General features: G+C 56.8%; 54 protein-coding genes (1 of these 54 running past the window's edge). 23 read left to right on the top strand and 31 right to left on the bottom strand.

The features are described from left to right. The 6 genes from moaA to DOU50_RS17135 all read left to right on the top strand — a co-directional run. On the top strand, positions 1-84 hold the final stretch of the coding sequence (moaA, locus tag DOU50_RS17160) for a GTP 3',8-cyclase MoaA (protein ID WP_148769800.1). It extends 906 nt beyond the left edge of the window; the window shows 84 of its 990 coding nt (coding positions 907-990); its start codon lies beyond the left edge, outside the window; it ends in the stop codon at positions 82-84. Positions 85-108: 24 nt separating this feature from the next. Beyond that, on the top strand, positions 109-621 hold the full coding sequence (moaB, locus tag DOU50_RS17155) for a molybdenum cofactor biosynthesis protein B (protein ID WP_024908761.1): 513 nt from the start codon (positions 109-111) through the stop codon (positions 619-621). 3 nt (positions 622-624) lie between these two features. Then, a complete protein-coding gene (gene moaC / locus DOU50_RS17150) occupies positions 625-1,110 on the top strand; it encodes a cyclic pyranopterin monophosphate synthase MoaC (protein WP_023292962.1) in 486 nt (161 codons plus the stop codon). Beyond that, positions 1,103-1,348: a molybdopterin synthase sulfur carrier subunit gene (gene moaD / locus DOU50_RS17145; RefSeq protein ID WP_032649449.1), complete on the top strand. Its 246-nt coding sequence runs from the start codon at positions 1,103-1,105 to the stop codon at positions 1,346-1,348. Before moaC ends, moaD begins: the two co-directional genes overlap by 8 nt. A gap of 1 nt (position 1,349) precedes the next feature. Beyond that, on the top strand, positions 1,350-1,802 hold the full coding sequence (gene moaE / locus DOU50_RS17140; RefSeq protein ID WP_148769799.1) for a molybdopterin synthase catalytic subunit MoaE: 453 nt from the start codon (positions 1,350-1,352) through the stop codon (positions 1,800-1,802). 64 nt (positions 1,803-1,866) lie between these two features. Beyond that, positions 1,867-2,574: a Bax inhibitor-1 family protein gene (locus DOU50_RS17135; protein WP_024908758.1), complete on the top strand. Its 708-nt coding sequence runs from the start codon at positions 1,867-1,869 to the stop codon at positions 2,572-2,574. Between the two features lie 89 nt (positions 2,575-2,663). On the opposite strand, the gene DOU50_RS17130 is transcribed toward DOU50_RS17135, so the two are convergent. Genes DOU50_RS17130 through DOU50_RS17120 form a run of 3 tightly spaced genes read right to left on the bottom strand, consistent with a single transcriptional unit; the run spans position 2,664 to position 5,622 of the window. Beyond that, positions 2,664-3,626 carry a lysylphosphatidylglycerol synthase transmembrane domain-containing protein gene (locus tag DOU50_RS17130; protein WP_048991527.1) on the bottom strand — a complete coding sequence of 321 codons (963 nt, stop codon included), beginning with the start codon at positions 3,624-3,626 and terminating at the stop codon, positions 2,664-2,666. Beyond that, complete coding sequence (clsB, locus tag DOU50_RS17125) at positions 3,626-4,864, bottom strand: cardiolipin synthase ClsB (protein WP_048991526.1); 1,239 nt, start codon at positions 4,862-4,864, stop codon at positions 3,626-3,628. Before clsB ends, DOU50_RS17130 begins: the two co-directional genes overlap by 1 nt. Then, complete coding sequence (locus tag DOU50_RS17120; protein ID WP_148769798.1) at positions 4,861-5,622, bottom strand: endonuclease/exonuclease/phosphatase family protein; 762 nt, start codon at positions 5,620-5,622, stop codon at positions 4,861-4,863. The genes clsB and DOU50_RS17120 overlap by 4 nt, the downstream gene beginning before the upstream one ends. A gap of 133 nt (positions 5,623-5,755) precedes the next feature. Here DOU50_RS17120 and DOU50_RS17115 point away from each other — a divergent pair, with 133 nt between their 5' ends. Beyond that, positions 5,756-6,166, top strand: coding sequence for a YbhQ family protein (locus DOU50_RS17115; protein WP_032649440.1), 411 nt, complete (start codon positions 5,756-5,758; stop codon positions 6,164-6,166). Here the strand turns inward: DOU50_RS17115 and DOU50_RS17110 are convergent. Genes DOU50_RS17110 through cecR form a run of 5 tightly spaced genes read right to left on the bottom strand, consistent with a single transcriptional unit; the run spans position 6,128 to position 11,768 of the window. Next, positions 6,128-7,234, bottom strand: coding sequence for an ABC transporter permease (locus DOU50_RS17110; protein WP_148769797.1), 1,107 nt, complete (start codon positions 7,232-7,234; stop codon positions 6,128-6,130). The two genes, DOU50_RS17115 and DOU50_RS17110, sit on opposite strands and share 39 nt — an antisense overlap. A gap of 9 nt (positions 7,235-7,243) precedes the next feature. After that, a complete protein-coding gene (locus DOU50_RS17105) occupies positions 7,244-8,377 on the bottom strand; it encodes an ABC transporter permease (RefSeq protein WP_148769796.1) in 1,134 nt (377 codons plus the stop codon). Beyond that, a complete protein-coding gene (locus DOU50_RS17100; protein ID WP_148769795.1) occupies positions 8,367-10,106 on the bottom strand; it encodes an ATP-binding cassette domain-containing protein in 1,740 nt (579 codons plus the stop codon). The genes DOU50_RS17105 and DOU50_RS17100 overlap by 11 nt, the downstream gene beginning before the upstream one ends. After that, positions 10,099-11,094 (bottom strand): secretion protein HlyD, encoded by a 996-nt coding sequence (gene hlyD / locus DOU50_RS17095; RefSeq protein WP_148769794.1) that lies wholly within the window; start codon positions 11,092-11,094, stop codon positions 10,099-10,101. Before hlyD ends, DOU50_RS17100 begins: the two co-directional genes overlap by 8 nt. Next, positions 11,091-11,768: a transcriptional regulator CecR gene (gene cecR, locus DOU50_RS17090; protein ID WP_148769793.1), complete on the bottom strand. Its 678-nt coding sequence runs from the start codon at positions 11,766-11,768 to the stop codon at positions 11,091-11,093. The genes hlyD and cecR overlap by 4 nt, the downstream gene beginning before the upstream one ends. 205 nt (positions 11,769-11,973) lie before the next feature. On the opposite strand from cecR, the gene rhlE reads away from it, so the two are divergent. Both rhlE and dinG read left to right on the top strand, forming a co-directional pair. Next, on the top strand, positions 11,974-13,353 hold the full coding sequence (gene rhlE, locus DOU50_RS17085) for an ATP-dependent RNA helicase RhlE (protein ID WP_148769792.1): 1,380 nt from the start codon (positions 11,974-11,976) through the stop codon (positions 13,351-13,353). Positions 13,354-13,450: 97 nt separating this feature from the next. Beyond that, a complete protein-coding gene (gene dinG, locus DOU50_RS17080; RefSeq protein ID WP_148769791.1) occupies positions 13,451-15,628 on the top strand; it encodes an ATP-dependent DNA helicase DinG in 2,178 nt (725 codons plus the stop codon). On the opposite strand, the gene DOU50_RS17075 is transcribed toward dinG, so the two are convergent. From DOU50_RS17075 to DOU50_RS17055, 5 genes are all read right to left on the bottom strand, one after another. Further along, a complete protein-coding gene (locus tag DOU50_RS17075; RefSeq protein WP_048991519.1) occupies positions 15,615-16,118 on the bottom strand; it encodes a fimbrial protein in 504 nt (167 codons plus the stop codon). The two genes, dinG and DOU50_RS17075, sit on opposite strands and share 14 nt — an antisense overlap. Next, positions 16,115-17,101 carry a fimbrial protein gene (locus DOU50_RS17070; RefSeq protein ID WP_148769805.1) on the bottom strand — a complete coding sequence of 329 codons (987 nt, stop codon included), beginning with the start codon at positions 17,099-17,101 and terminating at the stop codon, positions 16,115-16,117. Before DOU50_RS17070 ends, DOU50_RS17075 begins: the two co-directional genes overlap by 4 nt. Before the next feature lie 23 nt (positions 17,102-17,124). Then, positions 17,125-19,668 carry a fimbria/pilus outer membrane usher protein gene (locus DOU50_RS17065; protein ID WP_148769790.1) on the bottom strand — a complete coding sequence of 848 codons (2,544 nt, stop codon included), beginning with the start codon at positions 19,666-19,668 and terminating at the stop codon, positions 17,125-17,127. A 26-nt stretch (positions 19,669-19,694) separates the two neighbouring features. Beyond that, positions 19,695-20,369 carry a molecular chaperone gene (locus DOU50_RS17060; protein ID WP_148769789.1) on the bottom strand — a complete coding sequence of 225 codons (675 nt, stop codon included), beginning with the start codon at positions 20,367-20,369 and terminating at the stop codon, positions 19,695-19,697. A 68-nt stretch (positions 20,370-20,437) separates the two neighbouring features. Next, entirely contained in the window at positions 20,438-20,974 is a 537-nt protein-coding gene (locus DOU50_RS17055) for a fimbrial protein (protein WP_148769788.1), read from the bottom strand. Between the two features lie 256 nt (positions 20,975-21,230). Between DOU50_RS17055 and ybiB the strand changes: the two genes are divergently transcribed. After that, the gene (gene ybiB / locus DOU50_RS17050) at positions 21,231-22,193 is read left to right on the top strand and encodes a DNA-binding protein YbiB (RefSeq protein ID WP_148769787.1); all 963 of its coding nucleotides are present in this window, start codon (positions 21,231-21,233) and stop codon (positions 22,191-22,193) included. 118 nt (positions 22,194-22,311) lie between these two features. Here the strand turns inward: ybiB and ybiJ are convergent, their stop codons facing one another. The 3 genes from ybiJ to mcbA form a co-directional block, all read right to left on the bottom strand. Then, positions 22,312-22,572 (bottom strand): DUF1471 family protein YbiJ, encoded by a 261-nt coding sequence (ybiJ, locus tag DOU50_RS17045; RefSeq protein WP_023310874.1) that lies wholly within the window; start codon positions 22,570-22,572, stop codon positions 22,312-22,314. Between the two features lie 285 nt (positions 22,573-22,857). Next, on the bottom strand, positions 22,858-23,124 hold the full coding sequence (locus DOU50_RS17040) for a DksA/TraR family C4-type zinc finger protein (RefSeq protein ID WP_148769786.1): 267 nt from the start codon (positions 23,122-23,124) through the stop codon (positions 22,858-22,860). Positions 23,125-23,246: 122 nt separating this feature from the next. Then, positions 23,247-23,513: a DUF1471 family periplasmic protein McbA gene (gene mcbA / locus DOU50_RS17035; RefSeq protein WP_032649414.1), complete on the bottom strand. Its 267-nt coding sequence runs from the start codon at positions 23,511-23,513 to the stop codon at positions 23,247-23,249. 243 nt (positions 23,514-23,756) lie between these two features. Here mcbA and rlmF point away from each other — a divergent pair, with 243 nt between their 5' ends. Continuing rightward, positions 23,757-24,668, top strand: a complete 912-nt coding sequence (gene rlmF, locus DOU50_RS17030; RefSeq protein WP_194266154.1) for a 23S rRNA (adenine(1618)-N(6))-methyltransferase RlmF — start codon at positions 23,757-23,759, stop codon at positions 24,666-24,668. A 48-nt stretch (positions 24,669-24,716) separates the two neighbouring features. On the opposite strand, the gene ybiO is transcribed toward rlmF, so the two are convergent. The 6 genes from ybiO to rhtA form a co-directional block, all read right to left on the bottom strand. Beyond that, positions 24,717-26,930, bottom strand: coding sequence for a mechanosensitive channel protein (gene ybiO / locus DOU50_RS17025; RefSeq protein ID WP_148769784.1), 2,214 nt, complete (start codon positions 26,928-26,930; stop codon positions 24,717-24,719). Positions 26,931-27,055: 125 nt separating this feature from the next. Then, entirely contained in the window at positions 27,056-27,778 is a 723-nt protein-coding gene (glnQ, locus tag DOU50_RS17020) for a glutamine ABC transporter ATP-binding protein GlnQ (RefSeq protein ID WP_048991512.1), read from the bottom strand. Continuing rightward, positions 27,775-28,434, bottom strand: coding sequence for a glutamine ABC transporter permease GlnP (gene glnP / locus DOU50_RS17015; protein WP_014169254.1), 660 nt, complete (start codon positions 28,432-28,434; stop codon positions 27,775-27,777). The genes glnQ and glnP overlap by 4 nt, the downstream gene beginning before the upstream one ends. Positions 28,435-28,518: 84 nt before the next feature. Beyond that, positions 28,519-29,262 carry a glutamine ABC transporter substrate-binding protein GlnH gene (glnH, locus tag DOU50_RS17010; protein ID WP_023310880.1) on the bottom strand — a complete coding sequence of 248 codons (744 nt, stop codon included), beginning with the start codon at positions 29,260-29,262 and terminating at the stop codon, positions 28,519-28,521. A 362-nt stretch (positions 29,263-29,624) separates the two neighbouring features. Then, positions 29,625-30,128, bottom strand: a complete 504-nt coding sequence (dps, locus tag DOU50_RS17000; protein WP_010428924.1) for a DNA starvation/stationary phase protection protein Dps — start codon at positions 30,126-30,128, stop codon at positions 29,625-29,627. A gap of 299 nt (positions 30,129-30,427) precedes the next feature. Next, on the bottom strand, positions 30,428-31,315 hold the full coding sequence (gene rhtA / locus DOU50_RS16995) for a threonine/homoserine exporter RhtA (protein WP_024908710.1): 888 nt from the start codon (positions 31,313-31,315) through the stop codon (positions 30,428-30,430). A 354-nt stretch (positions 31,316-31,669) separates the two neighbouring features. On the opposite strand from rhtA, the gene ompX reads away from it, so the two are divergent. Continuing rightward, complete coding sequence (ompX, locus tag DOU50_RS16990; RefSeq protein ID WP_024908709.1) at positions 31,670-32,188, top strand: outer membrane protein OmpX; 519 nt, start codon at positions 31,670-31,672, stop codon at positions 32,186-32,188. A 159-nt stretch (positions 32,189-32,347) separates the two neighbouring features. On the opposite strand, the gene DOU50_RS16985 is transcribed toward ompX, so the two are convergent. Beyond that, complete coding sequence (locus DOU50_RS16985; RefSeq protein WP_148769783.1) at positions 32,348-33,931, bottom strand: phosphoethanolamine transferase; 1,584 nt, start codon at positions 33,929-33,931, stop codon at positions 32,348-32,350. A 283-nt stretch (positions 33,932-34,214) separates the two neighbouring features. After that, positions 34,215-34,343: a manganase accumulation protein MntS gene (gene mntS, locus DOU50_RS16980; protein ID WP_032645368.1), complete on the bottom strand. Its 129-nt coding sequence runs from the start codon at positions 34,341-34,343 to the stop codon at positions 34,215-34,217. Positions 34,344-34,526: 183 nt separating this feature from the next. Here mntS and mntR point away from each other — a divergent pair, with 183 nt between their 5' ends. The 9 genes from mntR (at position 34,527) to DOU50_RS16935 (ending at position 45,170) form a co-directional block, all read left to right on the top strand. After that, a complete protein-coding gene (gene mntR / locus DOU50_RS16975) occupies positions 34,527-35,000 on the top strand; it encodes a manganese-binding transcriptional regulator MntR (protein WP_023310887.1) in 474 nt (157 codons plus the stop codon). Then, positions 34,997-36,106: an anion transporter gene (locus DOU50_RS16970; RefSeq protein WP_024908707.1), complete on the top strand. Its 1,110-nt coding sequence runs from the start codon at positions 34,997-34,999 to the stop codon at positions 36,104-36,106. The genes mntR and DOU50_RS16970 overlap by 4 nt, the downstream gene beginning before the upstream one ends. A gap of 101 nt (positions 36,107-36,207) precedes the next feature. Continuing rightward, positions 36,208-37,302, top strand: coding sequence for an HlyD family secretion protein (locus DOU50_RS16965; protein ID WP_024908706.1), 1,095 nt, complete (start codon positions 36,208-36,210; stop codon positions 37,300-37,302). Beyond that, positions 37,299-38,870, top strand: a complete 1,572-nt coding sequence (locus DOU50_RS16960) for a DHA2 family efflux MFS transporter permease subunit (RefSeq protein ID WP_024908705.1) — start codon at positions 37,299-37,301, stop codon at positions 38,868-38,870. The genes DOU50_RS16965 and DOU50_RS16960 overlap by 4 nt, the downstream gene beginning before the upstream one ends. Beyond that, complete coding sequence (locus DOU50_RS16955) at positions 38,870-40,393, top strand: efflux transporter outer membrane subunit (RefSeq protein ID WP_148769782.1); 1,524 nt, start codon at positions 38,870-38,872, stop codon at positions 40,391-40,393. The genes DOU50_RS16960 and DOU50_RS16955 overlap by 1 nt, the downstream gene beginning before the upstream one ends. Positions 40,394-40,500: 107 nt before the next feature. Beyond that, on the top strand, positions 40,501-41,538 hold the full coding sequence (locus DOU50_RS16950; RefSeq protein ID WP_061715702.1) for an aldo/keto reductase: 1,038 nt from the start codon (positions 40,501-40,503) through the stop codon (positions 41,536-41,538). Between the two features lie 149 nt (positions 41,539-41,687). Then, positions 41,688-43,064: a glycoside hydrolase family 1 protein gene (locus DOU50_RS16945; protein WP_061715701.1), complete on the top strand. Its 1,377-nt coding sequence runs from the start codon at positions 41,688-41,690 to the stop codon at positions 43,062-43,064. A 51-nt stretch (positions 43,065-43,115) separates the two neighbouring features. After that, positions 43,116-44,438 carry a PTS sugar transporter subunit IIC gene (locus tag DOU50_RS16940; RefSeq protein WP_024908701.1) on the top strand — a complete coding sequence of 441 codons (1,323 nt, stop codon included), beginning with the start codon at positions 43,116-43,118 and terminating at the stop codon, positions 44,436-44,438. 15 nt (positions 44,439-44,453) lie between these two features. Then, a complete protein-coding gene (locus DOU50_RS16935; RefSeq protein ID WP_048991503.1) occupies positions 44,454-45,170 on the top strand; it encodes a GntR family transcriptional regulator in 717 nt (238 codons plus the stop codon). Between the two features lie 8 nt (positions 45,171-45,178). On the opposite strand, the gene DOU50_RS16930 is transcribed toward DOU50_RS16935, so the two are convergent. Both DOU50_RS16930 and ldtB read right to left on the bottom strand, forming a co-directional pair. Next, positions 45,179-45,988, bottom strand: coding sequence for a glycosyltransferase (locus tag DOU50_RS16930; protein WP_148769781.1), 810 nt, complete (start codon positions 45,986-45,988; stop codon positions 45,179-45,181). A 242-nt stretch (positions 45,989-46,230) separates the two neighbouring features. Then, positions 46,231-47,151 (bottom strand): L,D-transpeptidase, encoded by a 921-nt coding sequence (gene ldtB, locus DOU50_RS16925; protein WP_024908698.1) that lies wholly within the window; start codon positions 47,149-47,151, stop codon positions 46,231-46,233. Positions 47,152-47,373: 222 nt separating this feature from the next. Here ldtB and DOU50_RS16920 point away from each other — a divergent pair, with 222 nt between their 5' ends. Further along, positions 47,374-48,969 carry an ABC-F family ATPase gene (locus DOU50_RS16920; RefSeq protein WP_024908697.1) on the top strand — a complete coding sequence of 532 codons (1,596 nt, stop codon included), beginning with the start codon at positions 47,374-47,376 and terminating at the stop codon, positions 48,967-48,969. Between the two features lie 91 nt (positions 48,970-49,060). Here DOU50_RS16920 and DOU50_RS16915 read toward each other — a convergent pair whose 3' ends face one another. Beyond that, entirely contained in the window at positions 49,061-51,424 is a 2,364-nt protein-coding gene (locus DOU50_RS16915; protein ID WP_148769780.1) for a glycoside hydrolase family 31 protein, read from the bottom strand. Positions 51,425-51,441: 17 nt separating this feature from the next. Further along, on the bottom strand, positions 51,442-52,743 hold the full coding sequence (locus tag DOU50_RS16910; RefSeq protein ID WP_024908695.1) for an MFS transporter: 1,302 nt from the start codon (positions 52,741-52,743) through the stop codon (positions 51,442-51,444). Positions 52,744-53,031: 288 nt separating this feature from the next. Here DOU50_RS16910 and DOU50_RS16905 point away from each other — a divergent pair, with 288 nt between their 5' ends. Further along, entirely contained in the window at positions 53,032-54,105 is a 1,074-nt protein-coding gene (locus DOU50_RS16905; RefSeq protein WP_148769779.1) for a LacI family DNA-binding transcriptional regulator, read from the top strand. On the opposite strand, the gene DOU50_RS16900 is transcribed toward DOU50_RS16905, so the two are convergent. The 3 genes from DOU50_RS16900 to DOU50_RS16890 form a co-directional block, all read right to left on the bottom strand. Continuing rightward, the gene (locus DOU50_RS16900) at positions 54,102-55,358 is read right to left on the bottom strand and encodes a DUF1479 domain-containing protein (RefSeq protein WP_148769778.1); all 1,257 of its coding nucleotides are present in this window, start codon (positions 55,356-55,358) and stop codon (positions 54,102-54,104) included. The two genes, DOU50_RS16905 and DOU50_RS16900, sit on opposite strands and share 4 nt — an antisense overlap. A gap of 149 nt (positions 55,359-55,507) precedes the next feature. Then, positions 55,508-56,323 carry a Cof-type HAD-IIB family hydrolase gene (locus DOU50_RS16895; protein ID WP_148769777.1) on the bottom strand — a complete coding sequence of 272 codons (816 nt, stop codon included), beginning with the start codon at positions 56,321-56,323 and terminating at the stop codon, positions 55,508-55,510. A gap of 194 nt (positions 56,324-56,517) precedes the next feature. After that, the coding region (locus DOU50_RS16890; protein WP_322742065.1) for a glycine radical domain-containing protein at positions 56,518-56,930 on the bottom strand (413 nt) is incomplete at its 5' end.

Raw genomic sequence — 56,930 nt, 5'->3', positions numbered from 1 at the left:
GCGCTGACGCATAAAAAACAGACCCACTTCCTGCATCAGGGCAATACCGGCATTACTCAGAACCTGTCCTACATCGGCGGGTAATCAGGCTTAAGAAGGAAACAGAAAATGAGTCAGGTAAGCGCAGAATTTATCCCGACACGCATTGCTATCCTTACCGTTTCCGATCGCCGTGGCGAAGAGGATGATACCTCCGGCCACTGGCTGCGCGAGGCGGCCCATGACGCGGGGCATCACATTGTTGATAAAGCGATCGTGAAGGAGAACCGCTACGCCATTCGCGCGCAGGTCTCTCAGTGGATCGCCAGCGATGAGGTGCAGGTGGTGCTGATCACCGGCGGCACCGGCTTTACCGCAGGCGATCAGGCCCCCGAAGCGCTTATCCCGCTGTTCGACCGCGAGGTGGAAGGCTTCGGCGAGGTGTTCCGCATGCTCTCCTTTGAAGAGATTGGTACCTCCACGTTGCAGTCGCGCGCCGTTGCCGGGGTGGCTAACAAAACCCTGATTTTCGCCATGCCGGGCTCGACCAAAGCCTGCCGCACCGCGTGGGAAAACATCATCGCCCCGCAGCTGGATGCCCGTACCCGTCCGTGTAATTTCCATCCCCATTTAAAGAAATAAGCTATGTCACAACTGACCCACATTAACGCCGCAGGCGAAGCGCATATGGTGGACGTCTCCGCCAAAGCGGAAACGGTGCGCGAGGCGCGCGCCGAAGCGTTCGTCACCATGCTGCCGGAGACGCTGGCGATGATTATCGACGGCAGCCATCACAAGGGCGATGTCTTTGCCACCGCGCGCATCGCGGGGATTCAGGCCGCCAAGCGCACCTGGGATCTCATCCCGCTGTGCCATCCGCTGATGCTGAGCAAGGTGGAGGTGAACCTGCAGGCCCAGCCGGAGCAGAGCCGGGTGCGCATTGAGTCACTCTGCCGCTTAACCGGCAAAACCGGCGTGGAGATGGAAGCGCTGACGGCGGCCTCCGTTGCCGCGCTGACCATCTACGACATGTGCAAAGCGGTGCAGAAAGATATGGTGATTGGCCCGGTTCGCCTGCTGGCAAAAAGCGGCGGAAAATCCGGAGATTTTAAGGTGGACAGTCATGATTAAGGTGCTCTTTTTTGCGCAGGTGCGCGAGCTGGTGAATACCGACAGCCTGACGCTGGATGCGTCTTTTGAAAACGTTGCTGCCCTGCGCGCGCATCTGGCGGCACAAAGCGACCGCTGGGCGCTGGCGCTGGACGAAGGCAAGCTGCTGGCCGCCGTTAACCAGACGCTGGTGGAATTCACCCACCCGCTGGCCGAAGGGGATGAAGTGGCCTTCTTCCCGCCGGTAACGGGGGGCTAAGATGGCTGAAACCCGAATTCTGGTGAGCCCCGGGCGTTTTAACGTGGGGACCGAATACAGCTGGCTGGCGGAACGCGATGAAGACGGCGCAGTTGTCACCTTCACTGGCAAAGTGCGCAACCACAACCTCGGCGACAGCGTGAAGGCGCTGACGCTGGAGCATTATCCCGGCATGACGGAGAAGTCGCTGGCGGAGATTGTTGGCGAGGCGCGGGGCCGCTGGCCGCTCGGCCGCGTCACGGTGATTCACCGCATCGGCGAGATGTGGCCCGGCGAGGAGATTGTCTTCGTCGGGGTGACCAGCGCGCACCGCGGCAGCGCGTTTGCCGCCGGGGAGTTCATTATGGATTACCTCAAAACCAGGGCGCCGTTCTGGAAGCGCGAAGCCACGCCGGAGGGTGACCGCTGGGTAGAATCTCGCGACAGCGATAAACAAGCCGCCAGCCGTTGGTAGTCGGTTTACGCGGATGTGTTAATCTTAACGTGTGTGTCTACTTAAACTTAATCAGGAGTGAATCATGGACCGATTTCCGCGTTCCGATTCAATAGTACAGCAGACCCGTAGCGGCCTGCAGACGTATATGGCTCAGGTGTACGGCTGGATGACGGTTGGCCTGCTGCTTACCGCGTTTATCGCGTGGTATGCGGCGAACACGCCGGAGCTGATGATGTTTATCTTCTCCAGTAAGATCACCTTCTTTGGGCTGATTATCGCGCAGCTGGCGCTGGTGTTTGTGCTTTCGGGTCTGGTGCAAAAGCTGAGTGCCGGAATGGCGACCACGCTGTTTATGCTCTATTCGGCGCTGACCGGGCTGACGCTCTCCAGTATTTTCATCGTCTACACCTACTCCTCCATCGCCAGCACTTTTGTGGTCACCGGCGGGATGTTTGGCGCGATGAGCCTGTACGGTTACACCACGAAGCGCGATCTGAGCGGCTTCGGCAGCATGCTGTTTATGGGGCTGATCGGGATTGTGCTGGCGTCGCTGGTGAACCTGTGGCTGAAGAGCGAAGCGCTGATGTGGGCCGTGACCTACATCGGGGTGGTGATCTTCGTTGGATTGACGGCGTATGACACCCAGAAGCTGAAAAACATCGGCGAGCAGATTGACGTGCGCGACAGCTCGAACCTGCGCAAATACGCGATCCTGGGCGCCCTGACGCTGTATCTGGACTTCATCAACCTGTTCCTGATGCTGCTGCGTATTTTCGGCAACCGTCGTTAAGGTTGCTTTGCCGGGTGGCGGCTTCGCCTTACCCGGCCTACGAAGCGCGAACCGTAGGTCGGGTAAGGCGAAGCCGCCACCCGACTTATTCACTTCGCTAGCATCCTCTCATTCTTCGCCCGCAGCTTTTTCGCCCGACTTTCCAGCACCAGATAGCAGATCGTTGCCAGCGCCAGCGGCAGGAAGTAATACAGCATGCGGTACGCCAGCAGGGCGGCGATAATCGTTCCCTGAGAAACATGCTCCCCGGCCAGCAGGGCAATAAACACCGCCTCCAGCACGCCGATCCCCGCCGGAATATGCACAATCACCCCGGCAATACTGCTCACCAGCAGCACGCCCAGCACGAAGAAGTAATTTACGTCCTCGCCAATCAGCAGCCAGATGATGGCTCCCATCGCCATCCAGTTAGCGCTGGAAACCGCCATCTGCAGCACCGCAAACTTCCACGAGGGCAGGACCAGCTTTTGCCCTTTAATGGTCATATGACGGCGTCTGGCAAAGGCGCAGGCCCAGAGATAAACGGCGATAATCAGCAGCAGTACGATGCCCAGAATGCGCAGCGTAGCCTCGTCGATATACCAGTGCGCGGGGAGCTGCACCACGCCGATGGTGAAGATCACCCCGCCGAGCAGAATATAGCCCAGCCAGTTAGTGGTGATGCTTAACGAGAAAATGCGCGTGATGGTTCCGCCCGGCAGGCCAAGGCGCGAATAAAGGCGATAGCGCATGCCAATGCCGCCGACCCAGGTGCTCAGCGTCAGGTTAAAGGCGTAGCAGATAAATGACACCAGCATTACCTGACGTTTGGCCAGCTTGTGGCCGCAGTAAGCGCGGCCCAGCAGGTCATAGCAGCCGTACATCAGGTAGCTCACGATAACCAGCCCCACAGCGCCCAGCAGCACCATCCGGTTATAGTTGCGGATGACCTTCCACACCTCTTCCCAGTCAACTTTCTGCGCGTAGACCACCAGCAGCACAGCGACCGCAATAAAAAACAGCCAGGTGAGGATCTTTTTTGCCAGCCGCCAGCGTGGATGCGATTTCGACATCAGGGTTTGCCTCCGTCTTCCGCTTCTATGCGGTCCTGGGTTTCCATTTCGGGTTGTACCGGCGGGTCCACCTGCGCCAGCTTCGGCGTATGCGCCGGCAGCCAGCCGACCATCGCCGGGAAATGCCGCAGAAAGTGGAACACCACCACGCTGATGCCCAGGTTCCACCAGGTGCGTTTGGGAACCATGGACTCATCCACGCGCACGCAGTCGTTAACGATCAACGCCTGAAGGTTATCCCGCAGGGTCTGATTAAACTGGCGATCGTGAATGATCAGGTTGGCTTCAAGGTTGAGCGATAAGCTCAGCGGATCAAGGTTGCTGGAGCCCACGGTGGCCCAGTGATCGTCCATCAGCGCGACTTTGCCGTGCAGCGGTCGGCGGCGATATTCGTAGATCTGGACGCCGCCCTTCACCAGATAGTTATACAGCAGCCGTGCCCCGACTTTGACGATCGGCATGTCCGGCTCGCCCTGCACAATCAGCTTCACGCGCACGCCGCGTCGGGCGGCATTGCGCATGGCATGCAGCAGACGATAGCCCGGGAAAAAGTAGGCGTTAGCGATGATCACTTCACGCTTCGCGTTGGCCAGCATCTTGAGATAATGACGTTCAATATCGTCCCGGTGCTCGCCGTTGTCGCGCCAGACGAAAAGCGCCTGCGCTTCGCCGGGCTTCCGATTCTCTTCCGGGCGATGACGGCGTTTCCACCAGCGGCGAACGGCCTCTTTCCCCGGCAGGTTCTCCAGCTCAAACAGCAAGATGTCCTGCACCACCGGGCCTTCAATGCGAATCGCGTAATCCTGCTTCGCTTCCGGGCCGTAGTCGGACATATGCTCAGCGGAGTAGTTAATGCCGCCGACAAACGCCACCGTCTCATCTACCACCACAATTTTGCGATGCATCCGGCGGAAAAGGTTGGTACGCATACCGAACAGGCGAGGGCCGGGATCGTAGTAGCGGAATACCACCCCCGCGGCGGTCAGTTCATTGACGAATGCATCGCTGAGGTCCGGCGAGCCGTAGCCATCCAGCAGCACTTCAATTTTCACCCCGCGCTGGGCGGCGCGCAGCAGCACGCTGTGCAGCTGCTTGCCAACGTTGTCTTCGAACCAGATAAAGGTTTCGAGGATCACCTTCTGCTGAGCGTGATCAATCGCCTTAAACACGGCCGGGTAATACTCGTCCCCGTTGACCAGCAGCGTGATCCGGTTGCCTTCCTGCCAGGAACATTTCATAGGTGGATCTCCGCGCTGAGCGGGGCATGGTCGGAAAGATGCCGCCAGTTGAGGAGCGCCAGGGCGGTCGGGCTGCTGGCATGGGCATTTTTTACGTAGATGCGGTCAAGCCGCAGCATCGGGAAACGGACCGGGAAGGTGCGCGCAGGCCTGCCGTTTGCGCGGGTGAAAATTTCCTCCAGTCCGGCCTCTACCTTTAACGGATGGTTTGCCCGCTGTCGCCAGTCGTTGAAATCGCCCGCCACTACCACCGGTTCACCTTCGGGAAGCGCGTTGGCCCATTCGGCCAGCATTTTCAGCTGCGCCTGACGATGGGCTTCGCGCAGGCCCAGATGAACACAGCCGACATGGATGGGCAGCTCAAGATCGGGCGGGGTAACGCGGCAGTAAAGCAGGCCGCGTTTTTCGCTCTCCCCGACGGAAACGTCGCGGTTTTCGTAATGTTCTATGGGATAACGGGACAGCACCGCGTTGCCGTGATGCCCTTCCGGATAGACCGCATTGCGGCCGTAGGCGTAATCACTCCACATGGTGTCGGCCAGAAATTCATAGTGCGGCGTGTCGGGCCAGTTCTCAAAGTGAAGCGGATGCACTTCGTGTGCGCCCATCACCTCCTGCAGGCAGACAATATCCGCGCTGACGGTGCGAACCGCGTCGCGCAGCTCCGGTAAAATGAAGCGGCGATTAAATGCTGTGAAGCCTTTATGAATGTTTATCGTCAGCACTTTAAGCGAGAAATGCTGCATTTTTTTCGTCATAAGCTCCTTCCTGAGTGACTATCCCAATGAAAATAAAGTGTAGTCGGCGTCACAAAAAGATGCGGCGTTACGGAATTTTCCGTAAAGTGCGGTAGTCTGATTAAGCAGAGAAAAATCCTTCAGGAGAGAAGCCATGAAGTGGCAACAACGTGTTCGTGTCGCAACTGGCCTGAGTTGCTGGCAGATAATGTTGCATTTACTGGTCGTGGCCGTACTGGTGATGGGCTGGATGAGCGGCACGCTGGTGCATGTTGGCCTGGGGCTATGCGTCCTTTACGGCGTCACCGTGCTGTCGATGCTGTTCTTACAGCGCCACCATGAAGCACGCTGGCGCGAGGTGGGTGATGTGCTCGAAGAGCTCACCACCACCTGGTATTTTGGTGCGGCGATGATCGTCCTGTGGCTGCTGTCACGCGTGCTGCAAAACAACCTGCTGCTGGCCCTGGCGGGTATGGCTATCCTCGCAGGGCCTGCGGTCGTCTCATTGCTGACCAAAGAGAAAAAGCTACGCAATGTTGCGTCTAAACATCGCGTACGCCACTGAGCCCGTCGTGGCCGCAATCACCAGTAGCGGCCACAAACTTCCCCAGACAATATCCAGACTCGCATCCTTCAGATAGATTTGTTTGGTGATGTCCGTAAAGTGCCGAATCGGGTTTATCCACGTCAGATCCTGAAGCCACACCGGCATATTCTCGACGGGCGATACGTACCCCGAGAGCAAAATCGCGGGCATCATAAAGACGAATACCCCGATAAACGCCTGCTGCTGCGTTGAGCAGAGCGCTGAGATCAACAGCCCGAATCCCACCAGCGACAGCCCGTAAATCACCATCGTGAAGTAAAACAGCGCCAGCGAACCGGCGAACGGGATCTGGTAGGCCCAAATACCGACTCCCAGCACGATGGTGGCCTGGAACGTCGCGACAATCAGCGCCGGCACAGCTTTCCCGACGAAAATCTGCCAGGTGGCGAGTGGGGAGACCAGCAGCTGATCCAGCGTGCCCTGTTCGCGCTCGCGGGCGACGGAGAGGGAGGTCACGATCATCACCCCGATGGTGGTGATCATGGCGATCAGCGACGGTACCACGAACCACTTGTAGTCCAGGTTCGGGTTGTACCAGTTGCGCACCACCAGTTCGCTGTTGTTGGGCTTCGGTTTGCCGTCCATCAGCTCCTGCTGGTAATCCTTCACCACCTGCTGCAGATAGTTGGCCGCGATCTGGGCGCTGTTGGAGTTACGTCCGTCGAGGATCAGCTGCATCGGCGCGGTCTGGAAGGTATCCAGATTGCGGGAGAAATCCGCCGGGAACCGTACCAGCAGCAGCGCTTTTTGCGTGTCGATAGTGGGCTGGATCTCCTGCGGGCTTTTCAGCAGCAGGATGTGGGTAAAGGCTTTCGCGCGGGCAAAGCGCTGCGTTAGCTCAACGGCGTGTTTGCCGTTGTCTTCGTTGTAAATGGCGATGGTGGCGTTGGTCACCTCAAGGGTGGCGGCAAATGGGAACAGCAGTACCTGGATCAGCACCGGCAAAACCAGAATGGCGCGGGTTTGCGGCTCGCGCAGCAGGGATTGCAGCTCTTTGCGTATTAACGTCCATAAACGGTAAAACATGCGCGCTCCTTAATCTAACCGCCGTTTGGTTTTCATCCACGTCAACCCGATAAACATCGCCGCTGACGCCAGTAAAAACAGGGTGTTGATAATCAGCACCACCGGAATATTCCCCGCCAGGAACAGGCTTTGCAGCGTGCTTACAAAGTAGCGCGCCGGGATGATGTAGGTCACGGCGCGGATCACCGCAGGCATACTGTCTATCTGGAAGATAAACCCGGACAGCATAATCGACGGCAAAAAGGCGGCGTTGAGGGCCACCTGGGCCGCGTTAAACTGGTTGCGGGTGATGGTGGATATGAGTAGCCCCATCCCCAGCGTGCTGAGTAAAAACAGGCTGGTGATAAAGAACAGTACCACCAGCGAGCCGCGATACGGCACGCCGAGGATAAAGACGGACACCAGCATGCAGAGCAGCATCGCCAGCATGCCGAGGAAGTAGTAGGGAATAAGCTTGCACAGTAGCAGCTCGACGCGCGTCACTTCGGTTGAAAGCAGCGCCTCCATAGTGCCGCGCTCCCACTCGCGGGCGATCACCAGCGAGGTCAGAATCGCGCCAATGACCGTCATGATAATCGTCACCGCGCCCGGAATAATAAAGTGCTGGCTGATGGCGGCGGGGTTAAACCAGTAGCGCGTCTGCACGTCGATGAGCGGTTTAAATTCTTCACCCCGATCTTCCGCCCGCTGCATCTGCCAGAGCTGCCAGATCCCCTCCGCGTAGCCCTGCACGAAGTTCGCGGTGTTCGGCTCGCTGCCGTCGGTGATCACCTGGATCGGCGCATCGGTATTCGCCCGCGCCATGTTGGCGGCAAAATCCACCGGAATGACGATCAGACCGCGAATCTTCCCGGCCTGCATCTTCTGGATCAGTTCCTGACGGCTGTCGCTGATGGTGGCGTCAATATAGGGCGATCCGGTCATGGCGTGGGTGAAGTCCAGAGCCTCTTCGCTCTGCTGTTCCAGCAAAATCCCGACCCGGAGCTTGCTGGAGTCCAGATTAATGCCGTAGCCAAAGATAAACAGCAGCAGCAGGGGGATCACCACCGCAATCAGCCAGCTGCTGGGGTCACGCACGATCTGCCGCGTCTCTTTAATGCACAGCGCGTGCACCCGGCGCCAGGAAAGGGTTTTACTGCGCATGGGCATTCTCCTTATCCCAGTCGTGGATGAGGGTGATAAACGCCTGCTCCATGGTCGGGTCCGGGAGCTCCTCGTCGGCGGCCTGGTTTTTCAGGTCGTCCGGGGTACCGTGGGCAATCAGCTTACCGCGATACACCAGCCCGATGCGGTCGCAGTACTCCGCCTCGTCCATGAAGTGGGTGGTCACCATTACGGTCACCCCTTTTTCCACCATGCTGTTGATATGCAGCCAGAACTCGCGGCGGGTGAGAGGATCAACGCCCGAGGTCGGTTCATCCAGAAACAGAATATCCGGCTCGTGCATCAGCGAGCAGGCCAGCGCCAGCCGCTGCTTAAAGCCGAGCGGCAGCTCGTCGGTGGCGTGGGAGGCAATGTTGGTTAACCCGAAGGCGTCGCTCATGCGGCGGATTTTGTCGTTCTGCGCCCGCCCGCGCAGGCCGTACACGCCGGAGAAAAAGCGCAGATTTTGCTCGACCGTCAGGTTGCCATACAGGGAGAATTTCTGCGCCATATAGCCCAGATGCTGGCGCGCCTTGCCGGAGCTGACCTTCAGGTCCATGTCCAGTACCAGCGCCTTGCCGGACGTCGGCACCAGCAGGCCGCACATCATCTTAAAGGTGGTCGATTTTCCCGCACCGTTCGGCCCGAGCAGGCCAAAAATCTCCCCGCGCTTCACCGCAAAATTAACGTTGTCGGTGGCGGCGAAATCCCCGAACTTTTTGGTGAGGGATTTGGCTTCAATGACCGTTTCGCCCGGCGTGCCTTCCACCGTGTGCAGAATGGTGCCAAGCGGCGACTCTGACGTCCCCGCGCCGCCCAGCAGGTCGATAAACGCATCTTCGAAACGCGGCGCCGTTTCTTCCATGTCGATCTCAGGCATGCCGGGCGCATGGCGAATATCGTCGACGGTGGCCTCTTTTTTGAGGATCACCCGCACCGAGCGGCCCTGAATCATCCCGTCGCTGACCTGCGGCAGCTTGAGCACCCGCTGCAGCAGCGTGCGGTTGGACGCCTGCGGGCTGTGCAGCAGGAAGCTGCGCCCGGCCATGCTCTGCGTCAGCCTCGTCGGCTCGCCCTGATAAAGCAGTTCGCCTTCGTTCATCAGCAGCACGTCCCGGCACTGTTCCGCTTCGTCGAGGTAGGAGGTGCTCCAGAGGATCAGCATCCCGTCGCCCGCCAGCTCGTGCACCATCTGCCACAGCTCGCGGCGGGAAATCGGGTCAACGCCCACGCCGGGCTCATCCAGCAGCAGCACCTTTGGTTCGCCCACCAGCGTACAGGCCAGCCCCAGCTTCTGCTTCATCCCGCCGGAAAGCTTGCCCGCCAGCCGGTCGGTGAACGGCCCGAGGGAGGTAAACTCCAGCAGGCGCGCGAAGGTTTTCTGCCGTGTTTCGCCGGTGACGCTGCGCAGGTCGGCGTACAGGTTCAGGTTTTCCATCACCGTCAGGTCTTCGTACAGGCCAAACTTCTGCGGCATATAGCCGAGCATGGCGTGGAGCGCGCCGTCATCTTTTATCGGGTCAAGACCGAGCACGCTGGCCGTACCTTCATCCGGCTTGAGCAACCCCGCCAGCATCCGCATCAGCGTAGTTTTCCCCGCGCCGTCCGGGCCGACCAGCCCGGTCACATAGCCTTTCTGGATGGTACAGTTCAGCGGTGCGACCGCGGGCTTATCCATCCCCTTAAAGCGTTTAACCAGATTGTTGAGCTGAATAACCGCGTCATTCATGTCGTTCCCCGCTGTTCACTTTTACGGTGACGGGCATGCCCTGACGCAGCGCGTCATCCGCATCGGTCACGATGATTCGCAGGCGATACACCAGGTCGGTACGCAGGTCCGGTGTTTCTACTGTTTTCGGCGTGAATTCGGCGGTAGGGGAGACAAAGCCCACTTTGCCGTGATACGGCTTGTCCGGGCGACCGTCGGTATAGAGCAGCAGCTCGCGACCCGGCTGCATCTGGCCGAGATTCGTCTCATCAATGTAGGCGCGTACCCACACCGGGCGGGTCAGGGAGAGGGTCAACACGGTGCTGCCCGCGCTGAGCATGCTGCCCGGCTCCACGGCGCGGGTCATCAGCGTGCCGTCAGACGGTGCGATGAGCGTGGTATCATGCAGATCCAGCTCCGCCTGGGCCAGCTGCGCCTGCGCCTGTTCAAGGCTGGCTTTCGCCTGGGCGATATCCTGCGGGCGGTTACCGGTGTGGTACTGGCTTAATTTATCCTGCGCGGATTTCAGCGTTGCCTGCGCCTGGTCGCGGGACGAGCGCGCATTTTCCAGATCGTTAGCGGAAATGGTGCGGCTTTTCCACAGCCCCTGCTGACGGGCGTAGAAGTTCTGCGCGTAGTCATAGGCGGCCTGCGCCTGTTTAACGGCTGCCGCGGCCTGAGCGATCTCTTCGTCGCGATAGCCTGCCAGCATCAGGTCATACTGCGCCTGCGCAACGGAGACGCCCGCCTTGGCCTGCAGCAGCGCATTTTCATAGGGCGCTTTGTCCAGCATCCCCAGCGTCTGCCCGGTTTTAATGGCATCGCCTTCGTCAACGCTCAGCGCGGCGAGACGTCCGCCGACGCGGAAGCTCATGTTCACCGTGCGAATATCCACGTTACCGTACAGCGTCAGGCCTTTATCCTGATGGCTCTGGTACCACAGCCATCCACCGACTCCGGCGGCAAGCAAAACAACAACCACCAGAATGATGGCGACAGGTTTTTTCATGACTTCAGGCTCCTTTGCGTTAAGCCTTGCAGGATCAGATCGAGATGACAGGCGATCACCTCACCGATCTGCGCGGCTTTATCCTCATCAAATTGTGTCCACCCGGTGCGTAACAGGATGGTTTCCCGGCCCAGACGGAAGGCAAGGATTTCACCCAGCAGGGCGTGGGTATGCAAAATTGTCGCGGTATCGTTGGCATCCCGCCCGGTATAGGCGGCGATCAGCCGGGTCAGGTGGGTATGCATCGGGGCAATGACCCGATCGTGTACCCGCTGATAGGCGGCAGTGGGGGAGAGCTGCTCGCGGGAGATAAACTTGCTCAGGTTGAGCGTATCGTCGTGGGTCAGCACGCGGATCATGTTGTGGCAGGCATTGAGGATCAGCTGGCGGATGACCTCGCGATCGGGCGACGGCTGGCTGAGCAGCGCGGTGGCCTCCTCGACGTGAGGGTGAAACTGCGTGCCGATAAAATCGGCAATCCACTCGGCGCAGGCGAGATATAAATCCTCTTTCGAGCCAAAATAGTAGGTAATCGCCGCAATGTTTTGCCCGGCCAGCGCGGCGATATCGCGCGTGGTCGCATGCAGCCCATACTCACCAAACTGCGCCAGCGCGGCGGCAATAAGCTGGTTTTTGGCCTGTTCACCTTTGGTTGTTGTGGGTGTTGTATTCATGGCGGCATTAAAAATTAATCAATCGATTGATTAAGATTATGCCTGATTCACGCTTACGTCGAGGGAACGCGGAGGGATATTTTATGCGCCACGTCACAAAAGCTGCTACACTCCGCCCCTTCGCGACATTGTGGTTTTTGTCCTCCTAATTGTTATATCTCCCTGAAAACTACACCTGTGATGGTCGGGGCGGTTCGGAGTTTTTATGTCTTTTGATTCCCTTGGCCTGAACCCGGAAATTCTGCGCGCGATCGCAGAGCAGGGCTACGTTGAGCCAACCCCAATCCAGCAGCAGGCTATTCCTGCCGTTCTTCAGGGCCGTGACCTGATGGCCAGCGCCCAGACCGGCACCGGTAAAACCGCGGGCTTTACGCTGCCGCTGTTAGAGCTGCTGGTAAAAAACCAGCCGCACGCCAAAGGCCGCCGTCCGGTTCGAGCGCTGATCCTCACCCCAACTCGCGAGCTGGCGGCGCAGATTGGCGAGAACGTGCGTGACTATAGCCGCTATCTCAACATTCGCTCGCTGGTGGTGTTCGGCGGTGTCAGCATCAACCCGCAGATGATGAAGCTGCGCGGCGGCGTGGACGTGCTGGTGGCAACGCCCGGCCGTCTGCTGGATCTGGAACACCAGAACGCGGTGAAGCTCGATAGCATTGAAATTCTGGTGCTGGACGAAGCCGACCGCATGCTCGACATGGGCTTTATTCACGATATTCGCCGCGTGCTGGCCAAGCTGCCGCCGCGTCGTCAGAACCTGCTCTTCTCCGCGACCTTCTCCGACGAGATCAAGGCGCTGGCGGAAAAGCTGCTGCATAACCCGCTGGAAGTCGAAGTGGCGCGCCGCAACACCGCCTCTGAGCAGGTGACGCAGCACGTTCACTTTGTTGATAAAAAGCGCAAGCGCGAACTGCTCTCCCAGATGATCGGCCAGGGTAACTGGCAGCAGGTGCTGGTCTTTACCCGCACCAAGCACGGCGCGAACCACCTGGCGGAACAGCTGAATAAAGACGGCATCCGCAGCGCCGCCATTCACGGTAACAAGAGCCAGGGCGCGCGTACCCGTGCGCTGGCGGACTTCAAGTCTGGCGACATCCGCGTGCTGGTGGCAACCGACATTGCTGCCCGTGGCCTCGACATTGAAGAGCTGCCGCACGTGGTGAACTTCGAGCTGCCAAACGTGCCGGAAGACTACGTGCACCGTATCGGCCGTACCGGTCGTGCGGCGGCAACCGGTGAAGCGCTCTCTCTGGTTTGCGTGGACGAGCACAAGCTGCTGCGTGATATCGAACGTCTGCTGAAGAAAGAGATCCCGCGTATCGAAACCCCGGGGTATGAAGTGGATCCGTCGATCAAAGCCGAGCCGATTCAGAACGGTCGCCAGGGCGGTCGCGGTCAGGGCGGCGGTGGTCGCGGTCAGCAGCCGCGCCGTGCCGAAGGCGGCGCGCCGAAGTCAGCGGGCAAACCGCCGCGTCGTAGCAACGACAGCAAACCGGCCGGTGACAATCCGTGGCGCAGCGGCGAAGGCAAGCCGGCAGGAGAAGGGCAGCGCCGACGCCGCCCGCGCAAGCCTGCTAACCCGCAGTAATCTGGAAGCCCGGTCGTAAAGCCGGGCTTTTCTTTTTGCGGCTGCGAAGAGAAAGTGCCACAATAGTGGCTGTTTATACAGTATTTCAGGTTTTCAGATGGCTTTAACCGCTGCGCTCAAGGCGCAAATTGGCGCATGGTATAAGGCGCTACAACAGCAGATCCCCGATTTTATCCCCCGAGCGCCGCAGCGGCAGATGATTGCTGACGTGGCAAAAACGCTCGCCGGGGACGACGGGCGACATCTGGCGATTGAAGCCCCGACCGGCGTCGGGAAAACCTTGTCGTATCTCATTCCAGGCATTGCCATCGCGCGGGAAGAGGACAAAACGCTGGTGGTCAGCACCGCCAACGTGGCGCTGCAGGATCAGATCTTCAGCAAAGATTTACCGCTGCTGCGCAAAATCATCCCCGACCTGCGGTTTACGGCCGCCTTTGGTCGCGGTCGCTACGTCTGTCCGCGTAACCTGGCAGGGCTTGCCAGCAGCGAGGCGTCGCAGCAGGATCTGCTGGCGTTCCTCGACGACGATCTCACGCCAAACAACAAAGCCGAGCAGGAGCTCTGCGCAACGCTGAAAGGCGATCTCGATGGCTATAAATGGGACGGCCTGCGCGATCACACCGATAAAGCCATCAGCGACGATTTGTGGCGCAGGCTCAGCACGGACAAAGCCAGCTGTCTGAACCGCAACTGTCACTACTATCGCGAGTGCCCGTTCTTTGTCGCCCGGCGCGAAATTCAGGAAGCCGAAGTGGTTGTGGCTAACCACGCCCTGGTGATGGCGGCGCTGGAGAGCGAAGCGGTGCTGCCGGAGCCGAAAAACCTGCTGCTGGTGCTCGACGAAGGCCACCACCTGCCGGACGTGGCGCGGGACGCGCTGGAGATGAGCGCCGAAATTACCGCGCCCTGGTTCCGCCTGCAGCTCGATCTGTTCTGTAAGCTTGTCGCCACCTGCATGGAGCAGTTCCGCCCGAAAACCACGCCGCCGCTGGCGGTACCCGAGCGGCTGAGCGACCACTGTGAAGAGGTCTACGGTCTGATCTCATCGCTCAACAACATCCTGAATCTTTATCTTCCCGCAACTCAGGAGGCAGAACACCGCTTTGCGATGGGCGAGCTGCCGGAAGAGGTGATGGAGATCTGCCAGCAGCTGGCGAAGCATCTGGAAAAGCTGCGCGGGCTGGCGGAGATGTTCTTAAACGATCTGAGCGAGAAAACCGGCTCGCATGACGTTGTTCGCCTGCACCGTATTCTTTTGCAAATGAACCGTGCGCTGGGCATGTTCGAAGCGCAGAGCAAGCTCTGGCGGCTCGCCTCGATGGCGCAGGCGTCCGGCGCGCCGGTCACCAAATGGGCCACCCGCGAAGTGCGGGACGGGCAGGTCCATCTGTTTTTCCACTGCGTGGGCATCCGCGTGGCCGATCAGCTGGAAAAGCTGATCTGGCGCAGCGTGCCGCACGTGGTGGTCACCTCTGCCACGCTGCGCTCCCTGAACAGTTTTTCGCGTTTGCAGGAAATGAGCGGGCTTAAAGAGAAAGCGGGCGATCGTTTTGTCGCGCTGGACTCGCCGTTTAACCACTGCGAGCAGGGGAAGCTGGTGATCCCGCGCATGAAATTCGAGCCGCTGATCGACAACGAAGAGCAGCACATTGCGGAAATGGCGGCCTACTTCCGTGAACAGGTTGAGAGCAGAAAATACCCCGGCATGCTGGTGCTGTTTGCCAGCGGGCGCGCGATGCAGCGCTTCCTGGAGCACGTCACCGATCTGCGTTTATTACTGCTGGTCCAGGGCGATCAGCCGCGCTACCGGCTGGTGGAAACGCACCGCAAACGTATCGATAACGGCGAGCGCAGCGTGCTGGTGGGATTGCAGTCCTTCGCGGAAGGTCTGGATTTGAAGGGCGATTACCTGACGCAGGTGCATATTCATAAAATTGCCTTCCCGCCCATCGACAGCCCGGTCGTCATCACCGAAGGCGAGTGGTTGAAAAGCCTCAATCGCTATCCCTTTGAGGTGCAAAGCTTACCTGCGGCGTCGTTTAACCTCATTCAGCAGGTCGGGCGTCTGATCCGTAGCCACGGCTGCTGGGGGGAGGTGGTGATTTATGACAAACGTCTACTCACCAAAAATTACGGCCAACGTTTGTTAAACGCGCTGCCGATCTTTCCGATTGAACAGCCAGAAGTGCCCGAGGTAAAAAAACGCCCGGCAACACTGACCGCCGGGCGCAGGAAAAGCATCCGTGCTAAGGGGCGCGGTCCTACTGGTAAGTGAAGGTCACCTGCACCACACTGCTGAACGTCCCCGCGCTCACCGGCATGGAGGTGGCGTAGTAGCGTGCGGCAAGTGGGAAATCGACGGTATGATCGCTTTGATTAACCAGGGCGCTGAAGCTCGCCTGCGGGGCAATGGTAATGCGATCCAGGCGGTCTGCCAGCTCCAAAGCCAGCCCGCCGGCGCTGCCCGTGCTGGCAAATTTCGTCGGGTGTGCGCTGTCTGCCTGGCCGTTAAAGGTCGCGGTGGCGAGCGTGGTGGTGGACGGGCATTTGGACAGCGTAAGGTCAAAATTCTTCCACTCCCCGGTATCCCCCACATCCTTAAAATCGCTGGAGGCGGCTTGTCCCAGGTTAACGGTCAAATTCTGGCTGGCGCTGTCTACCGAGCAGGTATTGGCGATGATATTGCCTCTCATCTGGATCGCGATCTCATCGGCATTCGCCTGCGTGAGAAGGCCTGCCAGTAGTAACAAGGTGATTTTTTTCATTTATATCCCAACGTAATCGTGGCAATGCTGTTTGCTGTCCCGGGGGTGACGCTGGCTGCCGTTTGTTGATATGCGACCTCAAACGGGATCGCCAGCGGAACGTTCGCTTGTGCAACTGCCGCCGTATTCTTGTAAGTATCAAAGTTGGCAATTTCCCCGTCGAACATCATGCGCACTCCCACGCCGGTTGCTACGCCACTCTCCTGAGTCAGTTTTACGACGCCAGGGAAATCTGTTTCATAGCCGTTTGCACTGGTGATCATCACTTGAGGCTGTACGGTGTTATTGCAGTTAACGGTAATGTCGAACGTCTGAGGCGACGTCAGAGTTCCTGTCCCGGTGAAGTCGCTGACAGGGAAATTGCCCAGCGTCACGGTGAGGCTTTTCGGCGAAACGGAGCAGGTGACTTCGTTAAACGTGATATTTCCTGAATAGGAAAGGGTGTTCGGACTGCCTAAACCTTCGTGATTGTAAACGCCAAGCCCAAACTCCGTCTGAGCCTGAGAAAGTGAGCCAGAGGACACCGTGGAGCTGGTTTTCACCAGCTCCAGAGTTACGTCAAAATTGAACGAGAGCTGTCCATCTGAAGAGAGATATCCCACCGGCGTATTCCGGGAATCACAGTGGACGCCGCCGGCCCCCTGGATGCGTTGCCCCTGATCGTTCATCAGGGCGATACCAATCCCGGCGACACCAGAGTCGTACACGCCCGGCAGGCCCGGTATTTCTGAACCGGAACCATAATAGCAAGCCACTATTTCCATCCCCGGGCTGTAGGTACTGGAGCAATTCCCGGCAACGTGCACCGTCTGCTCTGAACCCGGAATGGTCGCGCCAACGGCCAGCGAGGTGGGTACCGATATGGAGGCCACATCAATCATCTTTGGCATATCCGGAGACGTGCATGACGCTTTCGCGTGCGGCATAAAAAATGCGGATATTCCCAGCACTAACAATAAAAAACTCTGTTTAACGATTTGCATCATCTTTCGTCTCAACCAGTGCATTACTGACATGTTGCGGCAGCGGTAATAATGCCGGATTTATCTCTCTCTTCAGCCAGCGTGTACTGCGCGATGCATTGTTCGCTGGCATTGTCACCCCACGCAACGGAGAGTTTTCCGCGTGCGGGGAGGCCGGAGAGGTACGTTTGGCCATCTGAGCCAACGATAAATTCGTTGTCCTTATCCTCAGTGGTCACCGTCGCGCCGAAGGGCAGCGGTTTACCGTTGTGCGTGAGCGTCATCAGCACGCGATTGCCCACGCGGGTAGTAAAGCTGGCGCGAACTACGGCGCCGCGTGTAGGGGTCACTACCTGCGCCGCGTGCGTCACGTCGGCATCATCCGGCAGCGTTTCGGTATCCAGCGCAATGGTGTTATGGCGATACGCGGTGACGAATGGTACGACGGTGTAGCCGCGGAAATCGGTCTCAACGCCCGTCTGGTTGGTGATATGCGTCCCGTGCGTTCCCGGCGCCTTCACCAGCGCGATGGTCTCACCGAGCGGCTGGCTCAGGGTGATGCCGTTGGCATGGGCAACCACGCCGCCCTGCAAACCGACGTTCACGGTCTGCTGGTATTTATCCTGACTGACGCCTGCGCTCACTTCGCCATAGGTCGCTTTGTAATCGGCGTTCATGCTGGTGGAGTTACTGCTGCCGGTACTGCTCACCCCTTCCTGAATATTCCAGTTCAGGTTGTCTTCCTTCAGCGCCGTGCCGTTCAGGCCGATATTCTGCGTGGTACCGTCTTTGGTATTGTTCAGGTTGTAGGTGGCCCAGGTGTTATGCATCCAGTGGTCCAGCGGCACGGAAACGCTCAGTGAGAACTGGTTGTCGTTCGTCACTTCGTCGCCGTTTTCATCGCTGTCCTGGGTGTTCTTGTTCATGCTGTAGCTCAGGCTGTAGCTCACCCCGTGCCAGCTGTTGTTGTAGCTGACGCTCATGGAGGTCATGTCCTGGTTCTGGCTCCAGTAAGTCTCTTTCACCATGCTCAGGGTGACGGACCCCCAGCCTTCGGGCAGCGTCTGGTCGATGGTGGCCTCGGTTCGGGCGCGGCGCTGCTGGGGGGCAGACCAGTCGTCAGAGCGGGTATATGACTCCATGGTGTCTTCAAGGGTGTAAAACCCTTTGCTGTTGTAGCGATAGCCCGCGAGCGAGAAGTTGGTGCCTGAACCGGCAAAATCTTTGCTGTAGCGCACGCGCCAGGACTGGCCTTTGCTCGACTGCTGCTTCTTTAGCAGGGCTTTCGCACGGGTGACGTCGATGGAGAACGCGCCTAAATCGCCCATGTTTTTCCCGGCGCCGAGCGCCTGGGACTGATAGTGGCTGCTCTGCTGTATGCCGCCGTAAGCGGTAAAACCAAAGGGCAGGCCGTAAATCGCGCTGCCCTGGGCAAACGGAGTTTTCTCGACGTCTTTGTCGTAGGAACGGTACCGCCCGGCGGTCACGCTGTAGCGCAGGTTTTTTTCGCGCTGCAGTACCGGTACGGAAGCATATGGCACCACGAAATGGCTTTCGCTGCCGTCGGTCTCTTTCACGGTGACCTGCAAATCGCCGCTGCTGCCGGTGGGGTAAAGGTCGTTAATTTCAAACGCGCCGGGGGCGACCGTGTTCTGATAAATGACGTAGCCGTTCTGGCGAACCATCACCAGCGCATTGCTGTGTGCGGTGCCGCGAATAATGGGCGCATAGCCTTTTTCGCTGTCCGGCAGCATGTCGCTGTCGGATTTAAGCTCCACGCCGGTGTAGGGTACGCTGTCAAAAACATCAGAAGGCGAAGAGCTTTGTCCAACGGTGAGATCGCTTTTCATCGCCACGATATCGCGCTGGGCATAGGTATAAACGGAAGAGAATGTTTGCTGCTCTTCCTTGCCCTGGGTGCTGCGATTCCACGTGGAGTAGTTGCGTACGCGCCAGGCGCCAACGTTAAACCCGGGACGCAGGTTAACGTACTGGCTGCTGTTATTCTGCTCGCCCGACTGTCGCGCATGGCTCTGGCTGGCGGTCGCGCTGTAGTTGAGAATACCTGCGGTGATCCCCTCGTCGAATTCTTTCGGGTCGATATAGCCGCGTGGAACCTGGCCCAGTGCCAGTTGAGGGATACTGAGCAGCAGCTGCTGATTGCGAACGTGAAACGACGTGGAGGCTGCCGGGATGGCGGTTAAATCGGCACACTGGCCTTTTGCCATCAGCGCCGGATATTTTTGGGTTTTGATCCCAAGGCTTTTTAAATCATTCAGGCTAAAGCAGGGCTGAAGTGAACTGCTGCCGTGTGAACCTTTATGCAATGTGAACGTGACGTCGCGGGTATCAATTTTATTATTATTAATAAAAATAGCGACCTGATATTTCCCCGGTGCCTGCCCTGGCCCTTTTTCGTAAACCGACAGATCGGTCTTACCCTGTTGCGGATTATCAATATCCAGTAGCGCGGGGTTAAAATAATCATCAGCCATAACCTGCTGCGCAAAGATCGCCAGTGCCAGGCCACAGAGAATGACCAGCAGGGATGAAATTCGGCAGGTAAACGGCTTTTTATGGCTGTACATGATTATTTTATTACCGGGGGATAGTATTAACGAACGGCTTTCGACCAGGTATGGCTGATGCTGCCGTAATCAGTAATAATGGAATACGTGACGGTTGAGCCTCCGATATTGCCAGGCAAGGCAAAATGCGTTTCCGTTTTCGGGACCGCCCAGGTGGCTTTTGTTACTTTATGACCGTTCAGCGTGACGGTCTGGAAGTTCATAAAGAAAGGCGTGGGGTTATTCACCACCAGTTCATTACCTTCACGGCGCCATTCAAGCTTATCGGCCACCTCTTCTGGTCTGCCTTTTACTGCTGACGGGCGATAAAGCAATTTAATACGCGTATTAATGGCAATTTGTAGCGTATTCACACCTTCGACGTGCTTTGATGAAGGGATCGCTTTAATATTCAACCAGTACAGTGTTTCCCTGTCTTCCGGTAAATTTCCGCCCGTACGTACAACGCGCAGAACGTTATCTTCTTTCGCATCCAGACGGAAAAGAGGAGGGGTGATCAGGAACGGCGCTTTGGCCAGGTTTTTACCGCCAGAGTCGACCCAGGACTGTACCAGATAATCCGTTGCATCTGGGTTTGAAAGACCAAGAGACGATTCCTTTTTCTCTCCCTGGTAGACCAGACGTGTGCCATTAATAATGACACCTGCATGTGCAGTAGAGGCCGCCAGTAAAAGCGTGCTCAGTAAATAACCGTGGCGCATAAATATTTCTCAATAAGATAAGAGATATTAACGCGTATAACCGCGTTAATATCTCAGGATTGATAATATCAGTTATAGATAACGGTGAAGGTCGAAACGGAGTTAGCCGGACCTGCGGTAATCGCGGCCCCGGTTTGAATATAACGCGCGCCGAATATCAGGTCGTTAACTGATGTACCGGAGGCTAACGGATATTGCTGAGAAGGGGTGTACAGACTCACCGGCTGCTCAGAAGCGTCAACCAGCTGAATAGCGACACCCGTTGCCGCATCCACATCCGGCGTTAATGCCAGCGTTGCGTTGTTATTCGCATCCGGCGTTCCGCCGAAGTTAATCGCTGCAGAGGTAACGGTTTCCGGACAGTCTTTTAACTGAATATCGAACTTCGTTAACGTGCTGGTAGAGCCTGCACCGGTAAATACCGTTTTAGAGACTTTGCCTAACTGAACGTTTAACGGGTTACTTAATCCATTAACCACCTGACACGCTGAATCAATAATTTCTCCGGTGAAATTGATCTGCCCTTCACCGTTTGTTGCCGCAAATGCGGATGCAGAACATCCCACCGCTGCGGCGATGAATAAACCTAAAGCAACCTTGTTCATAGTGAATCCTGATATGTGACTGGTGCGAACGTTGCCTGGACGTTTTCACCGTTGACCCTGGAAGACTTTCCGCTGGTTATTTAATCAAAAAATACATGTCTAAGAATCTTCTGCAGAAATCACAAATAATTGAAAAATTTCTTGTATATATTTTTTTTCATTAAAACAGAGCATTGGGTTAGGGGATAAAACACTAACGGCCGGGCAATCATCAGGGCTATATTGTTAACAAGATGATGCTGTCAGGAGAGAAGTCGTGGATTACCGCAAAATTATCAAAGAGGTAGGGCGTGGGAAAAATCATGCCCGCGATCTGGACCATGAAACCGCGCGTGCACTTTACACCCGCATGCTTGAGGGCGACGTCCCCGACCTGGAAATGGGGGGCATTCTGATCGCGCTGCGTATCAAAGGAGAGGGTGAGGCGGAGATGCGCGGGTTCTATGAAGCCATGCAGGCGCAAACGCTGCGCTTAACGCCGCCTGTGGCAAAGCCCATGCCGATCGTAATCCCGAGCTACAACGGCGCGCGCAAGCAGGCAAATTTAACCCCGCTTCTTGCTATTTTATTACACAAGCTGGGGTTCCCGGTGGTGGTGCACGGGGTTAGTGAAGACCCCACTCGCGTACTGACGGAAACCATTTTCGGGATGCTGGGCATCGAGCCAACGCGTCATGCCGGTCAGGCGCAGGCGAAGCTGGATGGCCATCAGCCCGTTTATATCCCGGTTGGCACACTTTGCCCGCCGCTTGAAAAGCAGCTCGATATGCGCTGGCGCATGGGCGTGCGCAACAGCGCGCACACGCTGGCGAAGCTGGCCACACCGTTTGGCGAAGATGCCGCCCTTCGTCTTTCCAGCGTCTCGCACCCGGAATACGTGGCGCGTGTGGGTCAGTTCTTTGCGGCTATTGGTGGAAGGGCGTTACTGATGCACGGCACGGAAGGTGAGGTTTATGCGAACCCACAGCGTTGCCCGCAGGTGATGCTGATCGATTCTGCTGGTACGCGCGTCATTCTGGAACGCGGGGAGGAAAATAGCGGTGTGATATTGCCTGAGGCAAAAGATCCCCATACTACATCCCACTGGATTGAGCAGTGCCTTGCTGGAAATGTTCCTGTTCCGCATTCGATCAAGCTGCAGATGGCCTGCTGTTTGCTGGCAGCCGGTGAAGTGGACACGGTAGAAGCCGGGCTGGCACGCGTGGCGCAGTCTTTTTAACTAAAAAAAAGCCCGTCCAGTGGCGGACGGGCAAGCAAGGGTAACAAACAACAGGGTCAATGAGGGTTGGAGCAGCTCACCAGAGGGTTTGGCGAGGGGACAGCATTCGTTCAGGCGATTATTTGTAGATAACCGCGGTGCCGCTCAGCTTGTTATTGCCGTTAGCGGAGGTAATGGTGTATCCGCTTGCACCGGCAGCAGCGGCTTTCTCAGCCAGTTTGGCTTCCAGACCGTCCAGCGTGGTCGCGCCATCAGCACTCACCACACCGACTTTGTTCATGTTCTGTGCCTGAGTTGAAGAGACTGGCTCTACGGCGAAAGCGCCGAAGGACAGAGCGGACAGGGCAACAGCAGCTACAGCATATTTGATGGTTTTCATAATTAATCTCTCGCAGGTGTTTCTGTTAAGGGGACGATGTTCCGTCGATGTGATGAGTATCACGTTTTTTTGCGAGGGATAAAATCGAAGAGAATTGACGTGGTTGCTCAAAAAAACTGAATGACAAATAACTTATTGAATATTAATAAATTCAAACTGGCGATTTACACTTCTTTTTAATGCGCTTTACAGAAGCGAAATGAAGGGCACATTTTGCCACGCGGTTCGTTAAAAATCGTGAGCGTAAAGGTATGGGCCTGCGGGGTTAACTTAGGTAAAGGAAAGTCAACGTAACTGGCTGTCTTTCGAACCTCTGCGATTATATCCCGCATGTGGTGAGTTTTTTGAATCTTTATGCTGCTGGCAGGAGATGCAAAGCCTTACGCCGGGGATGGCTTTCCGGCGCGCCTCCGGAATGGGTTCTCCGCATTCTTCGCATTCCGTTAAGCTTTCGCCGCGCGGAATTTCACCGCGAGCCCGCGCAACCGCATCTTCAATAGTACTGTTGATCTGTTCGTTAACAGCGTCGTCATTTGCCCAGCCGGAAGCCATTATTCCCTCCTGATATCGGTTTCAGCCCTGCTTTTAATATGGGGTTAAAAAACGAACAGTCAAGGCGAGGGGGGAAGAGAACTGCATCCGGTGGTCAGATGCAGTCTGGGGAAAAAAGCAGATTATTTATAAATGGTCGCTGTGCCGTACATATGGTTATCTCCGCCAGCGGAGTTCACCACGAAGCCTTTTGCACCTTCCTGGCGTGCTTTTTCAGCCAGTTTATCTTGCAGATCGTCAAGGTTGCTGGCACGACTAACTGAAACGGTGCCTGCAGGACGGAGCTGGCTGGTGTCGGTACTCTGGGTCAGTGACTGAACGGCCATGGCAGAGAATGAAGCGGTTGCCAGGACGCCAGCGATAATAGCAAGGGTCAGATACTTTTTCATAATCACATCCTCATGAGTAAACAGCAGGTGATTCCCTTTAAGTTTAGAAGCCTGATGAGTGTGACTTAGCGCAAATATTTGATGATGATCTGCTTATTTTTTGAACGATATAAATTGACAATTCGCTGACAGATCATAGACATAAAGGTGTTTGATTTACGGCGGTTTTTTGCGCGACGCAGAGAAAGATTTACCGTTGGGCCAGCAAAGGGTATCTTACGCCGCTGTTTAAAGGAGAATGCCATGACTGCCCAAAAGCCGGGATTGCACCCGCGAAATCGCCACCGCAGCCGCTACGACATGAATGCGTTATGCCTGAGCTGCCCGCCGCTGCGGGACTACCTGGTTCAGACCCCAGCGGGAGAGCCCTCGGTCAACTTTGCTGACCCGCAGGCGGTTAAAATGTTGAACAAAGCTCTACTGGCGCATTTTTACGGTGTGGCTCACTGGGATATTCCGGAAGGCTTTCTCTGTCCACCTGTGCCGGGCCGCGCGGATTACGTGCATCACCTTGCCGACCTTCTTGCCGAAGGTAATGAGGGCGTTGTTCCGCAGCAGGCCACCATTCTGGATATTGGCACCGGGGCGAATCTAATTTACCCGCTGATCGGCGCGCATGAATACCACTGGCGCTTTACCGGAAGCGAAATCGGTGCCGAGGCCTTTGCCAGCGCCCAGGCGATTATCAGCGCGAATCCTGGGTTGAGCCGCGCCATTCGCCTGCGTCGTCAGAAAGAGGCGGCGTCGATCTTCAACGGCATTATTCACAAAAACGAAAGCTATGACGCCACGATGTGCAATCCGCCGTTCCATGATTCGGCGGCATCGGCCCGCGCGGGCAGCGAGCGCAAGCGCCGCAATCTGGGTCAGGCTGAAGACGCCGCGCTGAACTTCGGTGGTCAGCAGCAGGAGCTCTGGTGTGAAGGGGGCGAAGTGGCGTTTATCCTGCGCATGATTGCGGAAAGCAAACAGTTTGGCCGTCAGGTGAAGTGGTTCACAACGCTGGTTTCCCGCGGAGATAACCTGCCGCCACTCTACCGCGCGCTCACCGAAGCGGGTGCCGCAAAAGTGGTGAAAAAAGAGATGGCGCAGGGCCAGAAGCAAAGCCGCTTTATCGCCTGGACGTTTATGGACAATAACAAACGTCGCAAATAGCACTCCGTCGCAGGCCGGGTAAGGCGAAGCCGCCACCCGGCAACGAGGCTACAGCGTCGGCTCCTGCGGTGGGAGCGGAGCTGCGGGCGGCGGCAGTACCTGATAGGTCTGGACCGGCATCCGCACGTTCGCCAGATCGAAGTGTTTTTTCACCATGCTGTCGAGCGCAAAGCGCACCGTCCACTGCTTCAGCGGCTGGGTGGTGAACGACACGCGCAGGGTAAACGCCGTGTTCGTCAGCCCGACGATGCCGGCGAATGACGGCTCGCCAATCACCAGCCCGCGAATATCCTCCATCTGCATCAGCTCTTCTACCGCATCGCGCAGCGCCTGCTTCGCTTTATCGGCATCCTCGTGACGATCCACATCGTAGTTCGCTACAACTGAACCAATGCCGCGTACAAAGTTGGCGAAGGTGGTGATCGAAGACCAGGGAATGATGTGGTACGCCCCGGTGTCCTGGCGCACGCCCACCGAGCGGATGGACATCCTCTCCACGGTGCCGGTTAACGGTCCGATGGTCACCAGATCGCCCGTGTTCATCCCGTTTTCAAACTGAATGAAAATGCCGGTAATAATATCCTTCACCAGCGTTTGCGACCCGAAGGAGATCGCCAGCCCCAGCGCACCGGCCCCCGCCAGCAGCGGGGCGATATTTACGCCGATTTCCGACAGCACAATCATGATGGTGATGGTGCTGATAATCACCGCCAGCGCGTTGCGGAACAGGGTTAACAGCGTTCTTGCCCGCGCGCTGGGCAGCGGCCTGCCGTGAATATCCGATACCAGGCGGTTCTCGATAAGGCTCGCCAGCAGCGTCCAGCCGACGGCGGAGAAGAACAAAATCAGCGCGATGCGAATCAGGATGTCGACCGTTTTTTCACCCGCACCGTTGTGCAGCCAGTTCCAGAAATCAAACAGGCTCCACGCATTCAGGAGCAGCATAATCGCCACGCAGACGGTGAGAATGCGCGCCACTTTGAGCGATACCGACATCCAGCCGTTCACCCGTTTTTGCAGCTCCGGGTAATTACGCTGTACCTGCGGCGACAGGGTGATGGTTTTCGAGATCCAGCGCGACAGCAGCCCCGACACAAACGCCGCGATACCGATAATGGCCAGGCTTTTGAACGTCGCCCCCATCATGAATTTCAGGCTATTGCCCGGGTCGAACAGCGAGAAGAAGCACAGTACGATGAAGTAGGCGCTTGCAAGCCAGTGCCATACCAGGGCGAAAGCGCGGATAAACAGGCTAAAGAACGAGAGGGAGCGATCGGCCAGATTCAGCAGGCTTTGGGTAATGGTTTTTTTATTGTGGAAGATCAGATACAGAGACCAGACGGTAATGCAGATCATGATAATGACGTTTGCCAGCGCCCCGAACTGGACGTTCACCTGGTTGGAGATGATCGGCACGGCAACCAGCAGACCGTAGCCAATCAGCCCGCTGAGCACGCTCAGACGCAGCGCCCAGTACTTCGCACTCTCATCCCGGATGGCGAAAGGACGCAGCGCCGGTACGTGCGGGCAAAAGAGTAACCGCAGCAGCGCCTTGAAGAACTCAATAAGGGCAAAGGCGTTCAGGAAAAGCGACTGCTGGAAGGCGATGGTTTTGTTGTCCGCGTTCAGCCTGTCGGCCAACATCTGGCCTAAAAACAGCGTCAACGCAAGCAGCAGCAAATCGATGATAAACGCTGAGGCTATCATCAACGGCAGGTGCAGCCAGCTGCTTTTCTGCTGATTCTTTCTGCGTCCCCATTGCCCCATTTTGCGATAGAGCGGCCACGCGCACAGGCGTACCAGCCAGTAAAAAAGAAATACTGCACCGGCCAGCATCAGAAACTGCGTGGCGGCGGCGGTAAACGTTTGTGGGTTAAACGGCTTATGCGGTGAGCCAATCAGGTTGCGGTAGAGCTGAGCAAAGCGCGAGGAGAGCGCTTCCCCATAGTGCCGGCTCACGTCGGTGACATTTTCCAGCACCGTTTTTTGTTCCTCCACCTGGGGAGGGGTGATGACAGGCACCGGCTCCTGCGGCGGCGTGGCGGCCACTTTCCGCAGCTGACCAATAAGTTCCTGCCGGGAGGTGTCGTTCTCAAGGACGTCGGCGAGGGCGCTGTAGGCGGCTTTTTTCTGTTCGACATCGGGTTCCGGTGGCGGCGTATTTTGCTGGCTGGCGGTTGTTCCGGTGGTCACGCCGGGGATCGCGACGGCGAACGATGGCGCACTAAACAGGCTAATCAACAGCAACAGGATCCACGGCACGGCGTCCTCCGGTGAAAATGTCGAACAAAATGATAAGTATAGAAGTCGGGACGCGGAGGGGGATTTTTGGGAACAATCTGGCGTAAAAAAGCCGGGCAAGCCCGGCTTTAGCGTAAAGCGATGGATCAGGAGACGTGCTGCAGGAACTCCTGCAGACGCGGGCTCGGCGGGTTCGCAATTAATTCCTGCGGGTTACCGTCTTCCGCGATACGGCCTTTATCAATAAAGATCAGGCGGGACGCCACTTTTTCAGCGAAGCCGATTTCGTGGGTCACGATCACCATCGTCATCCCTTCTTCTGCCAGATCCTGCATGACCTTCAGCACCTCGTGGCGCAGCTCGGGGTCGAGTGCGGACGTAGGCTCATCAAACAGCATCATTTTCGGTTTGACCGCCAGCGCGCGGGCAATCGCCACGCGCTGCTGTTGACCACCGGACAGCTCAGAAGGGTAGTGGTGCGCGCGTTCAGCCAGGCCGACTTTCGCCAGCAGATCTTTGGCCAGCGCTTCTGCCGCCGCTTTGTTGGCGCCGCGCACGCGCAGGGGGCCAAACATCACGTTCTCCAGCGCCGTCAGGTGCGGGAACAGGTAGAACTGCTGGAACACCATGCCCGCTTCCTGACGAATCAGACGGTCATCCACTTTCGGGTCGTTCACCTTCAGACCGTCGACGATAAGGTCGCCGCTGGTGATCTCTTCCAGCTTGTTGATGCAGCGCAGCAGGGTGGATTTACCGGAGCCGGATGGCCCAATAATCACCACCACTTCACCCTGTTTAATGTTCAGATCAATATTGTGCAGCACCTGGGTTGGGCCAAAGTGCTTGGAAACGTTTTTAAATTCAATCACAGGATTTTCATCCTTCTTTCAAGACGACGCAGAACGAAGCTCAGAACCAGAGTAATGATCAGGTAGACAACGGCTACCGCACTCCAGATTTCCAGCGCGCGGAAGTTGCCAGCAATGATCTCCTGACCCTGACGGGTCAGCTCGGCCACGCCGATAACAATGAACAGCGACGTATCTTTAATGCTGATGATCCACTGGTTACCGAGCGGTGGCAGCATGCGACGCAGTGCCAGCGGCAGAATAACGTGGCGAATCGTTTCGCGACGAGAAAGACCTAGCGCCAGACCGGCTTCACTGAAACCTTTATGAATCGACAGCACCGCACCGCGGGTGATTTCCGCAATGTAAGCGCCTGAGTTGATCATAATGGTGACGACGGCTGCGCTGAACGGATCGATGCGCAGGTCGGTGAACGCCATTGGCAGGGCGAAGTAGATGAACATGACCTGTACGACAATTGGGGTGCCGCGGATCACTTCGATGAAAACCAGTGCGATGTGGTTTGCAATCCAGCCGCCGTAGGTGCGAGCGAAACCGGCGACAAGACCGATAATCAACCCACCAACCAGACCCAGGACCGAAATCCACAGGGTCATTTTAGCGCCTTCAAGCAAGATAGGAATGGCAGGCCAGATGGCGCTCCAGTCAAACTGCATGATAATTTCCTGTTACTGTTACCGTGTTTCAAAAATAGCAGGGGCGAAAGGTCGCCCCCGAGTGAACGTCATTGTTACGTCTTATTATTTAGGCTCGGTACCGAACCATTTTTTGTAGATTTCGTTATAGGTGCCGTTCTCTTTCAGCGTTTTCAGCGCGCCGTTAACTTTCGTGCGCAGGTCGTCGCTGCCTTTCGGGAACGCGATACCGTACTGCTGGGCTTCCAGAGACTCGCCAACCGCTTTGAACTTACCGTTACCGGCTGTTTTGATGAAATACAGGATGTTCGGCGTGTCGTGCAGAACCGCGTCAGCACGGTTGGTGCCGAGTTCCATGTACGCGTTGTCGATGTTCGGGAACTGACGCAGGTCTTTGGTTTTGATATTTGCTTTCGCGTAATCAACCGAACCGGTGCCGCTCTTCACTGCCACCACTTTGCCGTCGAGATCTTTCACGCTTTTTACGTCGTTATTATCGGCTTTGACCATCACCAGCAGGCCGCTTTTGTAGTAGCCGTCAGAGAAGTCGATCGCTTTTTTACGTTCATCGGTAATGGTGATGCCCGCCAGTGCCAGATCAACGTTCTTGGTTTGCAGTGCCGGGATGATGCCGCTGAAGTCCATCGGCTTCAGGGTGTAATCCAGTTTGAGTTCTTTTGCGACTGCGGCCCACAGATCCACATCAAAACCAACGTATTTATCACCCTGTTTGAATTCAAACGGAACGAACGCCGTGTCGGTCGCCACAACCAGTTTGTCGGCAGCCTGAGAGGACACCGCAAAAGCCAGGGTAAGTGCAGCCAGTGAAACTTTTAATACAGACTTCATAGCATTTCCTTTTATATCCACGGGGCGATCCCCTGCGAGAACAGGTGGCACAATGAAAAAATCGTGCCAACTTTACAAGCTATTGTTTTGCAAAGGGGATGATGTCATACATTGCACATTAAATGGGGCAATGAGGTTTTATTGCACCAAAGTGGAGCACTGTTTTGGTGCGCTTCGTTTGGCTCAATTGACGGGGAGATATTTAGCGTAAATTATGACGAAAAAACAATCTTCCGTTAACGGTTGTGTGAGGTGATTATTACATTTCGTTCACTTTTGCAGGTGTGCAGACAAAAACTGTGCACCATAGATGTGCAAAACCCTCACCGGAGGGCGAGGGTTTGATAGAAAATTCGTATGAATTATTCGATGTTAGATTCGATAAACCACAGGAATTGATCCAGGTCGCGGGACGCGGCGGTGAAAATGTCAGCGGTATCTTCGTCTTTGGCTTCGCCAATCGCTTTGCGCACATCGTTTGCCACAATCGCGTAGCGGTCCGCCAGCTCTTTCAGGTGATCCTGAACGGTATGGATATCCAGCGGATAACTCTTCAGTGGCGTTTTGCTGTTGATCACCTGCGTGGTACCCAGCGCCACGCCGCCTAGCTGAACGGCACGTTCAGCCATCGTATCGAGGTGGGTCACCAGTGCTGTGCGGAAGCCATCCAGCATTTCATGAACGGCAATAAAGTTTGCACCGCGCATATTCCAGTGGGCCTGTTTGGTGATCAGCGAAAGATCGATGAACTGGATCACCTGGCGATTCAGCAACTCAATGGTTGCTTTTTTGTCGCTGTCCGATACATCGTTACGGGTATAAAGCAGATTAGACGCTTTCGTTTTCACCAGTTTAGCGGTACTCATAATCTCATATCCTCTTGATGTTTATGTCCCAGGTAATTACGGAACTAAGTATAGCACCGGATTTTTTCCCTGCGGTTTGGCTATGCCTATCGGTTTAATAGCGAGAAGGAGGTTGAGAATTTAACTCATTGAAATTAATCTGAAATTTTAAAATTGATACAGATCAATCTTAATTACTGGCTGGGAATGTAAACCCAGAGGGATATTTTGAAAATAGGGTGAAGTGTGTAAAAAATTATAACGACAGTCTTTCTGGCCTTTATTCTGCATGGCGTGGAAGCCATGCAGAATATATGGGCTTAGCGGATATCCACTTTCTCCACTTTAGGTTCAGGGCGCATGGTGAGCGTCGAGCCCATTGATGCCGCGATAATCGAGCAGAGCGCCAGCGTCTGGGTCAATGTCAGGGTTTCGCCGAGAAACACCATCCCGGAAATGGCGGCTAGCGCAGGCTCCATACTCATCAGGGTGCCAAATATGCGCGTCGGCAGACGCGTCAGGGCAATCATCTCCAGAGAATAGGGAAGTGCGGTAGAGAGGATCGCGACCGCCAGCCCGATGGGCATGACGGACCATTGCCAGATAGATTCGGTCGCCTGCGCCATGCCGATGGGCACAAAGACGATAGCAGCGATCAGTGACCCCAACGCGACGGTCGCCGGACCGTGCTCTTCTCCTGCACGCTGGCCCGTAAGTATATAGACGGCCCAGCAGGCGCCTGCACCCAGCGCCAGCGCTGCGCCCGTCAGATCAATCTCAGAAACACTCTTGCCCAGCGGCAGCAGGAACCACAACCCCAGTACGGCTAACACGACCCAGATAAAATCGACCGGACGTCGCGAGGAGAAAAGCGCCACCGCCAGCGGGCCGGTAAACTCCAGCGCGACGGCGATCCCCAGCGGTATCGTCTGAATAGAGAGGTAGAACAGGTAGTTCATTGCCCCCAGGGAGAGTCCATAAAACAGCAGCGGTAAACGCTGCTCCTTTTTGAATCGCAGACGCCAGGGTTTGAAAATAACCACCAGTATCGCCGTGCCCAGCACGATACGCAGGGCAGTTACCCCAGGCGCACCAACCAGCGGAAAAAGCGATTTTGCAAGCGAAGCACCGCTTTGAATGGACAACATGGCAATGAGTATGACTGCGACCGGCAACCAGACCGACGACGTGCGGGATAACCCAGGCATCCTTTCTCCTGTCAGCTTATGTCAAATGAGGTAAAAGTTGCAGTGTAAAGGAAATATGCGGCTACGGTTGAGGCGCTGTTGAAAAAAAACCACGTCAAATCCGTAAAATGGTTAAGCGCTGGTGGATTTATCGCCTGTCAGATTAGGAATAATCTGGATGAATGTAACTGCGCAGACGCGCACTATGCGCATTTAGTAGTGAAAATTGCATGTGATTTGAAAGAGATAGCTGACGCTGGAAACGTTCTGTTACAGGAAAGGTTTCATTAGACATCACGAATCACAAAGAGTTTCGCAAATTTTTTTGATATATTTAAAACTTACGGACTTACTTGGATCACATTTGAGGTGGTTATGAAAAAAATTGCATGTCTTTCAGCACTGGCCGCTGTACTGGCTGTTTCCGCAGGTACCGCTGTAGCTGCTACTTCTACTGTTACTGGTGGTTACGCTCAGAGCGACTATCAGGGCGTGATGAACAAAGCTAACGGTTTCAACCTGAAGTATCGTTACGAGCAGGATAACAACCCACTGGGCGTGATCGGTTCTTTCACCTACACCGAGAAAGATCGTTCTGAAAACGGCGCATACAACAAAGGCCAGTACTACGGTATCACCGCGGGCCCGGCTTACCGTCTGAATGACTGGGCGAGCATCTACGGTGTTGTAGGTGTTGGCTACGGTAAATTCCAGCAGACCGAAAACCAGGGTCTGAACCGCACTGCAAGCAACAGCGACTATGGCTTCTCCTATGGCGCAGGCCTGCAGTTCAACCCAATCCAGGACGTTGCTCTGGACTTCTCCTATGAGCAGAGCCGTATCCGCAACGTTGACGTTGGCACCTGGATCGCTGGCGTAGGTTACCGCTTCTAATCACTTCGGTGATTAAATAAAAAATCCGCCCAATGTGGCGGATTTTTTTTGTCGAAGAGAAAAGCAAAACGGCAACCTTAGGTTGCCGTTTTTAGTGTTTGTTCCCTCTCCCCGTGGGAGAGGGCCAGGGTGAGGGCATCGGTCCGCACGAGACGGCAATTACTTATTCTTAATATCAAAAATATCCGTACCCAGATGGTTGTAGTCAACTTTCTGTAACTTGAAGTTGGTAACGTACACTGGGGAAGCTTTCTTGTTAGAGACAAACGGGTAAGCATTTTTTATCTGCTCAGCTTTAATCCCGGTCCACTGCGAGAAGAACTGCAGGAAATCATTTGCCGAACGACGCGCTTTAATGACGCGATGCGTTTTATCATCACTCGACAGCACCATAAACGGCACCTGGAAGTTCTGCTGGAACTTGTCATCGTGCGCCAGGTACTGCACCTCTTTACCACGCTCTTTAAACGCCAGCCCGTGATCCGAGAAATAGACCATGGAGAAGCTGTCGCCCGTATTGCGTAGCTGATCGTACAGCTTGCTCAGCAGGTCGTCGGTTTGCGTCATGGTGTAGAGATAGCAGGACGTCTCTTTGGACTGCACAAACTCCGCGTACTTCCCACCGGTCCGATCGCAGGCCTGCGGGTGCGACCCCATCAGGTGCAGGACGATCAGCTGAGGCTGGGTACGCGGGGTGGCGAAGACCTGTGCCGTCATTTTCAACAGCGCTTCGTCTTTGGTGTTTTTGTCGGCTTCGAAGTCGCCATTTTTCAGGAACTGCACTTCGTCAGCGCGTTTGGCGATACTGGCGATGGCCGTATCGTATTCGCCAATTTGCCCCTGATTAGAGAACCACCACGTTTGAAAACCCGCACGGTTTGCCAGGGTGACGAAATTATCCTGATACTGCGGTTTGCCCTCCACCACCCGGTTAAGGGTCAGGCCGAGCGATTTCTGCGTCGAGCCGCTGGCCGCGACATAATCGGTAAACAGCGTGCCTTTGACTGAACTGGCAAACGGTGTGTTATTCCAGTGACCGCCAAACGCTCCCATCGCATCGCGACGCGCGCTTTCGCCAATCACCACCACATAGGTGTGATATTTCGGCTTAACGGCCAGCACGTTCCAGGTGTCTTTCATATTGGAAAGCTCAGCCATGCGCGCCTGTTCGTCGAGAACCTCTTTATTGTTTACAACGACGTCTTTCACGAAGCGGAAAACCGGATAACCGATATTGCTGAGCCTTAGCTTACCGTCCCAGGGAATATTCTGGATGGGAGCGACAAAGGCCACGGCAATGCTGAACACCAGACAGAGTATTTCGATCTTACCCCAGGATTTTTTCTCGCCCGACTGACGGCGGATGGCGATAACGCCCAGCGCGAAGATAAAGATCCCGACCACGTAGCTGTACCACGGGAAGATCGTCAGGATCTCCGTTGACTCTTCCATATTGGTCGAGTGCAGCGCCAGCAGGGTATTAAAGTTTGGCGCGCCGTAAGCCTGACCAAACGGGAAATAGAGTGCAGCAACCAGCGAACAGATGCCGATTAACGCTTTTTGCACGCGCGGTGCGGATCGCCACAGCACATGCAGAACGCAGGTGAACGCCACCGCGTAGAGCAGACTAAAGGGATAACCCAGCGCAAAGTTAATCAGTAATGACTGCAAAAAGTAAAAACCCGTCCACGGGCTTAAGGCCCGGCTGCGGGTCACAACGGTATCTATCAGGGTTACATTCATAGGTCACTATCATGGATGAAAACGCCATGTGCTCACCCTGGCGTCAAGGGTCATAACCTGCCTGACAGTGCGTGGAGAGGGAATGAGGGTCCGCTTCAGCGAGCCGCAAATTGTGCAGGGCTGCAAGAAGATAGTGCGAGCGCTAAATAATATCAACAGTTGCTAAGCAGATGTTTTGCGAAGGGGATTGCAAATCCGTAAAAAAGATCGGGAATAAGGCGGCTGGAAGCCAGTTTAGAGCGAGATTGTGACGGGAAAATGAAGCGGCGTACCGCAACGCCGCTTAGTGGGAAGATTTGTCGTCCTGATGCGGTTTGTTGTTAAACATATCGCACAGCATGTTCAACAGCATTAAGCGCACTTTAAAAGGAGAGTGGGTAAACACGGTCATGCACCTCTTGAATTCGTTCATAAGACCTCCTGAGTTTTGATCCCTTCGATCCGTGAAGGGTGACTGCATTACATACAGATATAGCACAGGCTATATTGTATAGCTATGGCTATTTCGTTAATTTTTTGTGCTTGCGGAGCTATGGTTTACAATGTGCGCTCTCGAAACCGGGCGCTGGAAGCGTCACCCCACTGAGGAAGTACAATGAACCGTCGCGCAGGTCATCCGACAATGAGGAAAACGACGCAACTGGTGAATGTTGAAGAACATGTCGAAGGTTTTCGCCAGGTCCGTGAAGCGCACCGGCGTGAACTGATTGATGATTATGTTGAACTCATTTCCGATCTGATCCGTGAGGTTGGTGAAGCGCGCCAGGTCGATATGGCCGCCAGGCTGGGGGTTTCACAGCCAACTGTCGCTAAAATGTTAAAACGCCTGGCCTCCGTGGGCTTAATTGAAATGATCCCCTGGCGCGGTGTTTTTCTGACGCCGGAGGGGGAGAAACTCGCGCAGGAGAGCCGCGAGCGCCATCAGCTTGTCGAGAATTTTTTACTGGTGCTGGGCGTCAGCCCGGAGATCGCCCGCCGGGATGCGGAAGGAATGGAACACCACGTTAGCGAAGAGACGCTGGTGAAATTTCGTGAATTTACGCTTAAATATGGTCCCTCCGCTGAATGAAAATCCCTGGACTGCAGGCCCTGGCACGCGATCGTTTTTTCCATCTGTTATTACTCATTGGCGCAGCGTTAAGTCTCTTTGTGCCGTTTGCCCCACATGCCTGGCCCGCCGCGATTGATTGGCGCACCATCATTACCCTGAGCGGCCTGATGATGCTCACCAAAGGGGTCGAGCTGAGCGGCTATTTTGACGTTCTGGGACGTAAAATGGTGCGCCGGTTTGCCACCGAACGCAGGCTGTCCCTGTTTATGGTGTTCTCCGCCGCGGTGCTGTCGACGTTTCTGACCAACGATGTGGCGCTGTTTATCATCGTGCCCCTCACGCTCACGCTGCGTAAGCTCTGTGAAATTCCGGTCAGCCGGCTGATCATCTTTGAAGCGCTCGCCGTTAACGCCGGTTCTCTGTTGACGCCTATCGGCAACCCGCAAAATATCCTGCTCTGGGGCCGTTCCGGCCTGTCGTTTGCCGCCTTTACCTGGCAGATGGCCCCGCTGGCGCTGGTGATGATGCTGTCCCTGCTGGCGGTCTGCTGGTTTGCCTTCCCGGATAAAAAACTGCAGTACCACAGCGGCACCACGGGCCCGCAGTGGCAGCCGCGTCTGGTGTGGAGCTGTCTCGGGTTATACATTGTCTTTCTGTTCGCGCTGGAGCTGAAATATGAGCTGGCGGGTGTCCTGCTCGTTGCCGCAGGGTTTGTCGTTCTGGCGCGGCGTGTGCTGGTGAGCGTGGACTGGACGCTGCTGCTGGTCTTTATGGCGATGTTTATTGATGTGCATCTTCTCATCCAGCTTCCGGTGCTGCAAAACGTTCTGCACAGCGTCAGCACGCTGTCTCAGCCGGGATTGTGGCTAACGGCGATTGGCCTGTCGCAGTTTATCAGCAACGTGCCTTCCACCATTCTGCTGCTCAACTACGTTCCGCCGGATACGCTCCTGGCCTGGGCCGTTAACATTGGCGGGTTTGGGCTGCTGCCCGGTTCGCTGGCAAACCTGATTGCTCTGCGTATGGCCAACGACCGTCGTATCTGGTGGCGTTTCCACGTCTGGTCGATTCCGATGCTGGTTTGGGCCGCGGCGATCGGTTTCGGACTATTCCTTCTCATATAGTGCGCAATTTGTCAGTTTTTCCTGGCAAACGTATAGCAACGTCCTAGCTTTAGTGAACGGCATAGTGTGATGCCGCTCACTGACAGGACCGTTGCTGACCTATGGCTGAAGATCAAAACCCGCCTGCTGACGAGCAGGACAAAAACAATAATGCGCGTAAGCGCCCGGGCAAAAAACCGTTAATTATCCTCGGCATTGTCGTGGTGGTGATGGTCGTCGTGGCGCTGGTCTGGTGGTTTTTAACCCGTAACGAAGAGACGACCGACGACGCCTTTACCGACGGCGACGTGGTGACGATTGCCCCCAAAACGGCGGGCTACGTCACCGAGCTGCGCGTGCGTGATAACCAGCGCGTGAAAAAGGGCGATCTGCTGGTGGTCATCGATCCGCGTGATACCACCGCCCAGCGCGATCAGGCCCAGGCCCAGCTTGGGCTGGCTATCGCGCAGCTGCATCAGGCTCAGGCACAGCTGGCGCTCTCAAAAGTGCAGTATCCCGCCCAGCGTGACGAAGCCAAAGCGCAGGTGCTGAAAGCGCAGGCCGATCTGGCGAACGCGCAGGCGGAGTACCGTCGCCAGCGCGGTGTCGACCCGCGGGCAACCACCCAGCAAAGCATTGATTCCGCGAACGCTCAGCTGCGCAGCGCGCAGGCGGGGCTGGCCAGCGCCCAGGCGCAGCTGGAAGTAGCGGAACAGGTACAGCTGCAAATCCGCCAGCAGGAAACCAACGTTGAAGCGCGCGAGCGTCAGGTCGATCAGGCGAAAGCGCAGCTGGAAACGGCCAATCTGAACCTCTCTTACACCGAAGTCCGCGCTCCGTTCGACGGGTTTGTCACCAAACGCAACGTGCAGCCCGGCACGCTGGTGCAGGCGGGAACGGCGCTGTTCTCCCTGGTTTCGCCGAACGTGTGGGTGGTGGCGAACTTCAAAGAGTCCCAGCTTGAGCGCATGAAGCCCGGCGATAAGGTCACCGTGTCGGTCGACGCGTGGCCGGATATGGCGCTCGAGGGCCACGTTGACAGCATCCAGCAGGGCAGCGGCTCGCGCTTCTCCGCCTTCCCGGCAGAAAATGCCACCGGTAACTTCGTCAAAATTGTGCAGCGCGTGCCGGTCAAAATCGTGATTGATAAGGGGCTCGATCCGAACAGACCGCTGCCGCTGGGGCTGTCGGTTGCGCCGAAGGTGACGGTGGAATGACGGATCACAGCCACGACAGCTGGAAGCCCGCCAGCAATCCGTGGGCGGTGGCGATTGTCGTCACCCTGGCGGTGTTTATGGAGATCCTCGACACCACTATCGTCAACGTGGCGCTGCCCCACGTGGCGGGTTCGCTCTCGTCCAGCTATGACGAATCCACCTGGGTGTTAACCAGCTACCTGGTCGCGAACGGCATCGTGCTGCCCATCTCGGCGTTTCTGAGCCGCGTCTTCGGCCGCAAGCAGTTCTTCCTGATCTGCATCGTCATGTTCACCGTCTGCTCGTTCCTGTGCGGGATCGCCACCGAGCTGTGGCAAATCATCCTGTTCCGCGTGATGCAGGGCTTCTTTGGCGGCGGGCTGCAGCCGACGCAGCAGTCGGTGCTGCTCGACTACTTCAAGCCCGAAGACAGGGGCAAAGCCTTTGGGCTCTCGTCCATCGCGATTATCGTTGCGCCGGTCCTCGGCCCGACGCTGGGAGGCTGGATCACCGACAACTACTCCTGGCGCTGGGTGTTCTTTATCAACATTCCGGTGGGGATTGTCACGGTGCTGGCCATCTACCAGCTGCTGGAAGATCCGCCGTGGGAGAGCAAGTCTAAAGAGAAGCTGACCATCGACTGGACGGGGATCGGCCTGATCGCCCTGGGGCTGGGCTGTCTGCAGGTGATGCTCGACCGGGGAGAAGACGAAGACTGGTTTAACTCGAACTTTACCCGCACTTTCGCGGTATTAACGCTGATCGGCATCATTGGTGCGATTTACTGGCTGGTGTATGCCAAAAAACCGGTGGTGGATCTGCACTGCATGAAGGACCGCAACTTTGCCATCTCCAGCCTGCTGATGGCGGGGATGGCGATGATTTTGTACGGCAGTTCCGTGGTGATCCCGCAGCTGGCGCAGCAGGACCTGGGCTATACCGCCACCTGGTCCGGGCTGGTGCTGTCGCCCGGAGCGGTGCTGATTGTGCTGACGATTCCGCTGGTGCTGAAGCTGATGCCGGTGGTGCAAACGCGCTGGATTATCGCCTTTGGCTTTACCTGCCTGGCGGTGTCGTTCTTCTGGTCGCGCACGCTGACCCCGGATATCGACTTCGAAACCCTGGTATTGTTCCGCAGCGCCCAGTCGCTGGGGCTGGGGTTCCTGTTTGTGCCGCTGACTACCATTGCCTTTATCTCGATACCAAGGCGGCTGAACGCCGATGCGGCGGCGCTGTTCACCATGTTCCGCAACGTGGCGGGCTCGGTCGGGATCTCGCTGTCGACGGCGGCGATTACCGAGCGCTCGCAGGCGCACAGCGCGCACCTTGCGTACCACGCCTCGCCGTTTAACGAGCAGTTTCAGCAGGCGATACGCGAAAGCGCGCAGGCGATCCAGAACTTCACCACCCAGGTGGGCGATCCCACCGGCATCGCCACCGGACGTATGTACCAGACGATGATTGAGCAGTCGCGCTTCCTGGCCTACATCGACGTCTTCACCATTCTGAGCGCGGTGGCCTTGCTATTGATTCCGTTTTGTTTGTTGCTCTCGCCGGTTAAGAGCGAGGGGAGTGCAGGAGCACATTGATGATACACAGACGTTTACACCCCCTGATGATAATGATGCTGCTGGCAGGCTGCGCCGTCGGGCCGGACTACCAGCCGCCCGCGCCACCTGCCGTCACGCACTGGAACGATAAGGGCGACAGCGCGGTAAAATCGCAAACGACCTCCGCCGCGACCAACCCGCGCTGGTGGAAGACCTTCGGCTCGCCGCAGCTCGACAGCCTGGTTGAGCGCGCCATTGCCGGGAACCTGACGCTGCAGCAAACGGTGCTGCGCATCGCCGGGGCGCGTGAACAGATTAACCAGGCCGGCGGGGCGTTTTATCCGTCGGTGAACGGCAATCTGCAGGCGACGCGCCAGCAGCTTGGGCTGGAAGGGGAGCTGAAATCCCACGGTGTATATGACCAGGTGGATAGCATCGATCCCGCTCTCAAGGGCGCGCTGGGACCGCTGACGCAGCCGATCAACCTCTACCAGGGCAGCTTCGACGCCCAGTGGGAAATCGACCTGTGGGGCAAGGTGCGCCGTCAGGTGGAAGCCGCCGAAGCGCAGCAGAAAGCGGCTATCGAGCAGCGTAACGACGCGCTGGTGTCGCTGGAGGCGGAAGTGGCGCGCGCGTGGCTCCAGCTGCGCGGGGCGCAGAGCATTATCGCCACGCTGAACACCCAGATTAAAAGCGCGCAGCAGACGCTGGATCTGACCGAGAGCCGCCAGCGCGGCGGGCTGTCGCCGCAAATGGATGTGGAAAACGCCCGGGCGCAGTTAGGTAACCTTGAGGCACAGCTTCCGCAATATCAGGCGCAGGCGCGTCAGGCGATGAATGGCCTGGCAATCCTCCTGGGCAAGCCGCCGGGGGCGCTGGATGCGGAATTACAAAGCGTGCAGCCGATGCCCGCGCTGCCGGATATTGTGCAGACCGGCATTCCGTCGACGCTGGCGCGCCGCCGTCCGGACGTGCGCGAAGCGGAGGCGAACCTTCATGCCGCCACGGCGCAAATCGGCGTCTCTGTGGCGGAGCTGTTCCCGAGCTTTACCCTCTCCGGGCAGTTTGGCCTGCGCAACAGCGAAACCAACTGGCTGACCGACTGGAGCAGCCACTTCTACAGCTTTGGCCCGCAGGTCTCCATTCCCATCTTTCAGGGCGGTCGACTGGTCTCCAGCGTGAAGGTGGCGCGCGCGCAGCAGGGTGCGGCGGTGCTGGACTATCGTCAGACGGTGCTCACCGCGCTTGGTGATGTCGAAAATGCGCTGGTGAGCTATCGCACCGACCAGCAGCGTGAAGCGGGGCTGGCGAAAACGATCGATGCGCTGCAAAACGCGTTTGACCTGGCAAGCGACAGCTACCGCCAGGGGATCGCCAGCTTCATTGACGTGCTGGACGCCCAGCGTCAGCTGGCGCAGGCGCAGCAGCAGCGCGCGCAGGCGCAGGTGCAGAGCGCGCTCGATCTGGTGGCGCTCTACAAGGCGCTCGGCGGCGGCTGGGAGCCGTATCAGCAGGTGCAATTACCGGACTACAGCGTCTTTGGCGACGCCCCGCGCGGATAAATATTCAGAGGATTGGGCAAGAAACGGACAGGAACGCCACATTCGCGATCGCTGAGGGGCGGGTATAACTATCGGGTACCCCTTAAACGACATGCGAGGATTATCTTATGCGTTATCAAAAACTGGGCAACACCGGACTGTTTGTTTCTGAACTGTGCCTCGGCACCATGACCTTCGGTGGTGAAGACGGCATGTGGGGCAAGATTGGCCAGCTTAAGCAAAACGAAGCCGAGCAGCTGGTGGGCCGCGCGCTGGATGCGGGCATTAACTTCATCGATACCGCTGACGTCTATTCGGAAGGGCGCTCGGAGACGATCCTCGGGCAGGCGCTGAAAAACCTCAACGTCCCGCGCGAAAATGTGGTGGTTGCCACCAAGGTGTTCGGCGAAACGGGCACCGCCGGGGTGAACTCGCGCGGCAGCTCGCGGTATCACATCATCAGCAGCGTGAAGGAGAGCCTGCGCCGCCTGCAGCTCGATCATATCGATCTCTATCAGCTTCACGGTTTCGACCCGGCCACGCCGATTGAGGAGACGCTGTATGCGCTGGATAATCTGGTGCAGCATGGCCACGTGCGCTATATCGGCGTCTCGAACTGGGCGGCGTGGCAGATTGCCAAAGCGCTGGGTATTTCCGAGCGTCTCGGGCTGGCGCGTTTCGCATCACTCCAGGCGTATTACACCATCGCCGGACGCGATCTGGAGCGCGAGCTGGTGCCGATGATGCAGAGCGAAGGCGTCGGGCTGATGGTCTGGAGCCCGCTGGCGGGCGGCCTGCTGAGCGGAAAATATGGCCGCGACGGGCAGAGCGAAGCCGGTGGTCGTCGTCTGGAGTTTGACTTCCCGCCGGTGAATAAAGAGCGCGCCTTCGACTGCGTGGACGTAATGCGGACTATCGCCGAAAGCAAGGGCGTCTCCGTCGCGCAAATCGCGCTGGCGTGGCTGCTACATCAAAAAGCGGTGACCAGCGTGATTATTGGCGCGAAACGCGTTGAACAGCTGGACGACAACATTGCCGCCACCGGTATCCTTCTCAGCGAAGACGAGCTCAAACAGCTGGATGCGGTCAGCGCGCTGCCGCGGGAATATCCTGGCTGGATGCTGGAGCGTCAGGGAGAGTATCGCCGTAATCAGCTCGCTCAGTAATACCTCTTCCTCCCCGGTGGCGCTCGCTTACCGGGGCTTTTTTTCCCGCATTGCTCACAAAAAACGATCCTCCTCTTTGATCCTCTTTTCATCATCGCCTATATGACTAGACATGAAGTTTTAAATGACTAGTCATATAGGGAGAAAACATGAACCATCAGCTACCGGCCAACTTTTTATGGGGCAACTCGGTCTCCAGCATGCAGACGGAAGGAGCCTGGAACGAAGGCGGGAAGGGGATGTCGGTGTATGACATTCGTGAAGCCGGGGAAAACGTCTCCGACTGGAAAGTGGCGACCGACTCCTACCACCGCTACAGGGAAGATTTCGATCTGATGCAGGATCTGGGCATGAACTGCTACCGCTTCCAGATCTCATGGAGCCGCGTCTGCCCGCAGGGTGACGGCCCGTTCAACGACGAAGGCATCGCATTTTACGACCGCTTTATTGACGATCTGATCGCCCGCGGCATCGAGCCGATGATCTGCCTGTACCATTTCGATATGCCGCTGGCGCTGGCGCAGGAGTACAACGGCTTCAACGACCGCCGCGTAATGGACGCCTTTATCCGCTATGGCAAAAAGATGATCGACTGTTATGGCGACCGCGTGAAGTACTGGCTGACCTTCAACGAGCAGAACATCTTCCATATGCCGGAAGCGTTCCGTATTTCCGGCTATATGAAAGGCGAGAAAACCCTGCGCGAGCTGTATGAGCTGCAGCACCACACCATGGTGGCACACATGGCGCTAACCGAATACCTGCACCAGACCAGACCGGGCCAGCTGATGGGCGGCATGCTGGCGCACCAGCTGATCTACCCGGCCACCTGCAAACCGCGCGATATCTTCTGCGCCCAGCAGTATGACGAGTTTCTCAACCAGAACCTGCTGCGCGTCTTCGCAGGGCAAGGCTACAGCCCGGCGGTGATGGCGGTGGTGGAACAGGAGGGCTTTGGTGATATCTACCGCGCCGAGGACCTGGCGCTGTTCGCTCGTACAAAGAACGACTATATGGCCTTCAGCTATTACGCCAGCAAAACGCTGGACAGCGATGCGATTCCGGAAGGCACGCCGGTGAACTATTACCTGCTGCACGGCGAGAAAAATAACCCGTACCTGAAGGCCACCGAGTGGAACTGGCAGATCGATCCGCTGGGCTTCCGCACCATCATCACCCGCTACGCCAACGACTGGCGCCTGCCGGTGTTCCCGATCGAGAACGGCATTGGGGTGATTGAGTCATGGGACGGCGTGAACCCGATTGAGGACACCTACCGCATCGACTATCACCGGGCGCACATCGAGGCCATGAAAGCGGCGATGTTCGAGGACGGGGCAGAGGTCATTGGCTACCTCGGCTGGGGATTGATCGACATTCTCAGCTCCCAGGGCGACATGCGTAAGCGCTACGGCGTGGTCTATGTCAACCGGGAAAACCACGACCTGAAAGACCTGAAGCGCGTGCCGAAGAAGAGCTACGCGTGGTTAAAACAGGTTATCCATACCAACGGACGCGAGATGTAAGCCGTACGCTGCCGGGCCGTTTTTGTGACTGATTGATGGGAACACTCCGCTATGTCTGAAACAAAAATCACACCGCACATGCAGTCCTTTGTCGATAAATTTGTCGAGTTTTCGGCGCGCCTGGCAAACCAGGTGCACCTGCGCTCCCTGCGCGACGCCTTCGCCACGGTGATGCCGATTTTCATCCTCGCCGGTCTGGCGGTGCTGGTGAACAACGTGGTCTTTCCGTGGATTTTTCACGGCGATACGCTGGCACACTTCAAAGTGTGGGGCGAGGCGATTATCAACGGCACGCTGAACATTGCCGCGCTGCTGCTGGCGCCGATGATTGCCTGGTCGCTGGCGCGCAACAAAGATTTCGACAATCCGGTCTCGGCAGTGGTTATCGCCGTCAGCAGCTTCATCATCATGATGCCGATGCGCTTGCAGATTACGCCCGTCGGCAGCGATACCACGGTGAACGTCACCCAGGTGCTGACGTTCGCCAATATCGGCTCCACCGGGATTTTCGCCGGGGTGCTGATTGGGCTGCTTTCAACGGAAGTGTTTATCGCTATTTCGCGCCTGAAGGCGCTGCACATTTCGCTGGGGGAAAACGTGCCTCCGGCGGTGAGCAAATCTTTTACCGCGCTGATCCCGACCATCCTCACGCTCTCCCTGTTCGCGGTGCTGGCGGCGGTGCTGGCAAACGTGCTGCATACGGATCTGATCCATCTCATTACGACCTTTATCCAGCAGCCGCTGCGGCTGATCAACACCAGCCTGCCCGGGACGATTTTCATCTACAGCTTCGGCAACTTCTTGTTCACGCTCGGTATTCATCAGTCGGTGGTCAACAGCGTGGTGCTGGAGCCGTTCCTGCTGATCAATACCAACGAAAACATGCTGGCCTTCGCCAACGGTCAGCCCATTCCGCACATCATCAACAATATCTTCGTGCCGACGTTTGGCATGGTGGGCGGCACGGGCAGTACAATCTCGCTGCTGATTGCGATATTTATCTTCTCGCGCCAGCAGTCGGCGAAGCAGGTGGCGCGCCTGTCGCTGGCGCCGGGCCTGTTTAACATCAACGAGCCGGTGATTTTCGGCCTGCCGATCGTATTTAACCTGCCGCTGATGATCCCATTCGTGCTGCTGCCCGCCATCGGCATTTATTTCGCTTGGCTCTGTACCACGCTGGGGCTAATGTCGCGCTGCGTGGTGATGATCCCGTGGACCACGCCGCCGATCCTGAGCGCCTGGCTGGCTACGGCGGGAGACTGGCGGGCGGTGGTGGTGCAGTTGGCAATCATCGTATTTGGTGTATTCTTCTACCTGCCTTTCCTCAAGATTGCCGAGAGAGTGGCGTTGAAAAACAGCGGGATAGAAAACTAACTGAAAGGAAGGACGATGGCGGCGAAGTACATCACCATAGCGCGGGAAATTAAGAAACGCATTATCAGCCAGCAGTACGCCGCCAACGAACCCCTGCCGGACCAGTTTGCGCTGGCGGCGGAGTTCAACTCCAGTCGGATGACCATTCAGCAGGCGATGCGCCAGCTGATCGTCGAAGGTCTGGTCTATACCCGTCAGGGCCAGGGCACGTTCATCCGTAAAAACTTCCTCCAGCTCTCGCAGTGGGATCTCTCCGGCAGCGACTACTTTGGCGCGACCAAAACCTGGGCACATCTGGGCACGGTCACGAGCCAGGTGGTGCATTTCGAGCTGCGCTTCCCGAACGAAAAAGAGCAGGCGTCGCTGATGATTAACGCCGATGCGCCGATCTATGACTTTATTCGACTCCGTTTGCTGAACGGTGAACCGATGTCGCTGGATTCCACGGTGATGCCGATGAATCTGGTCCCGGGCCTGACGAAAAACCATCTTGAAGCTTCAGTGTTCCAGTACGTTCAGGAAACGCTGGGGCTGAAAATTATGGGGTCGTACCGGGTGGTGCGGGCGCTTAAGCCCAGCGCGCTGGACAGAGAGCATCTGGTCTGCGAGGAAACCGATCCGGTGCTGGAGGTGGAGCAGGTGATTTATCTGGAAGATGGCACGCCGCTGGAGTATGCCCACTGCCACTATCGCTACGACCACGGCGGGATCGTGATCGTAAATAACGGGTAATCAGTCTTTCAGGCACACGACTCGAAATAGCTGTCCGTGTCTTTTATGTAAAGATCGTTCTGACACAGATGCTGTATTTGACCAGGCTTAAATGTAAAACGGATTTTTTGAAACCAGGAACGTTTTATTTTGCTGGTATTCTCGCGCGATAATCCATAGTCATGGATTATTTCATGAACAAAACGAATGCTTTGTGCAGAAACATAGACAGGTGTTTTGGTTAGCTGAATCAGTTTGCTGATCCAAATATCATCCGCGCGAGGACAAACCGTAATAAAATCTTCGTTAAAATGGAAATATTCCGGGATCATATTTTTCTTGAGCACAACGCCACCAAGACCGGTGATGATATAGTTCTGCTCAACGACTTTTGGCATGGTGATAAGCGGGAAATTACGATAGGTATCAAGAAGTTCTTTCTTCTTCTTTACTGTTTCACGCACCCGCGCGGCAACCACATATTTTTGATTGTGGCGATAAAAATCATCCAGCAGTGTTTCTGCCCAAATTTCGTTATAGATTGCGTCATCATCGGCATAAATCAGAATATCGTCTTCGGTTGCTGCTTGCAGCGCCGGAAACAATTTCCGATAAGGGCCGGTATTCTTAACCCATTTAAAAACCAGGTTGGTGCCCGTCTGGCGAATTTTCTGCGCCCACTCCGGCTCCTCAGTGATGCCTTCGTCACTGAGATAAGGTGTACTGGAGACCCACACAACAATTTGATCGACCTTCTTACTCTGGTTCGCCAGTGACCACACTGTTTGCGAACAGAGATAAAGGCGCGATTTTGTTGTTGTTAAGTTAATGCTAATCATCAAACTATGCGTGCTCCAGGAGATAAAAAGACCTTATAAAAGCAGATAAAACTGATTTTATAAGTGGGCGCATCATAACACTTAGAGGATTAGATGTAACCCCGCTGGGTTAGCAGAAAATGGCAAGAAAGGCACTTACGGCAGTAATAGCTGTTCAGAAAGGGTCAGCGTGATGGAGATTACAGTGCAATAAGACCCCGATAATACGGGGTCTTATAAGATACGTTATTGATTCAGCGTGATCAGTTCAAACGCACCGGCATACCGGAGCGGTTCTGCACGGCCTGGTCAACAATCGCCGTTTCGACATCTGGCTGAGACGTCACCGCCTGCACCGCGCTGTTCAGCGTAACAGGAACGACTTCGTTGTTGTTGATCTGGTCTTCGCTGGTGGACAGCGGGTTGTGCACTTCGATGTAGCGGCTGCCGTCTGGTTCAGACGTTGCTTTCACCGGTTCGTTGATGAACTGCACGCGCGTACCGACCGGCACGTTTTCGAACAGGAACTTGATGTCGTCGTTACGCAGGCGCACGCAGCCGTGGCTCACGCGCAGGCCGATACCGAAGTTGGCGTTGGTGCCGTGGATAGCGTACAGGCGGCCAATGTACAGCGCGTACAGACCCATTGGGTTATCCGGACCGGCCGGTACAACGGCTGGCAACGGTTCGCCCGCCGCGATGTATTCTGCGTGCATTTTGGCGGTCGGCGTCCAGGTTGGGCCCGCTTTCTTACGCTCAACTTTGGTGGTCCAGTTCATTGGGGTGTCTTTACCCAACTGGCCGATACCGATTGGCAGCACGATCACGGTGTTGGTACCTTTCGGGTAGTAATACAGACGCATTTCGGCGCTGTTAATCACGATACCTTCATGAACGGTATCCGGCAGGATCAGCTGCTGAGGGATATTCAGCACGGTACCTGCTTTCGGCAGATACGGGTCAACGCCCGGGTTCGCTTCCAGCATGTTAGACAGGCCCAGCTGGTACTGCGCAGCGAAATACTCCAGCGGCTGAGAGTTACCTTCAGGAACCGTCACCACCTGGTTTTGACCCACCAGACGGCTTCCGTCGGTCGGCAGGGGATACGTCACCGCAGACGCGGTCTTACAAAAACCTACTACGGCTAACGCCGCCGCAAAAAGCGCTGTTAATTTCATGTTCATGTTGTGCGAGGTATCTAAGCCATTCAGGCGATGAGTTGATAAGTCTGAATCTGTGATGGGAGCGCATTATATGTGCATTCCCGCTCACAGGGAATTCAGATGTGTACGAAATCACATTTTTTTCGATTTTGTTAAAGTTTAGTGGATGGTTGCAACGCGGGATCTCAATTCGGAATTGTGGCATAATGCCGTGTTTATCACACTTTTCGCAGGAATCTCCCCGTGTTAGTTACCAGCAACGTCACTATGCAGTTTGGCAGTAAGCCGCTGTTCGAAAACATTTCCGTCAAATTTGGCGGCGGCAACCGTTACGGCCTGATTGGTGCCAACGGTAGCGGTAAATCCACCTTTATGAAGATCCTCGGCGGCGATCTGGAGCCGACCCTCGGCAACGTGTCGCTCGATCCGAACGAGCGCATCGGTAAGCTGCGTCAGGATCAGTTCGCCTTCGAAGAGTTCACCGTGCTCGACACCGTGATCATGGGGCACGCGGAGCTGTGGGAAGTGAAGCAGGAGCGCGATCGCATCTATGCGCTGGCCGAAATGAGCGAAGAAGACGGCTATAAAGTGGCCGACCTGGAAACGCAGTACGGCGAGATGGACGGTTACTCTGCGGAAGCGCGCGCGGGCGAGCTGCTGCTGGGCGTCGGCATTCCGGTAGAACAACACTACGGTCCGATGAGCGAAGTTGCTCCAGGCTGGAAGCTGCGTGTGCTGCTGGCTCAGGCGCTGTTCTCTAACCCGGACATCCTGCTGCTCGACGAACCGACGAACAACCTGGACATCGACACCATCCGCTGGCTGGAGCAGACGCTGAACGATCGCGACAGCACCATGATCATCATCTCGCACGACCGTCACTTCCTGAATATGGTCTGCACCCACATGGCGGATCTGGACTACGGCGAGCTGCGCGTTTATCCGGGCAACTACGACGAGTACATGACGGCGGCCACCCAGGCGCGCGAGCGTCTGCTGGCGGATAACGCTAAGAAGAAAGCGCAGATTGCTGACCTGCAGTCCTTCGTCAGCCGCTTCAGCGCTAACGCCTCTAAATCGCGTCAGGCAACCTCGCGCGCGCGTCAGATTGATAAAATCAAGCTGGAAGAGGTTAAAGCCTCCAGCCGTCAGAACCCGTTCATCCGCTTCGAGCAGGACAAGAAGCTGTTCCGTAACGCGCTGGAAGTGGAAGCCCTTACCAAAGGCTTCGATGAAGGCCCGCTGTTTAAAAACTTTAACCTGCTGCTGGAAGTGGGCGAGAAGATTGCCATTCTGGGCGCCAACGGCGTGGGTAAATCCACCATGCTGAAAACCCTGGTCGGCGAACTGCAGCCGGACAACGGCACCGTGAAATGGTCCGAAAACGCGCAGATTGGTTACTACGCGCAGGACCATGAGTACGAGTTCGAAAATGACCTGACCGTCTTTGACTGGATGAGCCAGTGGAAGCAGGAAGGCGACGACGAGCAGGCGGTGCGCAGCATTCTGGGTCGTCTGCTGTTCAGCCAGGACGACATCAAAAAGCCGGCTAAAGTGCTCTCCGGTGGTGAGAAAGGCCGCATGCTGTTCGGCAAGCTGATGATGGAAAAACCAAACATCCTGGTGATGGACGAACCGACTAACCACCTGGACATGGAATCTATCGAATCCCTGAACATGGCGCTGGAGATGTACCAGGGCACCCTGATCTTCGTCTCTCACGACCGTGAGTTCGTCAGCTCGCTGGCGACCCGCGTGATCGAAATTACGCCAGAGCGCGTGGTGGACTTCACCGGTAACTACGAAGATTACCTGCGCAGCAAAGGTATCGAGAACTAAAAAAATGCCGGGTGGCGGCTTCGCCTTACCCGGCCTACGTTCTATTCCCTCTCCCTGTGGGAGAGGGTTAGGGTGAGGGCATCAGGCCGCACTACAGCACCCACTCACTCCCTTCAACCCCGTTCACCCGCAGCGTACGTTTTTCCCCCGCCGGTAATGATACCTTCAGCGCCTTCCACGCCGGACGATAGTCGCCGCGCGCATTCACCTTCAGGTTGATACTTGCGCCGTCGCACACCATTTCCCATTCCACCCACAGCGCATTGCCGTTCTGGTATCCCCAGCTTTCGCCGTCGTCTTCAAACAGCATGCCCGAGGTTGTGCCGACGCCCTTCACCGGGAACAGCTTCAGTTCGCGGGCCGTATCTTTTTCGGCACTCACATGCGTGATGCGCTCGCTGAGCGGCAGACCGGCTCCGGCGCGCACCAGCAGCGGCAGTTTTTCCAGCGGCGCGTCGAGAACGATCGACTGGCCGCCCGCATACCACGCGTGGGTGTAAAAATCGTACCAGCCGGTGTCGTTATCCGGCAGCCAGACGCGGCGCTCGCGCTGCCCGGCTTCGACGACGCTGGCGACCAGCAGGTCGCGGCCCAGCAGGAAGTCATCGCACTCTTCGAAGGTCTGCGCATCGTGCTCGTGGTCGAGGAAGGTCGGACGCAGCATCGGCTCGTCGTCGGCGTGCGCCTGCCAGAGCAGGGTGTAGAGGTACGGCAGCAGGCGGTAGCGCAGCTCAACCGCGCCGCGAATGGCTGGGGTGACGCCCGGGTACATCCACGGCTCGTTCACCGTGTGGTCATCGTTCCACGAGTGAATGGTAAAACGCGGATGCATCACGCCGTTCTGCACCCAGCGCACGAACAGCTCGGCGTCCGGCTTGTCGCCGGAGAAACCGCCCACGTCATGGCCGACGTTGAACAGCCCCGACAGGCTCATGCCCAGCCCCATGCGGATGTTATAGCGCAGCGTGTCCCAGCCGGTGCGGTTGTCGCCGCTCCAGGTCTGAACGTAGCGCTGCATCCCGGCGCAGCCGGAGCGGGAGATCAGATACGGGCGTTTTTCCGGCGCAAAGCGCTGCTGCGCTTCCAGCGAGGCGCGCATCATCAGCAGCGGCATGACCGGGCGAATGTGCTTGATGGCGATCTCCTTACCGAAGCCAAAGCAGCGGGCTTCCCCGTCCCACACTTCATATTCGTTGTTGTCGTTCCAGGTGGAGTCGATGCCCATCTCCAGCAACTGCGTGGTGACGCCGTTCTGCCACCACTGCACCGTCTGCGGGTTGGTAAAGTCGAGGTGCGAGCCTTCGTCATCCCAGAAGCTGGAACGTTCGGGTGCATCGGTTTCTGAATCGCGAATGAACAGGCCGCTCTCCGCCACTTCGTTATAGCGAGGATGATCCTGCAGCAGGCACGGCTTGATGTTGGCGGCCAGCTTCAATCCCGCGTCGTGGAACGCCTGGCTCATTACCTTCGGCTGCGGCACCTTGTCGTAGTTCCAGTTGAAGACGTAGCGCTTGCCGTTGATGGAGGTATAGCCGGAGGAGAGCTGGAACGAGTCGCACGGGATGGCGTGCTCTTCGCACAGGCGGATGAAGTTCATCAGCTGGTTTTGCGCATCCGGCGCGTCGGTGTAGTGCATGGTTGAACCGCTGTATCCCAGGCTCCATTTCGGTCCGAACAGCGTTTTTCCGGTGAGGCGCACAAAGACCTTGGTGACGTCCAGCACGCGCCTGCCGGTAAAGATGTAGTAGTCGATATCGCCCGCTTCCGCCTGCCAGCGGCGATAGGCGGTGTGGTAGTTGTCGATTTCGTTACCCAGATCCAGCCAGCAGCTGCTCAGGTTGTCGTAGAACAGGCCGTAGCTGACGTCGTCGCGGCGGGCGATAGTGAACGGGATGTGCTTGTAGAGCGGGTCGGTGCTGGCCGCGTTGTACCCCATTGCGTCGAGGTTGCGCATCTCATAGCGTTTACCGTTGCGCTGCAGATCGCCCGCTTTCTCGCCCAGTCCGTAGAAACGCTCGTCCTTACGACGGCTGAGATAGTGCGCCACGCCGTCGCCGTGGGCGTTCAGCAGGTAGGCGCTGGTGGGGCGGTCATTGACCAGCGGCAGCCATTCGCCCGCCTCATTGCGGTAGTGCCACTCCAGCCACAGCGGCTGGTGGACGGTCACGCGCAGCTGTTCGGTTGCCACGGTTAGCGTCTCACCCTGCTGCGTCAGGTTCCAGGCCGGGCAGGAGAAACCGCTTATGTCGTCACGACGGCGGCCTTCCCAGGGCACGTCTTTTTCCGGAGCGATACTCCAGGTGCGGTCCAGCGCCAGCTCGCCTTTGCGCTTAATCAGCACGCGGAACAGGTTCTCTTCCAGCACATACAGGCACAGGCGGTGCTGGTTATCGACCAGCAGTTCCAGATGGTTTGCCGACTGTATATCAACGGTCCAGTTTTTCAGGGTTTTCATATGCAATACATCCACTATCAGGCGCGCTTGGCGCGACGTTCAGCAATAAATGCTACCAGGAAGACAGCGCCAATCAGGTCAAAGAAGCCCATGGCGATAAAGAGCGGGTTAAAGCCGATTTTGTCGGCGGTCACACCGATTAACAGCGAGAACAGGAAGCTGGCGATCCACGCCGCCGAGCCGCGCATGCCGTTGACGGTCGCCATCTGGCCTTTGTCGAAGGACTCCACGACCAGGGCGCTCAGCATGCAGGAGATAATCTGGTGCCCGAAGCCGCCGATGGAGATCAGCACGATGGTGATATACGGGTCGCGGGTAATGGCTACGATGGCCAGCGAGATCATCAGGAACGCGCCGGTCACGGAGCTGGCGACGACCGAGTTAACGCGGGAGCAGCCGAACAGACGGGTGTACAGACGCGTCAGGTAGCCGCTCGCCACGCTGCCGAGGTCGGCGGCGAGGAACGGCAGCCAGGCAAACATCGCAATCTGCTTCAGGTCCATACCGTGCTCTTTGGCGAGGTACAGCGGCACCCAGAAGCTCAGCACCGCCCAGGCGGGTTCCGCCATAAAGGCCGGGATGGCGATACCGTAGAAGCGTTTGTTTTTCGAGACGGTTTTCAGCGCGGTCAGGAAGGGCAGTTTGACGGCAGGCGGTTCGTTATCCTGCTTGATAAACGCCAGCTCGTCCTTGCTCAGGTTCGGGTGCTGCTCCGGGTTATGGTAGAACGCCCACCACAGGATCACCCACAGCAGCGCCAGCACGCCGGTAAACATAAACGCCCCCTGCCAGCCAAACGAGGCGTGAGCAAAGTAGATGATTGGCGGAGCCAGCATCGCGCCGATGGAGAAGCCCACGCCCGCCCAGCCGGCGGCAACAGGTCGTTCTGATTTCGGGAACCATTCACCGATGGTTTTGGCGTTAGCCGGGGTAGCGGCGGCCTCAGAGGCACCCATAAAGAAGCGCAAAATAGCCAGGTGCAGCCAGCTTCCGGCGCCCGCGTGGAAAATACACATCAGCGCCCAGATCCCGGCGCAGACCATAAAGCCAATCTTCAGGCCGATCACGTCAATCAGCCAGCCGCAGAGGGGCTGGAAAATGGTGTAGGCGATCTGGAACGCGCCAACGATCCAGGAGTACTGCTCGGTGGTGATCCCGAGGCTCTCTTTCAGCTCGGGGGCAAGAATGCCTAACGAATTTCGGGTGATGTAGTTAACGGTGACGCCAAGTAAGAACAGCACCAGCACGTACCAGCGCAGGTTCTTGATGACGCGACGGGTTTTGCTTGTCGCAACGGTGTTATTGATGTCCTGACTCATTTTACTCTCCACAAGACGGACGGTAAGGGGACGGAGGTTCAGGTGTCACACAGATTTTTATGCCTTTGATTTCTATCCGTTTAAACTGCTTAAGTTGGTATACAACTAGTATGGAAGTTGTGTGACAAGTTCACCTTAAGGGAGAAAATGAGTGGGCAATAGTGGATTTTGTGCAAAATTTCTCATAACTGACTCAACCACTCTGGCATGATGGCATTTATGTCAGTTATTGCCTGACGGATACGCTATGAAAATTTTTTCATTTCGCAAATGGAGCCAGATCACAAAATGGACAAAAGGCTAAAAATCACCGAAATCGCCGCCCGCACGCAGCTCTCGATCAGCACCGTGTCTCGGGTGCTGGCGGGGAAAGCGAATACCAGCGAAAAAGCGCGCGCAAAGGTGCTGGCGTGCGCGCGGGAGCTGGGGGTGATGGAGGGCATGGCGGCGGGACGGCTGCTGCTCAATAGCCTGGTGGTTTTTGCCCCCCAGCGCGCCTTCGACGAGCGGTCCGACATCTTTTACTACCGCGTGATCCAGAGCGTGAGTAAAGGCCTGGCATCCCACGATGTGCGCCTGCGCTACTGCGCGCTGGAAGAGAACGACAGCGACGCCCAGCTTTTTCTGGCGCGCATGAATGAGCCGGATACTCAGGCGGCAATCCTTCTCGGCATCGACGATCCCCACATTCACGATCTGGCGGTGGATGTGGGTAAACCCTGCATGCTGATTAACTGCCGCGACCGGAACATGCGTCTGCCTGCCGTTGCGCCGGATCACCGCGCCATTGGCGAGCGGGCGGCGGAATACCTGTTCGAGATGGGACACCGTGAGGTGATGAACGTGCTGTGCCTGCGTCGCTACACCATGGAGCTGCGCCTGTCGGGGATCCGCGACGCGTGGCAGTCCCACAACCTGACGTTCAGCGATAAACGCGATCTGCTGGTGGTGCCCAGCTTCAGCGCGCGCGAAACGGAACAGGCGGTCAGCAGCTGGCTCAGCGAAGTGCAGGGGAAAGATTTACCTACCGCGTTTCTGGTCGGCGGCGACTTTATGGCGGCGGGCACCATCAGCGCATTACAAAACCACGGTCTGCGCGTGCCGCAGGACGTGTCGGTGATGAGCATCGACGGGTTTAACCTGGCGGCGATCCAGGATGTTCCATTAACGGCCGTGCATGTTCCCCGCGACGAGCTCGGAACAGAAGCGGTACACATGCTCCAGCTGCGGCTCATGCGCCCGGACGCACCGGTGGGGACGTTACTGCTTAACGGTACGTTGACCGTGCGGGAGTCAGTCCGGCGGATACGTCAGGGGAAACGACGCACCGCCGTGGAGCGGGAAGGGCTATACGACAGTTAGACCATGCCCAGCGCGCGCTTGCCGTGGATGTTGAGATCGTTCACGGTAAAGCGGTCCTGCCAGCTCTTTTCATAATCCTCACGCGGGAAGTCTCCCGGCGACGCGCCGGTCTCCAGCGCTTCCTTGACCTTTTTCGCGTAGGCGAGGTTTTTCTCGCACATCGGTGCGGCGGGGATGTACATCACGTTGCCCCAGCCCTGCTGATTGTCCACCGGCGCGACGGAGTGGATCACATCGCAGTGCCACCACACGGAATCGCCCGCGTCCAGTGCCGGAATGCTGGTCAGCGCCTCGATGAGCAGCGGGTGCCACTTCTCGGAAACCGGCAGCACGCGCCCCGGCGCAACGCCGCACAGCTCGTCTTCCGGCACGTCGTCCAGCAGCGGACGCAGCAGAATGTACGCCATCGCTTCCGGGATGGGCACCACGTGCAGCAGCCCCTGTCCGGGGATCATGTCCGACAGCGCGGTCCAGCCCTGGAAGGTGCGGAATACCGAGCATTTGGTGGTGTTATCGACGGTATACTCTTCCACTTCGGTACGGTGCGCGGCGTTCCACGGATCGTATTTCTCGACGTTGCCGTCAAACACGCGGGCAAAGACCTGCTGATAAGCCGGCAACAGCCAGCGCTCCAGCGCGCCGGAGTCGGTATGCGCGCCCAGTCCTTTCGAGGTGGTTCCCGGCGGACGACGGCGGATACGGTCCGGGTAAATCACGCTCACGTCCGGGTCAAACCACTGTTTGCCGTTGCTCTCGAATGTCCATAAACGATTCAGGAACGACTGCACCTGCGCCATCTCTTCGCTCTGGCGCGCCTGCATCTGCGCCTGCGACCAGTAGATCGGGTAAATCTCCGGACGGGAAGCAGTCAGGGTGCCGAAGAAGTTATCGCCCGGCCCTTTGTACACCTCGTCAAACTTGTTCAGATCGAGGTAGTCGAGCATCGACTGATCCCACGCCAGCGCCTGCTCGCGCGGGAAATGACCTTTAATCACCGCGCAGCCGCGGCGCTTAACGGCTTCGCGCTGTGCGTCGGTAATGGTGCCGTTTTTTACATGCGCGAACGGGATCGCCGGCCAGACGGATTCGCCTTTGTTTTTAAGGGCGTTGATTTCCGCCACGCGGGTGGCAATTTTATCGCTGAGCTTGTTGAACACCGCCTGCACGTCGCCGATCTGCGCGCGCAGCTCACGTTTCAACTGACGGATTGCCGCTTTGTGATCCGCCGGCAAAGTTTCACTGGTAAAGGTCATAACTGCCTCGCATCTTTCATTCGAAAGTAAAAATGTCTACAAGTGATACTTTAAGTTAAAATTAAGTTAATGCAAGTTTAAAAACTTGACGCAAGCCACAGGACGGAAAAAGAGTGATAAGCCGGAGCCAGGCTCCGGCGAGGAGAGGATCAGGCGTCGAACGGGGAGTGGTTGTCGAGCACGGCCTGAATAACGTTCAGCGCGCCCTGATGGTTGTTGTCGTCGGTGCTGTAGCGGCTGATTTCTTTGATGCTTTCCGCCGCGTTGCCCATCGCAAAGGAATATTTCACCAGCTTCAGCATCTCGGCATCGTTGCCGCTGTCGCCAATGGCCACGCACTCCTGCGGGGAGATTTTCCAGCGCTTCAGCAGACGGCTGATGCCGTTGGCTTTATGCAGGCCGGGGATAATCAAATCCACAAAACCAAAGCCGCTGGTGACGGGCTTCATGATGCCGTCCAGGGAGACGTGCAGCTTATCCACCAGATTAGGGATATCGCTGTCCGGCAGGTTCAGGGAGAACTTAAACAGCACGTCGTCAATTTCACGGTAATCGCTGATGCGCTTTAAGCGGTGGTAGTGCTTTGACATCAGCGCCACGAACGCTTCAGGAGCTTTGTCGCTCACGTAGGCACTCTCCAGCCCGCAGGCCACGAAGTTCAGCCCTTTATCTTTCAGCAGTTCGCCAATGACGATCTGCGATTCATGGCGGGTCAGCTCGCCGTGAAAAATCTGCTCCCCGCGATCGAACACCAGCGCGCCGTTTTCCGCCACGAAGGAGATCCTGTCTTTCAGCTCCGGAAAGAAGGAGATGAGCTGGTAATACTGGTTGCCGCTGGCGACAACGAATTCAATGTCGCGGGCTTTAAGCTGTTCAAACTGTGCCTGGAAGCGGTCACGATCGTACTGCTTGGCATCATCAAGAAAAGTTCCGTCCATATCGGTGACGATAACTTTAACGGTCATACTGTGCTCCTGGGTCACTGCGTTTTGAAACATTCTAATAACAAGGTGACGGGGAGCACAAATTTAATTTCATTCGAAAGTAAAAGCAAAACGGCAACCGAGGTTGCCGTTTTTTAGTGTTTTCTCCCTCTCCCCGTGGGAGAGGGCCGGGGTGAGGGCATCAGCGTGCGCATTTCCCCTTAGGGGATACACCGTTACAGCGTATGCTCAGTACGGGCAATAATATCATCCTGCGCATCCGGCGACAGGGCGGTGAAGAACGCCGAGTAGCCCGCGACGCGCACCACCAGGTCACGATACTGATCAGGGTGTTTCTTCGCCTCCAGCAGCGTGTCGCGCGAGACGATGTTGTACTGAATATGCCAGCCTTTGTGCACCTCGAAGAAGGTGCGCAGCAGCACCATCAGCTTCTGGCGATCGCTGTCGTTTTCCAGCGTTGACGGATTCAGCTTCTGGTTCAGCAGCACGCCGCCGAGAATCGCCTCGGTAGGCAGTTTACCCACCGAGCCGATCACCGCCGTTGGACCCAGGTGGTCGGTACCGGAAGCCGGGCTTGCCCCTTCCGCCAGCGGGGTATGCGCCTTACGTCCGTCTGGCGTCGCCATCG

The sequence above is a fragment of the Enterobacter sp. C6 genome (assembly GCF_008122455.1).
GTDB classification, from domain to species: Bacteria; Pseudomonadota; Gammaproteobacteria; order Enterobacterales; family Enterobacteriaceae; genus Enterobacter; species Enterobacter pseudoroggenkampii.
Note: the sequence above shows the minus strand (reverse complement) of the source record. Positions and strands in the feature narration are given on the sequence as shown.

What these genes read in the sequence shown, in the direction of transcription:
- moaB (WP_024908761.1), top strand. Translation starts at nt 109, where the DNA reads ATGAGTCAGGTAAGCGCAGAATTTATCCCGACACGCATTGCTATCCTT.
- moaC (WP_023292962.1), top strand. Translation starts at nt 625, where the DNA reads ATGTCACAACTGACCCACATTAACGCCGCAGGCGAAGCGCATATGGTG.
- moaD (WP_032649449.1), top strand. Translation starts at nt 1,103, where the DNA reads ATGATTAAGGTGCTCTTTTTTGCGCAGGTGCGCGAGCTGGTGAATACC.
- moaE (WP_148769799.1), top strand. Translation starts at nt 1,350, where the DNA reads ATGGCTGAAACCCGAATTCTGGTGAGCCCCGGGCGTTTTAACGTGGGG.
- DOU50_RS17135 (WP_024908758.1), top strand. Translation starts at nt 1,867, where the DNA reads ATGGACCGATTTCCGCGTTCCGATTCAATAGTACAGCAGACCCGTAGC.
- DOU50_RS17130 (WP_048991527.1), bottom strand. Translation starts at nt 3,626, where the DNA reads ATGTCGAAATCGCATCCACGCTGGCGGCTGGCAAAAAAGATCCTCACC.
- clsB (WP_048991526.1), bottom strand. Translation starts at nt 4,864, where the DNA reads ATGAAATGTTCCTGGCAGGAAGGCAACCGGATCACGCTGCTGGTCAAC.
- DOU50_RS17120 (WP_148769798.1), bottom strand. Translation starts at nt 5,622, where the DNA reads ATGACGAAAAAAATGCAGCATTTCTCGCTTAAAGTGCTGACGATAAAC.
- DOU50_RS17115 (WP_032649440.1), top strand. Translation starts at nt 5,756, where the DNA reads ATGAAGTGGCAACAACGTGTTCGTGTCGCAACTGGCCTGAGTTGCTGG.
- DOU50_RS17110 (WP_148769797.1), bottom strand. Translation starts at nt 7,234, where the DNA reads ATGTTTTACCGTTTATGGACGTTAATACGCAAAGAGCTGCAATCCCTG.
- DOU50_RS17105 (WP_148769796.1), bottom strand. Translation starts at nt 8,377, where the DNA reads ATGCGCAGTAAAACCCTTTCCTGGCGCCGGGTGCACGCGCTGTGCATT.
- DOU50_RS17100 (WP_148769795.1), bottom strand. Translation starts at nt 10,106, where the DNA reads ATGAATGACGCGGTTATTCAGCTCAACAATCTGGTTAAACGCTTTAAG.
- hlyD (WP_148769794.1), bottom strand. Translation starts at nt 11,094, where the DNA reads ATGAAAAAACCTGTCGCCATCATTCTGGTGGTTGTTGTTTTGCTTGCC.
- cecR (WP_148769793.1), bottom strand. Translation starts at nt 11,768, where the DNA reads ATGAATACAACACCCACAACAACCAAAGGTGAACAGGCCAAAAACCAG.
- rhlE (WP_148769792.1), top strand. Translation starts at nt 11,974, where the DNA reads ATGTCTTTTGATTCCCTTGGCCTGAACCCGGAAATTCTGCGCGCGATC.
- dinG (WP_148769791.1), top strand. Translation starts at nt 13,451, where the DNA reads ATGGCTTTAACCGCTGCGCTCAAGGCGCAAATTGGCGCATGGTATAAG.
- DOU50_RS17075 (WP_048991519.1), bottom strand. Translation starts at nt 16,118, where the DNA reads ATGAAAAAAATCACCTTGTTACTACTGGCAGGCCTTCTCACGCAGGCG.
- DOU50_RS17070 (WP_148769805.1), bottom strand. Translation starts at nt 17,101, where the DNA reads ATGCAAATCGTTAAACAGAGTTTTTTATTGTTAGTGCTGGGAATATCC.
- DOU50_RS17065 (WP_148769790.1), bottom strand. Translation starts at nt 19,668, where the DNA reads ATGTACAGCCATAAAAAGCCGTTTACCTGCCGAATTTCATCCCTGCTG.
- DOU50_RS17060 (WP_148769789.1), bottom strand. Translation starts at nt 20,369, where the DNA reads ATGCGCCACGGTTATTTACTGAGCACGCTTTTACTGGCGGCCTCTACT.
- DOU50_RS17055 (WP_148769788.1), bottom strand. Translation starts at nt 20,974, where the DNA reads ATGAACAAGGTTGCTTTAGGTTTATTCATCGCCGCAGCGGTGGGATGT.
- ybiJ (WP_023310874.1), bottom strand. Translation starts at nt 22,572, where the DNA reads ATGAAAACCATCAAATATGCTGTAGCTGCTGTTGCCCTGTCCGCTCTG.
- DOU50_RS17040 (WP_148769786.1), bottom strand. Translation starts at nt 23,124, where the DNA reads ATGGCTTCCGGCTGGGCAAATGACGACGCTGTTAACGAACAGATCAAC.
- mcbA (WP_032649414.1), bottom strand. Translation starts at nt 23,513, where the DNA reads ATGAAAAAGTATCTGACCCTTGCTATTATCGCTGGCGTCCTGGCAACC.
- rlmF (WP_194266154.1), top strand. Translation starts at nt 23,757, where the DNA reads ATGACTGCCCAAAAGCCGGGATTGCACCCGCGAAATCGCCACCGCAGC.
- glnP (WP_014169254.1), bottom strand. Translation starts at nt 28,434, where the DNA reads ATGCAGTTTGACTGGAGCGCCATCTGGCCTGCCATTCCTATCTTGCTT.
- glnH (WP_023310880.1), bottom strand. Translation starts at nt 29,262, where the DNA reads ATGAAGTCTGTATTAAAAGTTTCACTGGCTGCACTTACCCTGGCTTTT.
- dps (WP_010428924.1), bottom strand. Translation starts at nt 30,128, where the DNA reads ATGAGTACCGCTAAACTGGTGAAAACGAAAGCGTCTAATCTGCTTTAT.
- rhtA (WP_024908710.1), bottom strand. Translation starts at nt 31,315, where the DNA reads ATGCCTGGGTTATCCCGCACGTCGTCGGTCTGGTTGCCGGTCGCAGTC.
- ompX (WP_024908709.1), top strand. Translation starts at nt 31,670, where the DNA reads ATGAAAAAAATTGCATGTCTTTCAGCACTGGCCGCTGTACTGGCTGTT.
- DOU50_RS16985 (WP_148769783.1), bottom strand. Translation starts at nt 33,931, where the DNA reads ATGAATGTAACCCTGATAGATACCGTTGTGACCCGCAGCCGGGCCTTA.
- mntS (WP_032645368.1), bottom strand. Translation starts at nt 34,343, where the DNA reads ATGAACGAATTCAAGAGGTGCATGACCGTGTTTACCCACTCTCCTTTT.
- mntR (WP_023310887.1), top strand. Translation starts at nt 34,527, where the DNA reads ATGAACCGTCGCGCAGGTCATCCGACAATGAGGAAAACGACGCAACTG.
- DOU50_RS16970 (WP_024908707.1), top strand. Translation starts at nt 34,997, where the DNA reads ATGAAAATCCCTGGACTGCAGGCCCTGGCACGCGATCGTTTTTTCCAT.
- DOU50_RS16965 (WP_024908706.1), top strand. Translation starts at nt 36,208, where the DNA reads ATGGCTGAAGATCAAAACCCGCCTGCTGACGAGCAGGACAAAAACAAT.
- DOU50_RS16960 (WP_024908705.1), top strand. Translation starts at nt 37,299, where the DNA reads ATGACGGATCACAGCCACGACAGCTGGAAGCCCGCCAGCAATCCGTGG.
- DOU50_RS16955 (WP_148769782.1), top strand. Translation starts at nt 38,870, where the DNA reads ATGATACACAGACGTTTACACCCCCTGATGATAATGATGCTGCTGGCA.
- DOU50_RS16950 (WP_061715702.1), top strand. Translation starts at nt 40,501, where the DNA reads ATGCGTTATCAAAAACTGGGCAACACCGGACTGTTTGTTTCTGAACTG.
- DOU50_RS16945 (WP_061715701.1), top strand. Translation starts at nt 41,688, where the DNA reads ATGAACCATCAGCTACCGGCCAACTTTTTATGGGGCAACTCGGTCTCC.
- DOU50_RS16940 (WP_024908701.1), top strand. Translation starts at nt 43,116, where the DNA reads ATGTCTGAAACAAAAATCACACCGCACATGCAGTCCTTTGTCGATAAA.
- DOU50_RS16935 (WP_048991503.1), top strand. Translation starts at nt 44,454, where the DNA reads ATGGCGGCGAAGTACATCACCATAGCGCGGGAAATTAAGAAACGCATT.
- DOU50_RS16930 (WP_148769781.1), bottom strand. Translation starts at nt 45,988, where the DNA reads ATGATTAGCATTAACTTAACAACAACAAAATCGCGCCTTTATCTCTGT.
- ldtB (WP_024908698.1), bottom strand. Translation starts at nt 47,151, where the DNA reads ATGAACATGAAATTAACAGCGCTTTTTGCGGCGGCGTTAGCCGTAGTA.
- DOU50_RS16915 (WP_148769780.1), bottom strand. Translation starts at nt 51,424, where the DNA reads ATGAAAACCCTGAAAAACTGGACCGTTGATATACAGTCGGCAAACCAT.
- DOU50_RS16910 (WP_024908695.1), bottom strand. Translation starts at nt 52,743, where the DNA reads ATGAGTCAGGACATCAATAACACCGTTGCGACAAGCAAAACCCGTCGC.
- DOU50_RS16905 (WP_148769779.1), top strand. Translation starts at nt 53,032, where the DNA reads ATGGACAAAAGGCTAAAAATCACCGAAATCGCCGCCCGCACGCAGCTC.
- DOU50_RS16900 (WP_148769778.1), bottom strand. Translation starts at nt 55,358, where the DNA reads ATGACCTTTACCAGTGAAACTTTGCCGGCGGATCACAAAGCGGCAATC.
- DOU50_RS16895 (WP_148769777.1), bottom strand. Translation starts at nt 56,323, where the DNA reads ATGACCGTTAAAGTTATCGTCACCGATATGGACGGAACTTTTCTTGAT.